The sequence below is a fragment of the Sphingomonas sp. 1F27F7B genome (assembly GCF_005503355.1).
GTDB lineage: Bacteria > Pseudomonadota > Alphaproteobacteria > Sphingomonadales > Sphingomonadaceae > Sphingomonas.
Genome location: NZ_SCMK01000026.1, coordinates 1 through 57,671 on the forward strand (window position 1 = coordinate 1; position 57,671 = coordinate 57,671).

Sequence of the window (57,671 nt, forward strand, 5' to 3'; positions counted from 1 at the left end):
CCCCCACCCCCACTCCAGCGCCCGCTCTGTGGTCCGCTACGTTGACAAGTGGTTTCGACACGCTGTGTGATGATAACAGTTGTCGGGATATTTCCGGATATTTTCCTGCGATAGGCCTTGGCTCCATAAGTAACGCCAGTTTTGGCGGTAATGCCGTTGTTCTGCTGAAAAACGACGCAGGCCTCATCTGGTTTTCTATGGGCGGGGTAACTGCTCCGGGTAATACCGGGTGGGCGTCGATATACGTGCCGGGGGTTGGCCTCTTAACAAGAGCTTCGGCGGATTACTCCGTAAGTGGTAAATATGCGACATGGGTATGGGGCTCTGATAGTCGAATAACGAGCGGAGCCGTGTCGATTTACTAGAGTAGTGATCGACTATATCTCACGCGTTTTTGAGGTTTTGTACCAAAATTATACCTGAAGGGGTGGGCGCCAATGCTAATGATAAATCGAAGCGAGGGCGGAAAAATATACAAATTTACCCTCCTAAAATTCTTTTTATTATTATCAGCGCTATTGTTTTTAGCGCGATCTGCTCATGCCCAGGATTCAATGGCTTTCCCGAGTCCCCAAGAGAACTACAATATAGATCCGAACGGCATAGATGTCATAACCGGATCCCATCTTAATTCTGAGAAGCAGGCTAGTATTGGCTCGTCAGAAGATGGATTCGCTTTCAAGACGGGGGATAGCGGGAATATAGTTCCGCAAATGGGGTTCGATCTTGTTGGCAGTAACTTTGAAGGCTACCAAACCAATCTGAATCTTCCTGCGGTCGGATCCATGAGTTTGTCGGTTGATGGGTACTTGGCCGACCTCCGACCGACCCAGCCTTATACATATCCCAACCCGTTTCCGACGAGCTACTACTCCGCGAGAGGAGATGGTGTATCGGTGCAGGTGGCGAGTCCGTCGAATACCTCGCGGTCGTACACATTTACAATGCGAGACGGCACGACAATTCATGCCACCGCGATCTCCCTTGCCTTTGGGCAAGCGGCTGGGCTGATAAGCGACATCGTCAGGCCGGACGGGTTCACGACTACGTTTCATTATAAGGATTGGGCATTCTGCAATCCATATTACTTTCGCAACGTGAATGGAACCTGGACTTGCGGACAGGTGCAAGGGCACGAATATCCGATTTCGTCGGTAGAAAACTCGGCGGGATATAAAGTATTCTACAAATATCAGGTCGATAGTACCAACGAGCCGGATCCCAATACCTGGTATGAAAATTTGACCCAGGGAGGTGGCCGCCTCGGCAAGGTCATCATGGTCAATTCGGCTGTCGATGCTTGCGTCGATAGCATGACGTGTACGCCAACCGCGGCGAGGCCAACTGTAAACTTCTTTGGCTCTCCGATTGAGACTGCCGATCCGTATGTGGTCGATAATGGCGTCGAGCCCGTGGCCGATGCGGCGGGGCACCTCACACAATATGCAATCCGTAACCCGCGAAACTATTGTCCCGACCTCTATATCGATAACTCAGGCGAGCCGTGGTATAGTGCACTTGTTCATTCGGGGGAAACCGCGCCAGCCGTTGTCATATGTAAGAATGGTGAGAATGTTCAGGATACCGGAAACGCCTTTGACCCGGTGTACAATAAGCCGAAGACTGTGATTATCGGTGCGGCTACGTATCAATATTCATTTGTCGATGCGACCGTAACGGATCAGCAAAATTCCAATAAATTCGATATCGTTCGAACAACGACGGTAACCGGCGCAAACGGATATCATAGGGTCTATGTCAGCAGCTGGGCCCACCGGCATCTATTGTCCATCACGGATGAGAATGGTGCTGTTACGCGGTTTACGTACGACAATTATGGTCGGATGACCTCCAAGCGTAGCCCCGAAGGCGACACGTGGACTTACACGTACGACTCTCGAGGGAATGTCACGGAGGCCCGCCACATCGCGAAGGTGCCTGGGTCACTGGCCGACGTTGTTTATAGTCAAACGTTTCCGGCCACGTGCGTCTATGCGCCAACGTGCAATAAGCCTGTGACGGCGACGGATCCTCGAGGTGCCGTTACAAATTACGAATACGATGACACGACCGGACAGGTAACCAAGGTTCTTTCACCGGCCACGCCTTCGGGGATTCGACCGGAAAGTCGTTTTAGCTACACCCGGGTAAACGGGGTAAGCGTTCTGGCGTCCAAGTCGAGCTGCCAGGCAACTGCCAATTGTTTCGGTACCGCCGACGAGATCAGGATTGAGTATCAGTATGATGCCAACCTGCGCGTGTTGAGCGAGACGACGAAAACGGGTGTGGGTGCGGTGCTTCGGACCGTTGCCAATACGTATGACGCTGTAGGAAACAAGATCTTCGTCGATGGCCCGAATCCAGGCGCCGCAGATACAACCCGCTTTATCTATGATCAAACGAGGAAGCTGGTCGGCGAGATAGGTCCGGCGGCAGCAAATTCGAGCGGAAGCCTTTCGAATGCGGCGCATCGGGTTTCCTATACCGGATTTGGTCAGCCGCAGCTCGAGGAAGAGGGATTTACTAACGGCCAGGATGACACGGCGTGGCAGAGCTTCACGGCGGTGAAATCCGTTCGGACAAGCTACACCAACGAACTCAAGACCTTAGTAATCGGTCAAGACAGCTCGCTCTCGGCGCTGAGCGCCGTGCAATATAGCTACGATGCGAACCGGCGCCTGGCATGCACGGCGGCGCGGATGAACCGGGCGGTATACGGATCGTTACCCGCGGACGCCTGTACGTTGGGAACAACGGGCAGCGACGGCCCTGACCGGATCACGCGGAACGTGTACGATGCCGCGGGGCAGTTGCTTCAGGTGCAAAAGGGCGTGGGCACCTCGCTGCAACAGAATTACGTGACTTATACATATACGCCTAATGGCAGCCAGGCGAGCGTGACCGATGCCAATGGGAACAAGGCGGCGTATACCTATGACGGGCTCGACCGGCTCGTGCAGTGGAACTTTCCCGACAAGGTGACCACAGGGTCGGTGAGCGCTGCCGACTACGAAGCCTATACCTACGATCCCAACGGTAATCGGACGAGTTTGCGCAAGCGCGACGGGCGACTGTTTACCTATACGTATGACGCGCTCAACCGAATGACGGTTAAGACCGTGCCCGGGGCGTGCGTTGCGGGGTATGCATGTACGACACCGCCGTCGAGCGCCGTGCGCAACGTCTATTACGGCTATGATCTCAGGAACCTGCAAACCTATGCCCGGTTCGATTCGGCGAGCGGCGCCGATGCGGTGGACAATGTCTATGACGGGCTCGGTCAGCTCACCGCCCAGACGGTATCGATGGGCGGGGTGAGCCGGACAGTCAGCTATGACTATAGCCCGGACGGAACGCGCAGCAGAATCACATGGCCGGACGGCGCCACGGTCACGCTCGGCCTCGACGGGATCGACCGGATGACGTCGGTGAGCGTGAATGGCATTCAGATTGCAGCGATGGCCTATGATGTGGCTGGGCGCGAGGCGAGCGAGGCGCGTGGTGCCGTAACCACGACCTTTGGGTATGATGGCCTGTCGCGACTGGCGAGCCTCAGTGACGACCTGGCGGGTACGAGCGCGGACCTTACAACTACGTTCGCCTACAACCCGGCGGGCCAGAATACCTTACGCGCGCGGTCGAACGCGGCGTATGCTTGGAACGGCTACTTCAATGTGAGCCGCGACTATACGGTAAATGGACTCAACCAGTACACGACGGTTAGTGGCGCGACGTCCGGCTTCGGCTATGATTCGAACGGCAATCTGGTTTCGGATGGGACAAGCGGGTTTACCTACGATGCGGAGAACCGCTTGGTGGCGAGCGTGGGTGGGGCGGCGCTCACCTACGATCCGCTCGGGCGGCTGTACGCGGTGGCGAATGCGACAACAACCGAGACTTACCTTTATGCCGGCGACCAGCGGATCGCAGACTATAACGGCACCGGTATGACCGCGCGTTACGTGCTGGGTGCAGGCGGGGATAATCCGCTGATCTGGTACGACGGCAGCGCAACCGCCAGTCCGCGCGCGCTCCAAGGCGACGAACACGGCTCCATCGTGTCGATAGCGGATGCGACGGGCGCGCTGATCGCAATCAATTCCTATGACGAGTACGGTATCCCCGCGGCAGGTAATATCGGTCGCTACGGCTATACCGGCCAGCTTTGGGTGCCGCAGCTTGGCCTTTGGTACTACAAAGCGCGGTTCTACTCGCCCACGCTCGGGCGGTTCATGCAGACCGATCCGATCGGATACAAGGATCAGATCAACCTATACGCATATGTCGGGAACGATCCGGTAAATCAGTCTGATGCCACGGGTCTGTGCCCAGAATGTGAGGAGCGCGATCCTAGAGAAGGGCGCGAGGAAGCTGAACGTGAGGCGCAGAGGCTCAATCCTGACCCCTTAACCCGCGCTGGTGTCTGGCGGCCTGCTGAAGGGTCGGCCGGAGCTCGGATCCCGGACACGCGGAATATGAACGACCCCACTTCCACCGGGCGACTGCAAGCAGCGCAAGCGGACGCAAACGGATTTGAATTGCCTCCGGGGCAGCCCGGCTACGGATTCCAGAATAACCCCGCGTCGAGGCTGGACGCAGCGCGCGAGACGCTGACTGGCGAAGTAGATCATGCCATACAGCGTCGTCTTGAGGCGCGCGCCGGCGACACCCATCGCGAGGTGGGAGATCCGAATAGAGTCGTACGTGAAGGGCGTACGTTTATAGACGCTGACACAGGCCATACCGTATATGTGAATGGTGGGCGGGTCGTCATTACGAACGGACAAGGGATCGTAATTACCAGATGGGCGGATCAAACTAGGGCGAATACGCAGGCTCGAATGCAATCTGGAAAGTGGATACCAAAATGATGTACGTTTCTACTATAGTTTATAACGTTAAGAACTGTGGAGAGTTATGGAGATATACTGTTGTACAGCGTTTATCAGAGCCGCTTTTTTACGTTTTACATGCAGACATGCTTAGGGTTGGTGATCAATCGAATGAAGAATTCCTCTCCAACCTCACACTTGAGCGCCTCGTTGAGTTTGACTCCGAGGCTGTGCGCTGGTCACCGAGTTTGAGTGCTGCCATATCTTCACACGACGAGAATTTCGCTGACTGGGCCGTGAACCCATAAAGGCGATCAGATGATGCGAGGCGTCCGTCGTCAGAACATTTGGCACCGATCGTATCACGCGGACGCAATATCGCCGGCGGTTTGCTCCTTGCAACTGCCGATGGAGTGGTTCGACACCACCGCCGGATAGCGCTTTGTCGCATCGAAATCGGGCGGAAAGTGGGGCGACCAAACCGCGGTCGATCAGTTCCACCAGACCGCGAAGCTTCTGGGTATCGACCTTGTCGTCGGCCTGCCTGACCTTCATGCCGGCCGGGGCATTGCCGTTGGCGTGGCGTTCTGGTCGCGCAGCCACATCTATCCGCACCTCGTCGGCAGCGACATTGGTTGTGGAATGGGCCTGTGGCGTACCGGAGCAAGTTCCGCCCGGACGCCGCCGAGCGCAAACTACAAGGGCCGGAAACACCTTGGCCCGACGCAACCGAGCGTCTGGCGCAAGTCGGCCTTCCTTCGTTGGCAAATGCCTGGCGGCGGGACTATAGTGAGAGCCGGCCTCACACGACTCTTGGGTGGCTGACGCCAGCCGAATATGGATACAGGCTGAACTCGCATCACGCCCGGATGAGAAACCGAGGGACCGCCAAGAAGGCAGTGTCAGTTCAGCCTCCACCGAATAGCACTTTCACGCGCGTGCCACGGCCACTGAGCCCATCACCTATTTGAAGATCGGCCATATGCAAACGCGCCACCTCGGCAACAATCGACAATCCGAGACCGCATCCCGACCCTGGCGATCCCGGCATACGATAGAAGCGATTGCAGACATGCGCCCTTTCAGCAACAGGTATGCCGGGCCCATCATCTTCGACCGCGAGGAAAACACCCTCGCCTTGCGCACCGCAGCGAACCGTCACCTGGCCACCTTCTGGGGTGTATCGGAGCGCATTATCGACGAGATTGAGCAACAGCTCGCGGAGCATCCATGGACTGCCTGTCACGCTGATCGGAACAGCATCCAGGCCGAGATCGATGCGGCGTGCCAGCGCATGATCGAACTGATGCTCGACCACATCAGCTGTCAGCGAGAGAAGATCAACCGGCACGAAATCGATAGATGCGCGCGCACTGGGGTCAGCGCGCGCCAGCGCCAGTAACTGATGCGCGGTGTGGCTCAGTCGGTCGATACTGGAAAGCAATACCTCCAGATCGCGATGCTGTGCATCAACCGCTGTCTTGCGATGCATCAACTCCACGCGCGCGCGCAGCCCAGCAAGCGGCGTCCGGATCTGATGCGCGGCATCCGCAAGGAAGCGCTGCTGCGAAAGGGCGCTCTCGCGAACGGTGGCAAAGAGCCGGTTCAGTTCCGCAACGATTGGCTGCACCTCTTCCGGCACGGTCGCGGGATCAAGTGGCTCAAGCGTGCTCGGGGAGCGCTGAGAAATATCTTCGCGCAACCGCGATAACGGGCGAAGTCCCTGCCGAACGCCAAGCCAGACGAACAAGATGGTGGCCCCAAGTTGGAGCACGTCCGTCAGCAACAGGCTCCCCACGATGCGCCAGCTCGCGGCATCATGTTTTTGCGTCGTTTCCGCGACGGTCACAATGACCGGCCCGGCCCCGGTATCGATCCTGCGGCTGGCGATCCGAAGTTTCTGCCCTCGGTAGAACGTATCTGCGAAGCTGACGGGGGCGGTGATCGAAGCTTCGGGAAGGTCCGCCTGTCCGGCCATCTCCCCGTTCGCGACGCTACGGAGCCGATAGTAGCTACGGTAATCCGCCAATCCGACATCGAGGGAGGCCAGTATCCGCCTGGCTCGTGCATCGGCGAGGTCCCCCTTGCCTTCGATCGCAGCGGCAATGTCGTTGGTGGCATTGGCGAGTGTATGGTCATAGGCGCGGCGCAGGGGAGCCATGCCGTTGTGATAATCGAGCGCGACGCCGATCGCGAGCACGATGCAAAGCGGCGGGAGCAGCCAAAGCAGCAAGCGGCGGCGGATCGTATAGGGCGGGCTCGCCTTCGCATTCGGCCCAGGATCGCTATCGTTCATCGTCGAGCCGATATCCAAAACCCCGCAGGGTACTGATGCTGGACTGACCAGCCAATTTTGCCCGCAGGCGCGAGATCAGTGATTCGACATTATTCATCGTCATGTCCCGGTCCCAGGGACTAATGATTGTGAGCAAATGATCCTTAGAGACCACGCGGTGCGCGCGCAGTGCAAGGCATTCCAGAATGGCCCATTCCCGCGGGGTCAATGGCATCGGCGAGCCCCCTAGAGTTGCGGTACGATGCACGAGATCGAGGCTGAGCGCGCCCACGGTCAGTTGCGAACTTGCGGCCGCGCCAAGCCGGCGTACCACCGCCCGGCATCGCGCGGCCAGTTCGAGCAGGGAGAAGGGTTTGACCAGATAATCATCCGCACCGAGGTCCAGCGCATCGATACGGTCGGTAACCGAATCCCGCGCCGTGACGATTACGATGGGCAGCCTGCTGCCGGTCCGCCGGAGTCCGCACACCAGGCTGGTGCCGGATTCGTCAGGCAGGCCGATATCGACGATCGCCGCGTCGAAGGGCTCGACTGCTATCGCATCCCGGGCACATCCCGCGGAATCCACATGAACGATGGTGTGTCCGGACTCGGCCATGGTACGGCATATGCCTTCGGCCATTACGGGATCGTCTTCGACCAGCAGCAAGTGCATCATGCGTTCTCCGATCGCCGGGGCACCCCCTGGCCCCAGCCTGGCGCTGCGTTATCGTTTGACCTTGATCCCAATGACGAAGGCACGAGGCGGAGCTGCGCCGAAAGCACGGGTGACGCCGATCTCGCCACCTGGCAGCTGCGGGAACGGTACGCCGGAGGCGTCGGTCCAGGTCCCGTAAACCGAATAGCGACGATCGAACAGATTATTGACGCTGCCGAACAGTTGAACACCTGAGCCAAGTGCATAGGCGCTGTGAATGCTGGCGACCGCATAGCCTGGTAGGCGCGGCGTCTGGTTGCTTTGATCCTGGAACAGGACCTGGCTGCTGACTGCTTGCACCGATCCGCCGATCGACCATTTGTCGGTCAGCACCCGGTCGACACCCAGCTTGAGCCGGTGCTTCGGCACACCTGGAATGGAGTTGCCGACCTGCACGAAAATCTCGCCGTCTTCATCGGCAAACGGGTTGAACGGACTGTTGAGTGTCAGCGGGCTGCGATAGGTTGCGTCAATCAGGCTGTAGTTGGCGAACAGACGCCATTTCCCGTCCCTGTAGCTTGTGTTGATCTCCACACCTTGTCGGCGCGTGCGCCCTGCGTTCTGGAAATATCCGCGGCCGGGAATGCCGCTGGCGATTTCCAGGATATCGTTGCTGTTCACGGTACGGAAAACGCTGCCGTTCCAGCTGATGCGCCCGTTTCTACCCGTCGAAATCTCGCCACGCAGGCCCCCTTCCCAGGTGCGGGACACGACCTGTTCCAGCGGCGGATCGGACATGAAGAAGCTCGCCATCGTGCAGGGTATCTCGGGATCGGCACATGAGAGTTCGGCCGCCGTCGGCACGCGATTGGTTTCTGCATAGTTGATGTAAGCGGTGGTGCTGTCCAGGAAGCGCCAGGTCGCGCCCACGCCGGGATTGAAGCGCGTGAAACGATGGTCGCCATCGAGCAGGCTGCCGCGCTGATCGCGCAAGCGCAGATCGGCGATGTTGTAGCGTGCGCTGACGGTTAGCGAGAGGCGTTTGGTGATGTCGAACGTATCGCTGATGTAGAAGCCGCCATATTGGTTGCGGGTGCGCAGGAGCACCTGGCGGATCGCGCCTTGCGAATCGACCTCAAGGCCGCTGCCGTGCGTATTGCGGTCGAGATCGAAGCTGCCGATTTCCGCGCCCGCGGCAAATGTCGTGTTGCCGTGATCGAAGCTGCCTCCGATCACGAGATGGTTGCCGTGGCCGAATAGCGGCGCGTTGTTCGTCAGCATCAGCGATCCGCCGCGGCTGTTGGTGCGCGTATTGGCTGAATCGAGTTCGGCCGGAAATTCACCGCCCGCGCTGACAGGGACGCGCCGCCCTCGGGTATCATAAAGGGGAAATTCGGCGTGGTTCGTGCCGCTCGAGCAGAAATAGCCAGGATCATCGGCACAGGGGCTTGCACTGGTCACATTGCCGTTGAGCAATCGCTGGCGGAATGCGCGCGTGTAGAACCGCCCGTCCAATCGCCAGTCACTGCCCAAATCCTGACTGATCTGGCCAGCGATCATGAACAGGCGATTCTTGTTATAGGCAGGATAGTTCAGACCGGGCGCGGTGCGGGGATATAGCGCAAGCAATGCCTCGGGCGTCGGCCCGGTGCCGACGAGATAATTGTCGGCAGCGTTGATCGTCAGGTGCGCGCTGGTCCCACCTGCATCGTAACCGATATCGGAATAGATCTGCACGCCGCGCGAGGGCATGCGCTCGCGCCACCCGCTATCGCCCATGCGGCTGACGGCGGCATAGATGCTCCAGTCATCCCAGCGCTTCCCGATTTCTGCGGAGGCGTTCAGCCGGCCGAACGAGCCGGTCGATGCCTCGGCGGCGGCGCCTTGCCACGTCCGGCCGTTTTTCATTTCCAAAGCCACGGCGCCGCCCAGTGCATTGAAGCCGAAGACGGGGTTGGAACTGGTGAGATTCATCGAATCCATCGCGACCATCGGGATCAGATCCCAATTGACCGTGTCGCCAAAGGCTTCGTTGATCCGTATCCCATTCTGATAGACTGCGAGCCCCTGCGGCAGCCCCTGTAAAGGCGATGCCGTGAAACCACGGAATTGCACGTCGGGCTGGTTCGGATTGCCGATCGTGGCGTTCATGTTGATGCTGCCTGCCCAGCTATCGAGCGTGCCGATCAGGCTCGGCTCCCCGGTACGACTGAGATCCCGCCGGCTGAAGACATAGGCGGCATTGGGCACCTTGTTGGCATCGAGTCCGCTACCGAGAAGAGGTGTGCTTCCGGTGACGACGATCTCCACGGGCGCCCCATTCCACTCTTCTTCAGACGCCTCATTCCGGTCCTTTTCAGGGATCTGCTTCCGGTCAGTTTCTTGTCGCTTATCGTCGCGGGTTTGATCTGCCTGGGCGGGAACAGCAGACAACGAACCGAGCGCAAGCGATAATCCCGAATAGAGAATGGTCTTCATGAATCTGCCCAGCGAGAATGGATACAACGGGCTTCCAGGGGTGGCCCGCATTCGCCGTACACATGCTTGCTGATAAACAGCTGATGGCGGATCGAACCGCGCTCAAGTTGCGAGCCCCGTCGCAACCGCTGCTGTAGAGGCTTCGTTCAGCCTGTCTCTGCGAATAGGCGAGATCATTGGTTTCGGAGTTTTGGCGTGGAAGAGCTGGCGGCATCGGCGACCAGGATCATCACGGAGAATGCCGGCTGGGCGCCGCTGGTCATTGGCCTTCTGTGCTTTGGCGAGTCGCTTGTGCTGGTGGGGCTGTTCATCCCCGCCACCTCGCTGATGATCGCAGCCGGCGGCCTGCTTGCCACCGGTAAGCTCGATCCGGTGTCAATCCTGCTCGCCGCGATCGCCGGCGCGGTGCTTGGCGACTGGGTGTCCTATTACATCGGCGACCGCCTCGGTCCCACGGCCTATCGGCATTGGCCGTTGCGCGAACACCGCACCGCCGTTGCGCAAGCTCGCCTCTTCTTCCGTCGGTTTGGCTTCTTCGCCGTCTTTGCGGGGCGTTTCCTCGGTCCGCTGCGAGCGGTCGTCCCGCTGGTCGCGGGCGTCACGCGGATGCCGGCACGCTCGTTTCAACTCGCCAACGTCTTCTCCGCCACGCTGTGGGTCCCAGCGCTATTTGCCCCCGGCTATCTCTCCGCGAAGCACCTCGTGGCAAAGGGACAGGCCGATGACGGATCGCTGATGCTGCTGGGCCTGGGCATCGGGATCGTCTTTGCGATTGCCAGCTGGTTCTACTCCAAGGCGATCGCCGCGCGACGCCGGGCCCGTAGAGCTCGCGGCCGTACATCGGCCGGCGCGAACGGCCTCAGTTCGTCTAAATAACGACCAGCGGCGGTTCATTCATATCCATCCACACGCTCAAGCGCCGGCCCCCTCTCCGATATCCTCGCACTTCAGCAAGCCGATCGGCGGATCGCGCTTCTCTATAGGCTCGGCGCACCCCTGGAAACTCCACGCGAGCTCGTCCCCGACGTCCGAGATGATCTTCTCAACGGTGCGCGGACTGAACATCTAACAGCCTGAAGTCCCGACAATCCCTTGTCCGCCATCTCCAGCCGCTGGCTATGTCGAAACCGCGCCGTTCGGACGATTGCCATGAGCCCTTGCGAACCACTCTGCTCGCTCGATGGCTTCAGCCATGCGCCAGTCGAATGGGCCCGACCTGCCGGAATTGCCGTCGGCGCTGTCGAAGAAATAACCTTGTTCTATTCCACCACGATCATGATGGACGATTACCTTGATTAACCCGCAAAATCTGGAATCAGAGAAATGCGGGTTAGCTTGGGCGACCGCGATACTCGATCCCCATGGATCGGCGTCGCGACCGAGGCTGAGGAGCGGTACCTCATGGATAACTGGGTACGACACAGCGACTACACCGGCGCGGCGGCCCTCCTCGAGGAAATGCCCAAGGCGCAGTAGCTGCTCGGTGATCGCGGCTACGACGCTGACTGGTTCCGCGACACGCCAAGGGCATCCAACCCTGTATCCCAGGCCGGCGATCGCGCAACGAGCCGGTCAGGTACGACAAGTGGCGCTATCGGCGACGTGGCGGTTCGCTCAGATTTGGCGGCAGGCGCGCCAGTCCTAGTCCTTGGATCTGGGCAGGCGCGTGGCCGCGGCCTCGTCGCTCCATTGCAGTTCCATCACCTCTCCGGTCAGGCGGATATGGAGATGATCGTCATACCCTTCGACGCCGAACAGCCCGTCCTTCGTCAGGGGAATGAGCCGCGCCATTTTCCCATTCTTCCGGGCCAGATGAAGCGCGCCGCCGCTCCAGAGGATGCGTTGGCTGCCATATCGGCCAGCCAGCTGCCGCATCGCAGCCGGTTGGAGCCGGGGCGGGTTCACCCGGGCATCGACTGCGGGACGTGCCCATTCCCATTCCGCCCGGTCACCGGCGTCCGAGCCGCTCCGATCGAGCAAGGCGGCGAGGGCCAGGGACTGTGCGAGATCGAGCGCTCGATCGGGATCCGTCGCGACATCGGGCTTCACGCCAACGCCTTCCCAATTCGTCTTCGACACCGGGTGCACCGGCCGCCCATAGGATAGGCTCAGCATGAAACCCGGCGCGACCGGCGAAAATTCATTGTTGTTCGCCGCCCCTGCGGTGGTTGCGCCAACCAGGGTTCCAAGGCGAAATTGCTGGACGTCGTAAGCGAACGCCTCCGCCGCGGATCCAACCTGGTCGCTGATCAGCACATAGAGCGGCTTCCCCTTCAGGCGACCCGCCGGAAGATAATCCAAGGTGCGCGATTGGACGGGATCCTTGCCAGCCTGGAGGAAGGTGATGTCGAGTTCGTCGGCACCCATGAAATGGCTGAGGAGATAGCGAACGGCCGCGTGCGAGCCGCCGCCATTGCCCCGAAGATCGATGACGATCGCATCGCCGTCGCGCAGGAAACGCATCGCGGCATCATAGGCGACGCCGGTCTGATCCTGGACCCATTCGAAGGCGGTGATACGCAGGTAGCGAATATTGCCAGGGAGGATTCTCGTTTCGCCGAGGCCCTGATTGTCCCGGCGCGCGCGGCGTTCCCAGAATGCTTCGAGGGCGCGGTTGTCGGATTTCCCATCACCTGCCCTGGCCGCAGCGAACTGGCCGGGAGCATAGTTCAGGTAGAGGTGGCGATCGCCGCTTGCCGCGCGAAGATCCTCGGTCACGCGTCCGGCGAATGCCGGGGGGTTCTCGATATCGTATCGTCCGGAAGTCATTCCATCCTTGAGGCGTGCGCGGATGGCAGCGACCCGGTCGGGGAAGACGTAGCGTTCCTCCAGCTTCCTGGTGATCTCGGCAATCGCGGCAGAGCGATCTTCGCCTCTAAGCGGCTGAACGGTCGCCATGGGTCCTTCGGCAACGCTCAATTGTGCCCAGGCAGGGGAACTCACGAGCAGAAGGAACGCCGCAACAGGACGAATCGACATCGAGGTTGGACCTTTCATTGCTTGGATGGTCGGGAGGCGATCGCAGCCCTCAGCCGTTCGTCGAATGGCCTGGATTCGAGCAGTTCGAGCGCTCTGGCGATCAGGGCGGGGAGCGATTGACCCAGTTCCTCATCGAGCGTGCGTGCCGCGGCTTCGGTGGCGACCCAGAGCTGCGTGAGCTCCGGCAGGATGGCTTCCGTATGCGCGGTAAGCGTGACGATGCGTTCTCGTGCATCGGTGCCCGCGGCGAAGGTCACCAATCCCCGGCGCTCCATTTCATTCGCTGTCTGGCCGGTCGCCGAATGTGTCACCCCGATCCTTCGTGATAACGCGCGGATCGTCAGTGGGCCTTCGGCTGTCAGCGCGCGGACGATCGGTGTGAAGCGTGGCCGATAGTCAAGGCCCGCATCCGCATAGGCCCGTTCGACGGCGCCATCGAGCTGATCGATCAGCCTGCGAAGAAGTGTGCCCAAGGTGGCAGGCCTAGTCATGAGCGGAATATACAAGCACTTGTATATCCGACAACCCCGCCGGCTGAACTGAACGACGCGGTCCAGTGGAGCGCGCCTTTGCATTGTAACCCTACCAAATCGCCGCCTAAGCCGCTGGCCCTGGCTTGGCGGCCGCCAAGTTCACGGGAATGATCGCCGATCTCGAAAGCGGCCGCTCGTTACATCGGGAAAAGTCGATGCTTATTGCCATCAGGAGAAGTATCGGGTAATTCCGATGCATGGAGAACGATTCTGCCATTGCGGCTTTGGCGGCGCTTGCACATCCCACGCGGCTTGATGCCTTTCGGCTGCTGATCCGGCACGAGCCCGAAGGTTTGCCGACCGGCGCGTTGGTCGAGGCAAGCGGCTTGGGCCAAAGCACCTTTTCCACCCATCTCGCCGTGATGGCGAGGGTCGGCCTCGTGACTGCCGAAAAGCGCGGGCGCCAACAGATACAGCGCGCCAACGTATCGACGTTGGTCGCGCTGATGACCTTCCTTGCCAAGGACTGTTGCGGCGGTCGCTCCGAACTGTGCGAGCCGCTGCTTGCCGAGCTCACCTGCTGCTGAAGGATCGCCCGTGACCGACATCGTCATCTACCACAATCCCGCCTGTGGCACGTCGCGCAACACGCTCGCCCTCATTCGCAACTCGGGCGTCGAGCCGCACGTCGTCGAGTATCTGAAGACGCCGCCGGTGCGGGCTCTACTGATCGAGATGATCGAGCGCGCGGGCCTGACGCCACGCCAACTGCTTCGCGAGAAGGGCACACCCTTCGCCGATCTCGGGCTGGGCGACGCGCGCCTGAGCGACGAGGCACTGGTTGACGCGATGATGGAGCACCCGATCCTCATCAACCGGCCGCTGGTGGTGACGCCGCTCGGCGTGAAGCTGTGCCGGCCGTCTGAAGCAGTCCTCGACATCCTCCCGGACCCGCAGCAAGGCGCCTTTGCCAAGGAGGACGGCGAGCAGGTCGTCGATGCTGCCAGCAATCGCACGCATCCGGCGTGAACCACCGCGCCGTTCTCGCTGAGGCGCTCGGCAGTCTACTCCTTTTCGCGACCGTCATCGGCTCCGGGATCATGGCGGAGCGTCTGGCCGGCGGGAATGCTGCTGTTGCCCTTCTAGGAAACACGCTGGCAACGGGGGCAATTCTGTTCGTGCTGGTCACGATGCTCGGGCCTGTGTCGGGCGCCCACATGAACCCCGCCGTCACGCTCGTCATGCGCTTGCGTGGACACATCCGCACTGACGCCGCGCTGGCCTATATCATCGCACAGCTTGCGGGCGGCATCATTGGCGTGTGGCTGGCGCATCTGATGTTCGACCTGCCCATCCTGCAATTGTCGACGAAGCTGCACTATGGCTGGGGTCAGTGGGACGGAGAGGCTGTGGCGACCTTTGGGCTGCTCCTGACGATCATCGGGACTATGCGAATGCGCTCCGATTGCATCTCGACCAGCGTCGCGCTCTATATCGTGGCTGCCTACTGGTTCACTTCTTCCACCAGCTTCGCCAACCCCGCCATCACCGTCGCCCGATCGCTGAGCGACAGCTTCGCCGGTATCGCCCCGTCCTGCGTGCCGGCGTTCGTCGCCGCGCAGATCCTCGGCGCGATAGCCGCCCATTTCGCCAGCGGTATCGTCTTCCCGGCGGCACAACAAGAAGAAGTAGCATGAGTCGCGTCCGCACTCTGAACGATCCCGACCATCTACCCGCGCTCGACCGTTCTTTCGTCATCGACCGGCCGGCGTGCGGCCTGGGCGACGACCAGCGGCGTCGACAAGGACGGATCGATCCACTTCGCGCGCGCCAGCCGGACTGCCAGGGCTGCTCCTTCCGGCAGCAATGCACGCCCAACATGCCCGCCCGCAAGGTCACCCGATCGATCCACGAAGGGGCGCGAGACCTCGCCCGCGATATCGCCGCCACCGACGCGTATCTCGTCTCACGCCGCCAGCGAAAGAAGGTCGAGATGCTGTTCGCCCACCTCAAGCGCATCCTGAAGCTGGATCGCTTGCGCCTGCGCGGACCCAATGGCGCAAGAGACGAGTTCCACCTCGCTGCCACCGCCCAGAACCTCCGCAAGCTGGCCAAGATCATCCCGATGTCCGCTCAGCCGCTGCCGGCATGATCCGTCGGAGCTCGCTCTTCAAATCGGCGATACAGTCCGGACGGCCCCTCGCACCGCCTCTTTCAACACAATCGGCCCAATAGCGGACGCCCGGCACATCAGTCTCTAGTGTCAGCAATTGGGGCGTATAGGATGCGCACCCACGCGTCTTGAGCTGGCCTTTGGCAAGGGCTTGCATCGCATTTGCCCCGGAACGGTGTCATCCGTTGCGGGGCTTGTTCATTTCGGTTGCGGACTAAGGGATACGCGTCGATATTCTGGCTGGGAGCGATGTTTCCACCCGGGATCGATGCGCATGCCGGGAGATCGTTTCGAAGGGGGAAGCGATGCGTCAGGTTAGGCATGTCTTGACGATGTCCACGGCGATTCTGCTGGGGCTGGGGGCGCTGGCCGCGACGGCATCGCCGCCACCTCCGGCCAACGAAACGACGAACTACAGCTATGACGCGCTGGGCCGGCTGGTGAAGGTCGAGCAGGCAGGCGGCGTGAACAACGGCGTCGCCAGCAACTACAGCTACGACAAGGCCGGCAACCGGACCAACGTCAACGTCACCGGGGCACCCTGAGGGATCCCGCGCCTGGAGAGGCCGCCCTTCAGCGCGTCACGCCACCGCAGCGACTAAGTTCCACCGATACTGCTGGAGTTGCCAATGAAGTTTCCCATGGGCTTGGCTACGCCGTTGCTCGGCATGGGGTTTGTGGCCGGCATTTGCGGACAGGCCGTTGCTCAGACCGCGACGCCTTCGGTCTTACCTCCCCTTCCTGCAATGCAGCCGACGGTTGACCGCTCGGGCGTCGATCGTAGTTCGGGAACGATTTCGAATCTGTACTATGAGTCGATCGATATCGGGAACCAGTTCAGTGGAATGAAAGCGGGGTATGACTCTGGTGGCGTAATCAATCATGCATCCTACATACAGATCGAGCGCGTCACGATCTATGGCGGCGGTTTCATGGTCATGCGGGTTGCAGCGCGTGGCTCGGTGCACGTGTTCGCGCTGGGAACTATATCGCAGACTTACTATCCGGGATTCCCGCCTATAGGGCATGTCGCCTGGACTTTTTCGCCGTGGGGCACTTCGACCGGTACTTCGAGCTCCGACACGTATTCCGATTACAATGACGACGGCGCTATGCTCGTCTGTTCTGGGCGCGCCTACTCGATGCATTCGGGAGGAACTTGCTCGCTCTATCTGGCGAACGATGGAACCCGCACGGATTTCCGGATGCCGTCCGTGTCATATGATCTCAATCTTCGAAACTGGTACACCAACACGCTTACGGCTGACCACCTGGCATATGCTTGGCCAACGAAGACCGTGATGCCGGACGGAGAAGAAATATCCTACATTTATGCCAACTATGGCGAAGTGAATTACGCCGTGGGAGGAAACCCCGGGCCGACAAAATGGAACGCCATCGATAGCTCTCTAGGATATCGAATCTACTTATCATCCGTCACACCAACCGGTGGAGCGAATCCGGGGGCAATGCTGCCCATAGGCGATTTAGCGGCCGGTGGCGGCACGCTATATGCGGTCAATACCAGCGCTGAATATGCAGATCCCACCACAGCGAGCCGCAGCTTCAGCGCTGCGTCTTTTTCTTCTGTCAGAAACCCTGCAGCCGGGGGAGGGCTGACGCTGGTCAATAACGCTGTACCTATTGCCACGGTGAACACGACCTCGTCGCCGTGGGGGGTGACCGTAACCAAACCAAATGGCGGCGCCGTTCAATATGGAGGGATGACCTTGCCCCCATATAGCTCCTTTCGAGGGGTCAATGGCGGTTTCTCCACGCCACAAGGGGCCTTTCCCTCCTTGTCATTCCAAGTGACAAAGAACACGACCACCTCCTATTCGGTTACTTACGATAACTACAATTACGTGCCGGAGCGATATCAGGGCACGGTATCCAACCCCGACGGGTCGACCGAGAGCTTTGTGGTTCGATTCGGCCTTCTTCAGTCCCAAACGGACGGGCTAGGACGAACGGTGGCTTTCGGATATTCCGGCCAGGAAGGCTATTTTTACGGCATCCCCGGCTATGCGCGACTTTCGCGATTGTCGAATATCACCCGCCCCGACGGGAGCGGGGTCAGCTACAGCTACGCCCATGGAGCGGTGTCGAGTTCCTCCTTGCTTCCGGCTGGTGGAGGTGCCGCGTTGACCACGACGGTCGGCCTGGCAAGCAGTTGCACGGTGCCGACATACCGAGTGTGCAACAAGCCGAACTATATTCGAGACCCCAAAGGCAACCAGACCGATTTCACCTATGATCCTGCTCATGGCGGAATCCTGACCGAGACCCTTCCGGCGGACGATAACGGGGTGCGGCCGCAAAAGCGCTATACCTATGCGCAGCTCTATCCGAAGACACTGAACGCAAGCGGGCAGCTGGTGAACGGGCCGCCCGTCTGGCGGCTCGCTCGCGCTTCCGAGTGCATCAGCGCTTTGCCGTCCAATCCGGCTTCCTGCGTGGGAACCTCCGCCGAACGGGTGACCGAGTTCAGCTACAACAGCAACAATCTCTTCCTGACGTCAAAGACAGATTCGCTGGGCGATGGCAGTCAATCTTATGTGACTTCCTACACCTATGACTATGCGGGGAACGTGACATCCATGAAAGGTCCGCGGACCGACGTGGATGAAACGAGCTACGTGACCTATGACCGGTTACGGCGGAAGGTCTTCGAGATTTCTCCGGATCCGGACGGTGCGGGCCCACTGCCGAGAACGATGGTGCGCCATGTCTATGATGCCGACGGCAATGAGATCAGGACGGAATATGGCTCCGGTCAGAATGTCGATGGTTCGGATTTCACGGTAAATCGCTTCGACCGCGTCACATATGACCCCGTCACCGGCGCTGCCCTGAAGAAGGAAGTCGTCACGCCTTAGTTTTTTTCCGCTCCCTCATGATTTGCGGAACCGGTTCTTAGGGGTTTTGAGATGTCGTTAGGACACAAGCTTCAAACGAACACATGCGCTGGCTTGGCGCTTGCGGCAGCAGGGTGCATTTCGGCTACCGCCGACGCGCAGACAATACACAGCGTGACCCAATATAGTTACGATGCAATGGAGCGTCTCGATTGCACGGCGGTACGGATGAATCCGGCGGTGTTCGGAAGCCTGCCGGCAAGCGCCTGCGCGTTGGGGACGGAAGGGAGCCAGGGCCCGGACCGGATCACGAAGAACGTCTATGACGCGGCGGACCAGTTGCTCCAGGTACGCAAGGCCGTGGGGACGAGCCTCGAGCAGGCCTATACGACGTACAGCTACACACCGAACGGCAAGCAGGAATATGTCGTCGATGCGAACGGCAACAAGGCCCGGCTGGTCTATGACGCATATGATCGCCAGGTGCAGTGGCAATTCCCCTCGACGAGTGCGCCGGGTGGCTACAACCCCTCGACGCCCGCCAATGCGCTGGCGACGGCGGGCGCGGTCAACACCAATGACCGCGAGGAATATGGCTATGACGCGAACGGCAACCGCACCTCGCTGAGGAAGCGTGACGGCCGGGTGTTCGGCTATACCTTCGACGCGCTCAACCGGATGACGGCGAAGATCGTGCCGACGGCGTGCGTGGCGGGCTATGCCTGCACCAGCGTGAACCCCCCGGCGACGCGCAGCGTCTATTACGGCTACGACCTGCGCGGCCTGCAGACGGCGGCCCGGTTCGACAGCGCAAGCGGCGCGGATGCGGTGACGCAGGTCTATGACGGGTTCGGACGGATCACGTCGAGCGCCACGAGCATGGCCGGGGTGAGCCGCAGCCTGAGCTATCAATATGATGCTGACAGCAACCGGACGCGGATCACCCATCCGGACGGCAATGTCTTCACCTATGCCTATGACGGCCTCGACCGGCCGACGGACACCTATGAAAGCGGCCTGTACCAGCGGCTGCATTTCGACTGGGACAGCCAGGGGCGCCGCTGGGGCGAGTGGCGCGGGGCGGTCTTCTCGACCTATGGCTATGACCCGATCTCGCGGCCGGCGAGCATCACCCATGACCTGGCCGGCTCGGCCTATGACGTGACGACGTCTCTCGGCTATAATCCAGCCAATCAGATCGTCGGCAGGACGCGGTCCAACGATGCCTATGCGTTCACGGGCTTCGTGAACGTCAATCGGGGCTATGCGCCGAACGGGCTCAACCAATATGCGAGCGTGGCCGGCACCGGCTTCGGCTATGATGCCAATGGCAACCTGATCTCGGATGGCACCACCAATTACGCCTATGACGCCGAGAACCGGCTGGTGGCGAACTCGGCGGGCGTGAACCTGATCTATGACCCGCTCGGCCGGCTCTACCAGGTCTATCGGGCTGGGGTGAGCGATACGCGCTTCCTCTATGACGGCGACCAGCTCACGGTCGAATATGACGGATCGGGCAATCTGCTGCGGCGCTATGTGCACAGTGTCGGCGAAGACGATCCGATGCTCTGGTATGAGGGGGCATCGCTCGCCGACCTGCGCAGCATGCAGGTCGATCATCAGGGCTCGATCGTGTCGGTCGCCGATGCCGGCGGCAACAAGCTCGCGATCAACAGCTATGACGAATATGGTATCCCGGCGACGGGCAACATGGGTCGGTTCCAATATACCGGCCAGGCCTGGATCCCCGAACTGGGCATGTACCACTACAAGGCCCGCATCTACTCGCCCACCCTCGGGCGGTTCCTGCAGACCGATCCCATCGGATATGAGGACCAGATCAACCTCTATGCGTACGTGGGGAATGATCCAGTCAACGGGCGCGATCCGAGCGGCCAAGACAAGGTAACTTGTGACGTCACCATAGTTGCGAGTGGAAGTAGAGAGGTCACCACTATCAAATGCCACGCATCACCTACTGATGATAAAAATACAAAAATAACATTCACACGAAACGGCAAAAAGGCAGGCTCCGTAACTGTTGATGGTCAGACCACTCGCGATCAGAATGTAGAAAACAATGTGGTTTCAGCCATCAAAAGAACTACAGGAATCGGGGTTCAATTTACTAGAATCAATCCGAGGCAGCCCTATCTTACCGACACTGATGCGTCGAGAGATGCGAGGGCTCGGGGTTGGACTGACACGGGTCAAATATCGAAAGGCGGGGCTAAAATATGGCATGATCCTAAGAGCGGAATGTACTATACGAGAGACAGGCCGGCTCAAGCTACCGGAACGACGCATAACGGAGGGGCTTGGAAAGGCGCCTACACGCCAGACGGCTTAAACTCAAAAGAAACAAGAGCAGGGACTTTTGATAGGTTCCTCGATCCAATAGGGCCTTAATTTTGCGGCTGATAAATATAGCTCCGTCTTGTGAATATTCTGATCTTACGATCGATAGTAATATGGAGCGTAACTACATTCATGCTTTGTCGAAGTTTCTGGAGGCATTTTTAATTGACAATGAGGAAGCGCACGTAGTCATCACAAAATATCAGGTGATAAAGCCGTGTGACCGCTCAGGGCATTTTGGCATCGGTTCGCGAGTGGCGGCAAAGGATATTTTTAGCATTGTTGATATGGCTATAAGAGATAATATATCGGCAATACTTCGAGGTAGTGGATGTAGATTTTTTTCTTTTGGGTATGATTATGATGCATGGTTATGCCACAAACATTCAGACACTATATCTTATGAAAGCTCTTATATTGTGGTGTCGGACATAAGTGATGACCTCATTAGAACCGATTGGTATGATAACTAGGTATTTGACCACACGGTTTGATGGGGCATCAAGTAGCTTTTGAATCAGGTACTTAAGAATCGCGCGCGGGTCAGATTTCTCGTCCGGCGATATGCGGATTATCGAGTGCGGAAAGGATATCGATCCCCTCGCTGTGAGAAGCTATTGCGTCGATCTCCAGTGTCGGAATCGCTATGCGGAGTTTATCGATCGCCAAAATAACGGCAGGAGTTTTCGGGCAGTTCTTAGGTTTGAACGCGGATCGTGCATTATCAACGTCTCGCCGATTGCACAGGATACCTGCGTTGCTCAGAATTTTGGCGAACTGGTCAGCAGTTTCCCCATCGACTTTCTTTGTCAGGCCCGCCTTCGAAGTCTGCCATGCGGCACATAGCGATTGCCGCAGCCGTTTGAGGTTGGGGTCAGTCTTCTTCAGATACTTCGCACCGGCTTTGCCCAGCGCGGACTGCGACAGCACATAGACTGCGAACGCGTGATACTCTGCGGTCGTCTTCAGGCAGAGGGGTCTATCGACCCCGAACGACTCCTAGTAGCGACGCATTTCGATGAGCTGGTCGACCGTCTCCCAAGCTCGCGATCAACAGCTATGACGAATATGGTATCCCCGGGGGCGGGCAACATGGGCCGGTTCCAGTACACCGGCCAGGCCTGGATCCCCGAGCTGCGCATGTACCACTACAAGGCCCGCATCTACTCCCCCACCATCGGACGCTTCCTCCAGACCGATCCCATCGGGTATGAGGATCAGGTCAACCTCTATGCCTATGTCGGCGATGATCCGATGAACAATACCGATCCGACGGGGGAAGATTGCAAGGGTAGAGATAGCTTAGATTGCGAGAAGTCCGATGTCGCTGCTACCGGGCCTCAAGCAACCAACTGAGATGAAAGGGATTCTTGCGCAGTGTATTTCTGAGGCAGCGTTACCCGCGGAATTGCGATTTTGAGGCACTGTTAGACGGGTACGGCGCATAGACGGAAAACTGCCTCTCGCAGTTTTCCGCCATTTTCTTGAGGCGGTCTTATCTGGGTACAACATGACTTTGTCGTACCCAATTAAGACCGCCTCATATCCAAAATAAGGATGCCTCAGAGGGGTCCTTCGGTGACCGCAGACGCTCGTTGGGTGTCGAGTGACCGATACTGGGCCGGTTGCGGACTGGCAGCTTGTAGTCGGTGCAGACCCTCCTTCATCGGCCTCGCAGCATCGCTTCGGCACAATGTCGGCCTCCTCTCGAATTGGCGGCGCTCCCTCGCGGCGCTCGGAAGGCGTTACGGATGACAGTCAGCCGACTCATTTGGCCGTAGACTAAATAGCGCATGCCGATATGGTACCGGGGCAGTGGTTCGCCGGCATTTGGATATGCATGTCGGGGAGTTGGTTTCGGCGGGAGAAGTGATGCGTAACGGCAGGCATGTTTTGACAATGTCCGCAGCAATTCTGCTGGGGCTGGTAGCGCTGGCTGCCACGGCCGCACCGCCCTCCCCGGCGAACGAAACAACGAACTACACCTATGACGCCCTTGGTCGGCTGGTGAAGGTCGAGCAGGAGGGCGGCGTGAACAACGGCGTCGCCAGCAACTACAGCTACGACAAGGCTGGCAACCGGACGAATGTGAACGTCACCGGGGCACCCTGATACTGCTCACGTACCGAGCGCCCTCCCCGCGTTTAAGTCGGCGGCGAGCACGAAATCCGTATGCTCAAATTTTCCATTCCTGAAAGCGATGCGACGCATTTGCGAAACGGGAACCTCATTTCATCGCTATCACGGGTGGAATCATGATGATGCGTAGGGTCATTTACTTACAATCTTTCGTAGCTGCATTTGCGTTGATGCCACAATCAGCGTTCGCGCAGATGCAAAGCGATGGCACGCCGCCGCGCATAGACACGCGATCGGAGGCAGGGGTTAGCTTCTCTACTGGCGCATATTCATATGAAGAGAAGGATCTTTCTATCGGGAGCGGGCCGTTCCCAGCCTCTCTCGATGTTTCCCGGCAGTACACAAGCAGTATTGGCGGCAACACCTCTCCCGAACTTGGTTCGCAAGGGTGGACGCTCACATTGGACGCGGCCATCAACAACAGAAAGATAGATAATTACATCACGCAGGGGTTCACGTATCCGAATGGCAAGCAGCCATATGTATACAACATAGTATATGGCGCTAAATCGCTTGCGTTTCTTGGAGGCACCTCGAGCCCGACAGGTGGGTTCATAGGCACCTATCGGCCCGCCTATTGGGGCGGGGCCACCCTGGAGTTTTCGGGCACCGAGCAGGATGGGCATCACACACTTAGGGATTCCGATGGCTCGCGCCTGTATTTTGGCTCGCGCACGCAGGGCTTGCGGGTTCAAACTTGGACTGCCGCCGATGGCACCATAGCCACCTACACATATGATGCCAGCAATCGGCCCCAGATTATCACAAATAACCGTGGGTATGCGGTGCTTTTCAATTACAATTTGAATGGCACCAATTCGTTGAGAATTTGCGTTGTGAATCTGGCATCGGATTATGTGAACGCCTCATCGACATGTCCGCAAAATTCCCGTCAGGTGACGTATAATTACGGAGCTGCGGCGGGCGCTCAGGTTCTGACGAGTGTCAACAAGCCGGACGGAAATACCACATATTATGAATATGATACGCGCTCTCATCTCGCGTGCATAAGAAAATCTGCCGCGGGGCCGTGCGTAATCAACAATACTTATAATATCTGCCGGCGGGACCCGTCCAAGCCAACCGATCCTCCCGGGATGCGATGGATGGACCAGGTGATACGGCAGGAAACCGCCACCGGTGAGGTATACACATATTCATTCGAGGCGAATCCGATTTGCCCGGATCCGATGGGGTATCGGACGACGACGTCGACTACGGGGCCCAAAGGCACGAAGACTGTTCAACTGAACGATTCCGGATCCGCGCTTTCCATCACGGACGAACTATCGGCAGTCCAGGCGGCCACCTATACCGGAGGCGCTAGCCTTCTGGGCGAGCCGGCCCTTGTCGCCTCGACAACTGTTCCGGAGGGAAATGGCGGCACCTACAGCTACGATACCCGTGGAAATCTCGTAACGAAGAAAATCCGCGCCAAGCCGGGATCCGGCCTTGCGGATATCGCATCGTCAGCAAGTTTCCCGGCAACTTGCGCAAACCCCGTTTCGTGCAACAAGCCTGACTATGTCATCGATGCCAATGGCAAGCGCACGGACTACACCTATGACGGCGCACATGGCGGCGTGCTGACCGAAACTGGGCCGGCGGATGCAAACGGAATCCAGGCAGTCAAGCGCTATGCCTATGCGCAGCGCTACGCGTGGATCAAGAACGCTGGCGGCAGCTTCGTCCAGGCCGCGACTGCGGTTTGGGTGCTGACTGAGGAGCGCAGCTGCCGCGCGACGGCGACAACGGGCAACGCATGCGCCGGCGGCGCGGCGGACGAAATAATCGTCAGTTACGACTATGGACCCAGCACGGGTTCGACCGGCAACAATCTCCTGCTTCGGGGCAAGACGGTCACTGCGCAGGATTCTGACGGCGTCATTCGCAGCCTGCGCACCTGTTACGGCTATGACCGTGACGGCAGCAAGATCTGGGAAACGAGCCCGCGCGCCGGGTTGGCAGCCTGTTACTAAAGGGGGATAGTATGAGCCGTTTGCTGCTGGGGCTGCTGGCCTCCTCGACCCTTGTGCCAGCTGCGGCGTTCGCGCAGGCCGCCCCTTCCGATTTCACCAGTGCCACGCGCTATGATGGCGCGCAGCGCATTACCGGCACGATTGCGCCCGATCCGGACGGCGCCGGGCCGCTGCACCACCTTGCCGTGCGCAACAGCTATGATGTCGCTGGCAGGCTTATACGGGTCGAGAAAGGCGAACTCACCGCGTGGATGTCCGAGGACATCAAGCCGGCCGATTGGAGTTTGTACACGACGTTCACGATCGCGCAGCAGACCGATACGGCATACGACGCGATGGATCGCAAGATCCGCGAGGATGTTTCATCGGGCGGCGTCACCTATCAGGTCACGCAGTACAGCTATGACACAGCGGGCAGGCTGGAATGCGCGGCGGTGCGGATGAACCCTGCAGCCTTCGGGAGCCTGCCGGCAAGCGCCTGCACGCTGGGGGCGCAGGGCAGCCAGGGCCCGGACCGGATCACGAAGAATGTCTATGACGCGACCGGCCAGCTACTGCAGGTACGCAAGGCGGTAGGAACGAGCATCGAGCAGGCCTATACGACGTACAGCTACACGGCGAACGGCAAGCAGGAATATGTCGTAGACGCCAATGGCAACAAGGCGCGGCTGGTCTACGATGCCTATGATAGGCAAGTTCAATGGCAATTCCCCTCGACGGGCGTGCCGGGCGGCTATGACGGCTCCACGCCCGCCAGTGCGCTGGCAACGTCGGGCGCGGTCAACACCAATGACCGCGAGGAATATGGCTATGACCTCAACGGCAATCGCACCTCCTTAAGGAAGCGTGACGGGCGAGTGTTCGGCTATACCTTCGACGCGCTCAACCGGATGACGGCGAAGACTGTGCCGACGGCATGTGTCGCGGGCTACGCCTGCACCAATGTGCCCGCGACGATGGCGCGCAGCGTCTATTACAGCTACGATCTGCGCGGCCTGCAGACGGCGGCGCGGTTCGACAGCGCGAGCGGCGCGGATGCGGTGACCAACGGCTATGACGGGTTCGGGCGGATCACGTCGAGCACCACCAGCATGGGCGGCGTGAGCCGGACGCTGGGCTATCTATACGACGCCGATGGCAACCGGACACGAGTGACATTCCCGGACGGCAACTATGCCGGCTATCATTATGACGGGCTGAACCGGCTGGATACGGCCGGAGTGAATGCGGCCACCAACCTGTTGACGCGCATCTACGATACGGCCGGCAGGCTCAATATGAACGGATCCGGCAGCTGGACCTATTATGCCTATGACGGCATCGACCGGCTGACAGGGCAGAACGAGGTGCTGACCGGTAGCGGGGCGGGCAGCGTTAACACGGTGCTGGGCTATAATCCGGCCAGCCAGATCACGAGCCGCTCACGCAACAACGACGCCTATGGCTTCACCGGCTATGCGAACGCCAACCGCGCTTATACGGTCAACGGGCTCAACCAATATGGCTCTGCCGGGGGCACGAGCTTCGGCTATGATTCGAACGGCAACCTGACGGCGAGCGGGAGCACGGCCTATACCTATGACGCCGAGAACCGGCTGGTGGTGGCCTCAAGCGGCGTGCAGCTGACCTGGGACCCGCTGGGCCGTCTCTACGAGACCTACAGCCCCACTACCGGCACCACCCGCTTCCTCTATTCGGGCGACGAGCTGGTGGCGGAATATGATGGCGCGGGCGACATGCTGCGGCGCTACATCCATGGGCCGGGCGAGGACGACCCGCTGGCCTGGTTCGAAGGCGCGGGGCTGGGCGGAAGCTGGCCGAACGTGCGGCTGCCCAAATCGGACCATCAGGGCTCGATCACAGCCTGGACCGATGTGAACGGCGCACTCAGCCAGATCAACAGCTATGACGAATACGGTATCCCAGGGGCGGGCAATATCGGGCGCTTCCAGTATACTGGCCAGGCTTGGATCCCCGAGCTGGGCATGTACCACTACAAGGCCCGCATCTACTCACCCACCCTCGGGCGCTTTCTCCAGACTGATCCGGTCGGGTATGACGATCAGGTCAACCTCTACGCCTATGTTGGAAATGATCCGATCAATAAGACTGATCCGAGTGGATTGGGAGAATGCCCACCCAATTGCAGCACGCTCCAACGAGCCGGACAGGTCCTTTTTGGGGCCGCAGAAGTCGTAGCTGGCGCCTTGGGAATCGTTGCCGGAGCTGCCGGAGATGGAGCAAGCGGCGCCGCTACCGTTGCCACGGCCGGGGCCGCCACTCCAATCACGGTCCCAGCCGCCGTGGCATCGACTGCAGCGATCGCTGGCGGCGTTGTCTTGGCGACGGATGGCGCGAAAAGAATATCGGGAGCTCTATTTAGCACCAACCCCAACGAAACCGGTCCATCTCAGTCCGGCGGAGGGCGAAATGCGCAGAAATCCAACCCAGATCGCGTCGCAGCAGCACAGCAGCGTATAGAAAAAGCGCGCACGGAGTTGCAGGCTCTTAGATCTAAGCCGAACAAAACCCCACAAGACAAGGTTGACATAGAAAAATTGCAAAAGGGAATAAAAAGAGACCAGCTCAAAACGCTTCGCTCCGAGAATCATTCCGTTAAGGAGAAGAGATGAAACACGATTTGTACACATTTGTGTTGGACGTAGACGGAGGAAGTTATATTTCTCAAATACTTGATCATGACTTACATGAAGCAATATTGTCGTGGTCGGATATAATGGATGGAGATATATTGAAGGCGTTCAACGTAAGTGAATACACCTTTATAAAAGAATCTGTGGAAGCGGCCCTAAGAGACCCCGACCAAGGTCCAGTCGCTCTCGCGAATCTTAAGAATATCTGGTTTATGTATTTTTCCGTCAACGATATTACAGGATACTTGAATATAATTAAGACAGATAATAAATAAAATGAGCGTATCATTCTAGGGTCAGGACCCATTGATGTGAGAGGTGCGATCTGATTCAGGCTCCGCAAGGAGACTGACTGTGAGCAACCTGTACTGGCTGACGGACGAGCAAATGGCGCGGCTTGAGCCGTATTTTCCAAAGAGCCATGGCAGGCCGAGGGTTGACGATCGGTGCGTGCTGAGCGGGATCATCTTCGTCAATCGTAACGGGCAGCGCTGGCGGGATGCGCCGAAGGATTACGGCCCGCACAAGACGCTCTACAATCGTTGGAAGCGCTGGGGTCAGATGGGCGTCTTCACGCGCATGATGGAGGGGCTCTCGACCGGTGCTGAGCGCAAGACGGTGATGATCGACGCGACCTATTTGAAGGCGCACCGCACGGCATCGAGCCTGGCGGTAAAAAGGGGGATCTCGGCCACCTGATCGGCTGCACCAAAGGCGGCATGAACACCAAGCTCCACGCCGTCACCGACGCCAACGGCCGCCCTTTGAGCTTCTTCATGACCGCCGGCCAGGTCAGCGACTATATCGGTGCAGCAGCCCTGCTGGACGAATTGCCGAAGGCTCAATGGCTGCTCGGCGACCGGGGCTATGATGCTGACTGGTTCAGGGATGCGCTGCAGGAGAAGGGCATAAAGCCCTGCATCCCGGGCCGGAAATCGCGCAACGAGCCCATCAAATACGACAAACGCCGCTACAGACGCCGCAATCGCATCGAGATCATGTTCGGCCGTCTCAAGGACTGGCGCCGCGTCGCTACCCGTTACGACCGCTGCCCCACCACCTTCTTCTCCGCCATCGCGCTCGCCGCCACCATCATCTTCTGGCTATGACCAATGAGTCCTGACCCTAGTCGCGCGGAGGTAGCGCGACGGCACGGGCGGCCTGATCGAGATCGATGACGGCGTCGGCGGCATCGAGCACGGTCCGAATATCGTGATAAAGTTTGCTCAGGGCATCGCGGTTCGCGGCCGGCTCCCGGTAGCTCGGCGGCTCAAACAGCCTTCCCGCGCCGGCCCTCGGCAGCGCAATCAATAGCCGGTTGTCCTGCGCCAGCGCCAGCGGCCTGCCGAAGCCCAAAAGCGAGTTCAGGGCGAGGAAACGCTCCATGAACGCCGGGGTGAGCAGCGCGCGCGACGCGATCTGATCCGTCCCATAGACTTCATAGACCTGCTCGAAGCGAGGGTCTTCGATACGGACACGCTCACGTCCATGCGCGCCCATCCGCGCACGGAAATTGCCGAGCCAGCCGTCGTCCGCGACCACCGCCGTCGTTCCCTTCAGGGGGCGAGGAAGATCGATCCGGGTCAACAACCCGTCGAAAATGGTCTGTCGGCTCTCGCCGGCTTCCTTCGTCAGCCGCAGGTCCACGATGCTGAGCGAAAGACCTCGATAGGTGCCGAACAACTCGTCCTCGGCGACCACACGATCATAATCGCGGAAGATATATTGCTCTTGCAGCACCCCCATGTCGGGCATGACCGCTGGTCGATAGGACAGAGCGCCGAACTGGGCGGCAAGCTGCGGCAACACCCGCTCTTTATAGAGACGCCGATAGCGTTCGCCGAGCTTGTACGACGCCCAGATATGGCCGCCGAACCCGCCCGCGCCCACGAAAAGAAAAAGATCGAAGATACCGCTCGGATCCTTGCCGAACTGGGTGAAGATCCAGAACAACAACCCTGCCCCTGCACCGAGCGGAATACGCGATACTTCTCGCGCCTTGATCTGGCGCACCATGTCGACGCGCGTCGCTTCCAGCGCGGCCAGGACAGGCGCGAGGGAGCCCTCGATCTGCGCCATATTGGCGGGCTCGGCAGGCGGCGCGGCCTTGGGCGTGACGATCGCCATGGCCATCCACGCCCCGACGCCGGCGACGAGCAGCGCGGCGAACAGGCCCAGGAAAACGCCGCTCAACAGCCCGCTCAATCCCGGCGCGCGGCGCAGGCTGGCAACGAGAACGAGGAGGAACGTCGCAACCGCGGCGACCCCGAAACCCGCCAGCAGCAGTGCTGCCTTGCTCCGTCGGCCATCCGCAGCGGACGTCTCGCTCATGGCGTGGTCAGGTACGTGGCGGCATCGACCGGCGCGCGCGCCGCTTCGGGCGCTTCGAAGAACGGCGGCGGGGAGGAGGCGCCTGCCAGCGCCGCCAGTAGCGGGCCGGGAAATATCTGTATCGCGTTTTTCAGGTCGCCCACCGCCGAATTGTAGAAACGCCGCGCCGCCGCGATATTGGTCTCGACTTCCTGATAGCCGCGCTGCGCCTCGATCATCGGGCCATCTGATTTCAACGCCGGGTAATTTTCAGCGACCGCGAACAGCCGGCCGAGGCCCGCCTCCAGCTGGCCTTCCGCAGCGAACTTGCCGGCGATCCCAGCCGGGTCCTGCCCGCCCGGCAGAGCGGCGGCCTTGGCGCGCAACGCCGTAACATCGTCGAGCAGGTCGCGTTCATGCTCCATGAAGCGGCGCGCTATCGTCAGCAGATTGGGGATCAGATCGTGCCGCTGATTAAGCTGCACATCGATGCCCGCCAGCGCTTCCGCAACGCGGTTGCGACGCGTGACGATCATCGCATACCAGAAATAGAGGCCGGCCAGAACAACCGCGAGCACTATCCAGCCTATGGTGTTCATTCTACCTGCCCCCCTGCGCCATCTTCCAGCCTGAGCCGCCATCGGCAATGGATCAATGGATGTTATAATAACGGGGCCCTTCGCCAAATCCTTTTCGTGTGATCGCGCCCAGTCCGTTATAGATCGCCTGAGCGCCCGGCCCATCGCCGTGTTACCCGCTGCTCCTGACGCAGGATCATCATGGAGGCCGGATGCTAGATCGAACCCGAGTGCGAAACGAGGATCGGGATTGGCAGCGCGTGCAGTCGCGATATCTCATGGCTATCCTGGCAGACTGCCTGACCGAGCGAAGGGGCGAGCATGGCGAAAGGGCGCAATAAGGCGATGCTGACTGTGATGCTGCTATCATTGGCGGGATTGACCACCGGGGCTGCGTTTTTTTGGGGATGGCAGGTCATCGCGATGCCGGCTTGTACGGCGTATGCGCAAACCCAAGGCCTGACGCCGATCGGCTATCGCCCCGTCAACCGCTTTGGAAGTCAGCCCCGCAGCAGAATCCATGACATAAATGGCAGTTGCCTGTTGATCGATCGAAATGGCCACCAGCAGGGTCACGACCTGACACCCGAGCTTCATGGTTGGAAACGATACGGGGCCGCCAGCCTGCGTTATGACCTGATCTTCTTCGTGGCGTTGGTCGGTTGGGGGCTGCTCATTGCGATGTGGCCCGGTGACAAATCCAAGCAAGAGCCGGCTGGGGACCGTGGATAGACAGGGCGCCTGGGTGTCGACAGCCGCTGAGCGGAACGTCCGGGAAGCATTGCGATATGCAAGAGGCTATCTTATCAGATTGCCAGATCTCATCGTATCCGTATCAGCAGTAAGTCGCCGCATATGGGAATGATAGTCAATCGAAGAGTATCTGAGGATATACTGATCTCAGATATATATGATTCCGCCCTGAATCCCGAATCATGGCAACGAGCGCTACGGATCTTGGGAGAAGCTACGGATTCCGTTTCGGCGGGGCTGGCCTTAAATCGACGTGGGTACGTTCAGGTCGAGGCTTCCTATAACGTAGATCCACATTACAACGATCTTTATCGCGACCATTATTCGGGAATTTGTCCGCTTACGCCTTTGGCGTTCCAGCAGGCGCCTGGCTTGCGCCGCGGCTGGAGCGTTACGCAGTCTGCCGATTACAAAGCGTCCGAATATTTCAACGATTGGGCACGTCCGCAGGGCTGGATGGAAATCGTTGGCGTCGATCTTGTACGAAACGCGACCAATGTGGGCGGCCTTGCTCTGTGGCGTTCGGCCGGTGCGCTCGAGCTAAGTCCGGAAGCGATGGATCTCCTGCGTCGCGTTACCCCGCATCTTCGTCGCGCCTTCTCTATTCGCACGGCGCTGGACCAGGCCGCGTGTGCCGAAGAGACCATGAAGCGCGCCGTGCAGGCAGCGGGCTTCGCGCTTGTTCTATTGGCCGCGGATGGCAAGGTCGCGTTCGCCAACGAACGAGCCGAGACGCTGCTGCGGCGGCAATCTGGACTGTACGGCGCCCATGGGAGAATAGACCTTTCTGGCGTTTCGCCTGCGGCATTGGCCGGAGGAGCTACTTTCAACATTTCGCGCGGCGCCGGCGAATCCCCGCTGGCGGTTCACATCCTCCCCTTGCGGAAAGGACAGGCTGATCGGATCGGTGTGGGCTCGCCAATCGCCGCAATGTTCATCCTCGACCCGTCCGCCGATTTCGAGGCCCGCGCGGCGGAATTTGGCCGACGCTTCAATCTGACGACGGCCGAGACTCGGCTGCTGGCCAGAGTTGCCCGCGGCGAAGGTTTGCTCGCGACCGCCCGAGGCCTCGGCGTTACCGAGCACACCGCGCGAACCCATCTCAACCGCATTTTCTCCAAAACCGATACGACCCGGCAAGCCGACCTTGTGCGGCAATTCCTGCAGACGACACTGCCAATCTGAAACGCATGGCGGAATGCCGGCGTCATTGGTTCCTTTGACGCGGATAGCCGAAAGGCCCGCTAGCGCTGGCTCCTTTCCAAGCAGGAGAGGAAAGATGATCGGCACGAAAATCTGGTCTCGGTGCGAGCTGCGCTGCCGGTATTCGCTTCTGGCGGCAGCGTCGTTGTTCTGGGGCATGTTGCCGACCACGGCCTACGCCCAGACAACGTGCGGATCGGGGACGGCGACGGGAACCGGGTCACTCGCCTGCGCGCCGGGGTCGGTCGCCAGCGGAGATTTCAGCACCAGCGCTGGCGAGGACAGCACGGCGAGCGGCTACATCAGTACCGCGATTGGAAACAATAGCGCTGCAACCGGGTCGCAAAGTGTCGCGACGGGTGGATTGAGCACGGCGAGCGGTGATTACAGCACCGCGACGGGAACCGCGAGCACGGCAAGCGGCTATGCCTCTACAGCGACGGGAAATCATAGCTCCGCAACCGGATCGCAAAGCGTCGCGACCGGCGCATTGAGCACGGCAAGCGGCGACCTTAGCACCGCAACGGGAGGCGCCAGCACGGCAAGCGGATACGCAGCTACGACGTCGGGAAACCATAGCGCCGCAACCGGGTCGTATAGTGTCGCGACGGGCGCATCTAGTGCGGCAAGCGGTGACTTCAGCATCGCCACGGGAACCTTGAGCACGGCAAGCGGCTACGGCGCCACCGCGACAGGAACGCAAAGCATCGCGGCCGGGTCGCTGAGCGTCGCGACTGGTGCCGCCAGCAACGCAAACGCCGACTACAGCACGGCCATCGGCGGATCGAGCAGTGCAACCGGAGTTTATGGCACCGCCAATGGTTTCCAGAGCAACGCGAACGGATATGCCGCAACCGCCAATGGTGCCGCGAGTAATGCCGCCGGTGACAGGAGCGTCGCGATCGGTGGTGCGAGCCAGGCCGTCGGCGCGGGTGGAACCAGCATAGGCTATGGTTCATATGCCGCGGGTCCGAATGATACGGCCATCGGCTATTCCTCGCTGGTGAACGCCGACGGATCGACCGCGCTCGGCGCCAACAGTCTTATCGGAGGGAACGCGGCGAATAGCGTCGTGGTCGGTGAATCCGCTCAGGCGGGCGCGGCGCGCACGACGGCGCTGGGCCAGAATGCCCAGGCGGTTGCGGATGGCAGCGTGGCCCTGGGGCAAGGTTCGGTGGCGAACCAGGTCAATACCGTCTCGGTTGGCGTCGCGGGCGGCGAGCGCCGCATCGTCAATGTCGGGGCGGGCACGGTTTCGGCGTCGTCCACCGACGCGGTGAACGGATCACAACTATATGCCGTCGGTCAGAATGCCGCGACGGCGCAGGCGACGGCGAATACCGCGCTCGTGCACGGCAATGCTCAGGGGCAGAGCGTTGCGTCCGCACTTGGCGGCGGCGCTTCATATAACAGCGCAACGGGCGTTATGTCGGCCCCGACCTATACGGTCGGCAATCAGAGCTATCATGATGTCGGATCAGCGATTGGTGCGATCAATGGTCAGTTCGACACCCTGAACAATCGCGTCAACGCCCTTGAGACAGCAACGGCTCATGGGTTCAGGCGCGCGGATGGCGGGGTCGCGGCGGCCATGGCGTTGAGCGGCACGATGATCGTGCCAGACAGCACCGTTTCTGTTTCATTCAACCTCGCCACCTATCGCGGGGAGCAAGGCTTCTCTGGCGCAGTCGCCATCCGCGCGGCTCCGAGAGTCTACCTTTCCGGTGCGGTCGCCGGTTCCACCGTCAAGGGCTCGACTGGAGGCAGGGTCGGCATGGCGTTCGGCTTTTAGGCGCGCAATCGAGCAGCTGCCCGATCCGAGGCGGGTCAAGGCGGCATATTTCAGAGGATGGAGGATTCGCGATGATCGTAAACGCCTCAGTGCTTGGCGGTGTCAGCACCTTGTTGTTGGCGGCCAGTCCGGCTCACGCATTGAATGTTTGCGGCTTGGCCAGCAACGCTGAGGCCGCCGCAGCCTTGGGTCAGCCAGTGGTTTCGTCGCGCGCCACGGGTCCCGAGCGTGACGACGATACGGGCGGACAGCTCAGCTATTGCACGTATCGCGCCTCCAAGGCCGGTCTTGTCCTGACGGTTGTCGAATTCGCATCCCCGGCGGCGGCGCGCAAAGTCGCGACCGCCGAGTTTGCCAAAAGCACCTCCGACAATGCCCAGATCACCATCGAAAGCGGCATTGGCGAGCGCACCTTCTGGGTGCAGTCCGCTCGCGGTGGCGGCTACATGTTTCTCAAGGGCTCGCGGGTGGTCCAGGTCAGCGCCGGTGGCGCCGGCCAAGCTCCCCAACGCAAGGCCGCCATGCGTGCGTTGGCAAGCGCAGTGGCCAGAAAACTCTGAGGTCTCCGCGCGGTCATCGAACGGTCCGGATCATTCCGCGCAGCGTACGATACCACGCTCACGGTGCAATCACTGGTTTCGGTGTGGAAGTGCACGTCAGTCCATCATCGTGATTGGGGCGGATGCGGTCGATCGCAGAAGAAGCTGTTCGGCTGCTTTCGTCCCATTTGACGCCGTTCAACGCCGATTGGACGCCCCTGAAAGCCGTCGTTTTGTGTTTGTAATCACCGAAGCACGCAGTAGGTTTCGGGCAGGTTCTGGTCCACGCGATGGAAAGTGGAGAAGGGCGCCATGATGACAAAGTCACACTTTTTCATTCCGTCCGTAATTTTTCTGTTCGCCGGCACTCCACTTTGTGCCGCGCAAACAATCGCCGAAGAGTGTCACGGGACAGAAACTGTGAAAATTGGAAGCGCCGAACCAAGGTCCGTTCCCTACAGCCTCAATTTCAAGGCCGATCTCGTAGCGAACACATACTGCTACGGCTCCTGCACCAAGGAGCAAACTTATTCGATCGCCGACGCAAAATCTTCTCCGATGAAGCTGGCTGATTTGGAACGAGGTGGGCAAAAGCGGCATCTGATCTTCGATCGCGTCTCCGGCAAGCTCACCGATTACCAAGTCTTCGACGCGGGACTGGGCACTGTAACGCGAAGCGCAACCGCGGTTTGCAAGCCCTCGAGGCTATAGCCACCATGGGCAGCTTCCTTGGGTCGCTGCCCCGGAAGCTGTCTCTCGCCTTCCCACCCGATCTCCGCCGCTTCGGCTGAATTTTCGGCTCTGAAAGCCGCCTGGCGGCTTCGTGCCCCAATTTCAGTCGTTCAGATCCTGCGCGACCGATCCCGAAACCTGCCGTTCGTTCATCCACCGATGCCCGCATTGCGAACGGCCGATCTTGGAGATTTTTCTGCCAGCCGGCCTTTCGAACGGTTGGGGTGAAGACGGTCGTCCTAGGCGTGCTTCAAGCCGTGCGCACTCGGTTCATGGTGCCACCGGTGCATCCAGCGGCAGACCTGCATGCTCGTAGCCGCGACGGAAATCGGCCATGTGGCGTTCCATCCATAGCCGTGCGGTGGCGAGGTCGCGCACCTTGAGTGCAGCGACGATCGCGCGGTGTGCCTCGAGGATGCGCCAGGGCGATCGCTCGCCCGTCTTCGGGTGGGTGAACAGCCGGTCGAGCGAGGGATAGAAGAGCAACGAGACCGGCTCACGCGACATCAGTAGCACGCGGTTGCCCGTCGCCTGGGCGATCAGTGCGTGGAACTCGACGTCGAGGGCCGAGATCGATTCGCCGCGTTCCAGCGCTTCGGTCATGGCCGCGGCGTTCGCCTCCAGTGCCTCGACCAGCGTATCGTCGATCCGCCCGTCGAGCAGATCCATCGCCAACAGCTCGAGCTGCATCGCCACTTCCCAGATCTCGCGGAACGAGACCTGTTGCATCACCAGCGCGCGCGAGCTTTGCGAAGCGAGCGCGTCATGCTTGGGCCGGGTGACGTGCAGCCGCCGCCCGGCATCGCGCTTGACCAGACCGCTTTGCTCGAGCGCGCGCATGCCCTCGCGCACCGTGTGGCGCGTCACTCCGAATTTCTCCGCCAGCTCGGTCTCGGTCGGCAGCGGCTGCCCGGGCGCCAGCTCGCCGCTGAGGATCGCTTCCTCCAGCGCCTGCTGCACTGCCTGATAGGCGCGCGCGATCGTGAGCTTGCCAAGTGCCATCAGAATCCCTTTGTCCAACAATCCAACATTTGATAACCGACAGCTCAACGCTGCCAATGGGAGGGGTGCTTTGCAAGTCGAGGTCGAACGGCGGGACAAGGTTGCGCTGCTGCGTTTCTCCAATCCGCCGGTGAATACCCAGTCGGTCGCGGGCGTTGGCGTGATCGCCGACGCATTCGCCGCGCTGGTCGCCGATCCAGCGGTGGCCGCGATCGTGGTGAGTGGCGGGCCGAGGATCTTCAGTGCCGGCGCGCAGATCACCGAGTTCGACGGCGACCCTTCGAAGATCGACGCCAATCGCGCGATGATCGAGGCGTTCGAGGCTTCGGCCAAGCCGGTGGTCGCGGCGATCAACGGCGTGTGCATGGGTGGTGGGCTCGAGCTGGCGCTCGCCTGCCATTACCGCGTCGCCGCGGAGACCGCGCGGATCGGGCTGACGGAAGTGACGCTCGGCGTACTGCCCGGGGGCGGGGGCACCCAGCGGCTGCCGCGGCTGATCGGTGCGAAGGCGGGACTCGAGTTGATGCTCGGAGGGCGCGTGCTGAACGGCATCCAGGCTCGGGCGGCGGGCGTGGTCGACGACGTGGTGGCGGGCAATGCCGAGGCGGCGGCGCTGGCACTGGCCGAGCTGGTGCCGACGGTGCGGCGGACGGGCGAGATGCCGGTGCCGGCCGATCTGGACGAAGCGCTCGCTGTTGCGAAACCCCGCGGGTTGGCACAGCGGCGGATCGTCGGGTGCGTCGCGGCGATCGCGACCCATGACTTCGCGCGCGGTCTCCGGGTCGAGGCCGACCTGTTCAGTGAACTGCTCGGCTCGGAGGAGTCGCGCGGGCTGCGCCATGCGTTCTTCGGGCGCCGCATCGCCGCGCGCGTGCCGGGCCTGGAGGGCGTGAAGCCCGCGAAGATCGGGCATGTCGCGGTGATCGGCGGCGGCCTGATGGGCACGGGCATAGCGCTGGCGCTGCTCAATTCAGGACTGGAAGTGACGCTGGTCGAGCCGCGCGCCGAGGCGCTCGACAAGGCGCGGGCGACGATCACCGGAACGATCCTGCGCGATGTCGAGAAGGGCCGGATCGAGGCCGACGTCGCGGATGCGCGTGTCGCCGCGCTGACCGGAGCCCGGGAGATCGTGGCTGCGGCGGAGGCAGACCTGCTGATCGAGGCGGTGTTCGAGGACATGGAGGTCAAGCGCCAGGTGTTCGAAGCGATGGAGCGGGTGGCGCGGCCGCATGCGATACTGGCGAGCAACACCTCGACACTCGATCTCGATGCGATCGCCGGCTTCACCGCTTCGCCCGAACGGGTAGTGGGGCTGCACTTCTTCTCGCCCGCCAATGTGATGAAGCTGCTCGAAGTGGTGCGCGGGGCCAGGACGGCTCCCGAGACGCTGGCCACGGCGATGGCGTTCGGCAGGGCGATCGGCAAGAGCCCGGTCGCGGTTGGCGTATGCGATGGCTTCGTCGGCAACCGGATGTTCGAAGAATATCTCCGCCAAGCGTGGTTCCTGCTGGAGGAGGGCGCCCTGCCGGCGCAACTGGATGGCGCGCTCAAGCGCTGGGGCATGGCGATGGGGCCGGTCGCGGTGATGGACCTGGCCGGACAGGATATCGGCTGGAGCATCCGCAAGCGGCGTGCGGCGGAGCAGCCGGATCGGCCTTATTCGCGCATTCCCGACCTTGTTTGCGAACTCGGGCGGTTCGGGCAGAAGACCGGGGCGGGTTTCTATCGCTATCCCGACGGACGCACCGCTGAGCCCGATCCCGAGATCGATGCGCTGATCCTCGCCGAGTCCGCGCGGCTAGGCATCGAGCGGCGGGAGATTTCCGACGCGGAGATCGTCGAGCGCTGCATCTATGCCTTGATCAACGAAGGCGCGAAGATCCTCGGCGAAGGCATTGCCCATCGCGCGGTGGACACCGATGTCGTCTATCTCGACGGCTACGGCTTCCCGGGCGAACGGGGCGGGCCGATGTACTTCGCCGACCGCGTCGGCCTCCCCAGCGTGCTGGAGCGTATCGAGCAATTCGCCGCCGGCCTGCAGGGCTGGGCCTGGAAGCCCGCGCCGCTGCTCGTCGAGCTGGCGCGCTCGGGCCGCAATTTCGCGTCGCTCGACGCGGCAAATCACGGAAAGGAATGAGGGTGGGAATCGATCTCTCGACTCGCGTAGCGATCGTCACGGGCGCCGGCGGCGGGCTGGGCGCGGCGCATGCGATCGCGCTGGCGAAGCGCGGCGCCAAGCTGGTGGTGGCCGACATGAACGGCGAGGCGGCGGCTTCGGTCGCGGCGCAGATCGAGGCTGCAGGCGGCGAGGCGATGCCGGCTGCCGTGAGCGTTACCGATTTCGCGGCGGTGCAGGCGATGGGCGAGGCCGCGCTCGCTCGCTGGGGCCGGATCGACATCCTGGTCAACAATGCCGGCATCCTGCGCGACAAGAGCTTCGCGAAGATGGACCTTGAGGATTTCCGGCTGGTGCTCGACGTTCACCTGATGGGATCGGTCAATTGCACCAAGGCGGTGTGGGACATGATGCGTGCGCAGAATTACGGGCGGATCGTCTTCACCACCTCGTCCTCGGGCCTCTACGGCAATTTCGGCCAGGCGAATTACGGTGCCGCCAAGATGGCGCTGGTTGGGCTGATGCAGACGCTGGCAATCGAAGGCGAGCGTTACGGCATCCGCGTCAACTGCCTCGCCCCGAGCGCGGCGACGGCGATGACCAACAATCTCTATTCGGAGGACATGCTCGCCGGGCTCGGCGCGTCGCTGGTGAGCCCCGCGGTGGTGGCGTTGGCTGCCGAGGACGCACCGAGCCGTGCGATCCTGCTGGCCGGTGCCGGGAGCTTCGAACAGGCGCATGTCACGATGACGCGCGGGCTGTTCCTGGGCGATGGCGAGACCGTCGCCGACACGCTGCTCGATCGCCTGGCCGAAATCGGCGGCCGCGACCAGGATACGGTTCCCGCCCGCGGCGAAGCGCAATATCAGTATGAAATGGCCGCTCGCGCCGAGAAAGTGAACGCATGACCGCAACTGCCTACATCGTCGCCGCCCGCCGTACCGCGATCGGCACCTTTGGTGGCGCGCTCAAGGACGAGACGCCCGCCAGCCTCGCCGCCCTCGTCACGCGCGCCGCGCTCGACGCGGCCGGAGTCGCGCCCGAGGCCGTCGGCCATGTCGTGTTCGGCCAGGTGATCCCCACCGCGCCGCGCGACGCCTATCTCGCGCGCGTGGCCGGGATCGAGGCGGGCATTCCCAGGGAAGTGCCGGCGCTCACCGTCAACCGGCTATGCGGCTCGGGCGTGCAGGCGATCGTCTCGGCTGCGCAGATGCTGATGCTCGGCGACGCCGAGATCGTGGTTGCCGGCGGCAGCGAAGTGATGAGCCGCGCGCCTTACTACGCGCCCGCCACGCGCTGGGGCCAGAAGATGGGGGACGCGACGGTGGTCGACGGATTGAACGGCGCGCTGACCGATCCGTTCGGTGGCGGGCTGATGGGCGTGACCGCCGAGAATGTCGCGGAGCGCCACGGCATCGATCGCGCCCGGCAGGACGAATATGCCGCCGAGAGCCACGCGCGCGCCGCCCGCGCGATCGCCGAAGACCGCTTCGCCGGTCAGATCGTGCCGGTCGAGGTCAAGGCCGGCCGCGCGACCAAGGTCTTCGACACCGACGAACATGTCCGCGCCGATGCCAATGCCGCCGATCTTGCGAAGCTGCGCACGATCTTCAAGCCCGAGGGCACGGTGACCGCCGGCAATGCCTCGGGCATCAACGACGGCGCCGCGGCTCTGGTGCTCGCCAGCGAGGAGGCCGTCGCCGAGCACGACCTCAAGCCGATCGCGCGGATCGTCGCGTATGGTCATGCCGGCGTCGATCCCAACTTCATGGGCATGGGCCCTGTGCCCGCGACCCGGGCCGCGCTCGTCAGGGCCGGGCTGTCGGTCGCCGACATGGACGTGATCGAATCGAACGAAGCCTTTGCCGCCCAGGCTTGCGCCGTGTCCGATGCGCTCGGCTTCGATCCCGCGAAGGTGAACCCCAATGGCAGCGGCATCTCGCTTGGCCATCCCGTGGGCGCCACGGGCGCGATCATCGTCACCAAGCTGGTCCACGAGCTGGCGCGGGTTGGCGGGCGCTACGGCCTCGCGACGATGTGCATCGGCGGCGGCCAGGGGATTGCGCTGGTGGTGGAGCGGGTCTGAGGCGCTAGCCGGTATCCGGCGAAGGCCGGGATGCCGTTCAATTGCCACTATACGCAGTCCTCAACTGCAGCTTGTCGATCTTCCCCGTCGATCCGCGCGGCATCGCATCCACCCGCACCACCGCATCCGGGATCCACCACGACGCAACCTGCCCGCGCAGCGATGCCAGCAGTTCGGCGTCCGATATCTCCTGATCCTCGCGCAGTTCGACCAGCAGCAGCGGGCGCTCGCCCCACTTCACGTCGCTGCGCCCGATCACCGCGGCGAGCGAAACCTGCGGCAGTGCGCCGACCAATGCCTCGATCTCGGCCGGGTTGATCCATTCGCCGCCCGACTTGATCAGGTCCTTGGCGCGCCCGGTGATCATCAGATTGCCCTGGCGGTCGATTCTCGCGAGATCGCCGGTGTCGAACCAGCCATCCTCGGTGGTCGCGCTGCGTTCCTGCCCGAAATAGCGGTCGATCACCGCCGCGCCGCGCACGTGCAGCCGCCCCTCGACGTCGCGCTGCTCGGGCAGCGGATCGCCCCGTTCGTCCATCAACAGCAGGTCCATGCCGAGTGCCGGCCGGCCCGAGATCGCCGCGTCGCGCTCCGGATTGCTCAGCACCCCGAAGGTGCCGACCGGCGACAGCTCGGTCATGCCCCAGCTCGTCTGCACCGGGATGCCGAGCTGCTTCTCGATCCGCTCCATCAGCGCCGGCGGCATCGACGCACCGCCGACCAGGATGCGCTTGAGCGACGGCAGATGGGTTCCGGTCGCGTCGAGATGGTCGCACAGTCCCAGCCACACCGTCGGCACGCCGACCGCGATCGTCACGCCCTCGGCACCGATCAGCCGCGCGAGGCTGGCGCCGTCGAGATGCCGCCCGGGCAGCACCAGCTTGGCGCCCGCCGCCGGCACCGCGAAGGGCAGCCCCCAGGCATTGGCGTGGAACATCGGCACCACCGGCATCACCACATCGGCGCTGGTGATCCCCGAGACATCGGCCTGGAGCAGCCGCAGCGTGTGCAGGAAGCTCGAGCGGTGGGTGTAGCTCACGCCCTTGGGCGCCCCGGTCGAGCCCGAGGTGAAGCACAGCCCGCTCGGTGCGGTCTCCTCGAATGCCCCCCAGGCGAAATCGTCATTACCCTGCGCGACCAGCGGCTCGAGCGCTGCGATCTGCGCGCTTCCAAAGTCCGGCGAGGCAACCTCGCCGTCGATCACGAACACCCGTGCCACCCCCGGCGCATCGTCGAGCACCTTGAGCGCCAGCGGCATCAGATCGGCGCTGACGATCAGGATCCGTGCACCCGACTGCGCCAGCATCCAGGCGAGCTGGGGCGGCGTCAGCCGCGGATTGAGCGTGTGGCACACCGCGCCCATGCCCATGATCGCGTACCAGCTCTCGACATGCGCCTGGCTGTTCCAGGCCAAGGTCGCGACGCGCTCGCCGGTCTGCACGCCGAGTCCGGCAAGCAGGTGCGAGATCCGGCGCGCGCGGCTGTGCAACCCGGCATAGTCGACCCGGCCGATCGCGCCGCCCTCGCCCGCCGTCGCCACCTCGACATCGCCATGCCATTTGGCGGCGTGATCGAGGATCCGGTCGAGCGTCAGCGGAAAATGCTGCATGGAGCCGTCGATCACTTGCAGCCCTCCGCAGCGGCGGGCAGCGGCGGCGCGATCACCCCGACGTTCCAGTTCCAGGGCAGGTTGCCCGCGGCGCGGCGGCGGCAGAAGACCTGGTCGTGCAGCGCATATTCGGCGGGCTTGAGATTGGCCTCGACCCGCGGCTTGTCGGTGAAGTGCATATAGGCGGCTCGTTCGTTGTGGGAGGGCCAGGCAGGCTGACCGAAGGCGCGGGGCGTGCCGGTGCGGGCGAAGCTCGCCCAGTAATCGACCATCGCATCGGAGAGCGCGCGCTCGGCGGGCGTGTCGGGAATGGCGGGCCAAAGCGGCGTCACCCGGCCGATCGTGCCGAACATGTAAGGCACTTCGGAAGCGTGAAAGGCATGGATGCCGGCCGCGTCCGATGCCGGGGTGGCGTGATCGAAATAGTAGAGAAATGCCGGCTGGCCGGCGCGGGCCTGCTCGCGCACCAGCTTCTGCGAATTCCACGCGAAGAAGCCGTCGCGTGCCGCGGCAAGCATCATCTTGCCGATGTCGCCGGCCGGATAGAGGTGCAGGAACGCGTCCGCCAGTGGGCCGTAGCTGGCGCGAATCTTCGCCTCGTAGCTTGCCGCGGTGAAGCTCGACGGATCGGGCAGGCCGGGCAGGATCGACTTCATCGTGCCGATCTCGCCGGCGGTGAAACCGGTCATCAGCGGCACCTTGGCCTGCTCGCCGCGCTCGAACGTCTCGACCAGTTGGCGCGGGATCAGCTTGCCGTCGACGATCGCGGTGGAAGCGAAGCCCGCCTTGACCGCACGGGCGACCAGATCGGGGCCGGAAATGGCGCGCAGCCCGGCGAGCGACGTCGCTCCGATCGCGCCGGCATAATGCGTGCCCAGCGTTTCGGCCGAGGGCACGCCGTGCCGCATCGCCTTCAGCTCTGGCAGGTTCATCAGCGATGCGCTCTGCACGATCGCCTTGCTGAACAGCCCGCGTGCCTGGGGAGCGACCAGCAGGTGCAGGATCGCGAGCCCACCGGCGGACTCGCCCGCGATCGTCACGTTGCCGGCATTGCCGCCGAACGCGCCGATATTGGCCTTCACCCAGCGGAGCGCGGCGATCTGGTCCATCACGCCGTAATTGCCCGAGATTCCGTCGGGCGATTCCGCGCTCAGCTCGGGATGCGCGAAATAGCCGAAGATGCCGAGCCGGTAGTTGATCGACACGACCAGCATGCCGCGCCTGGCCAGCGCCGCCCCGTCGAACATCGCCTGCTGCGACGATCCGCGCACCAGGTTGCCGCCATGGATCCAGACGAACACCGGCGCCTTCCGGGCGTTCTTGGGCGCCCAGATGTTGAGCGACAGGCAGTCCTCGCTCATCGCCGGATAGGTCTCGGCATAGATGCTGCTCGGCGGCGCCGGCGGCTGCTGGCATGCCGGCCCGAACGTGCTGGCGTCGCGCACCCCCGCCCAGGCGGGCAGCGCCACCGGCGGCTTCCAGCGTCGTTCGCCAACCGGCGCCTCGGCATAGGGAATGCCGCGGAACACGCGCTGGCCTTCGGCTTCGACGCCGCGAACGGTGCCGGCCGGTGCCTTGACGATCGGCTGGGCCCCGGCCTGCGTAGCGCCGACGAGCGCCAGCCCCAGCCCCAGCGCCGCGAAGCGGTGCGCTATCCCCATCTAATCCTCCTGATGTGCTGGTGTTCGGGCCGGCGCTCAGCCGATCACCTTGTTCAGCCGCAGCCAGAGCTGCTGGTCGAATTCCTTGTCGCCTGCGCTGGCGCCGGTGCGCACTACGATCAGCTTCCTGCTCGGCACCACGAACAGCCGGCGGTTGAACGCGCCCAGTGCCGCGATCGTGTCGGCCGGCGCGGCGGCGATCAGCGGCCCGTCCTTGCGGTTGCCGAGCGCGCCGACCATGTAGTCGCCGCCGTTCAGCCACCACAGCCGGCCATAGGCCGGGTTGGCCGGCGACCGTTCGAACATCGCGGCGAGACTGGCTTGGGAAACGACGCGCGTGCCGGTGTTCGACACACCCTTGTTGAGGATCATCAGCCCGAACAGCGCGGTATCGCGCGGAGTAGTGACCAGCCCGGTATCGTTGCCAACGCTGGCAAGCGCGGTCGGACGCTTGCGCCAGCCGGTGTTGGTCATGCCGGCGGGGCCGGTCAGCCAGTCGCGGGTGATCGTCTCGAGCGGCTGCTTCGCCGCGGCGGCGACGATGCGCTTCGAGATCGCGTAGACGGGCGTGTTGTAGAAGAATTTGGTGCCGGCGGGCGCCTCATAGCCGAATTTCTCGTCCAGTCCCGAGGCCATGTGCAGCACATCGATCACCCGGATCTTCGCTTCCTGCTCGGGCGTCGCCTTGGACCAGCCGGCGCCGATATAGTCGGAGACCGGCTTCGTCACGTCGATCAGCCCCTTGTCGATCGCGATCGCGATCAGCACCGAGACGAAGCTCTTCTGCTGGGAGGCGACATCCTCGAGCAGCGCGCCGTCGTTCGACTTGCCATAGACGAAGAGCGGGAACTGCTTGTCACTCTCGGGCGCCGGGAAATTCTTCTCGATCAGGATCCTGCCGTCCTGGATCACTAGGAAGCCGGTGGTGTTCTGGTTGCGCAGATAGTCGAGCAACGCAGCCATCGCTGCGTCGCCGGCAACAACGACGGCGGGGGAAGCGGCATTGCCCGAACGGGCGGGAGCGGAGGGCGCGATCGACACGGCCGCCAGTGCGGCGCCGAGCAACAATGCCTTGATGTGCGATCGAGCCTTCATCCTCATCTCCTGTTTACGGCGCGTTTCTTTGTCGGGGCGGCAACGGTGGGCAGCGGCGTGTCCTCGCGGACCCGGGGGCCGCGCGCGAGCATGATCCGCGCAACTTCGCCCTGCATGAAATAGAGAATATCGCGCGCGGCCTGGCTGGCCTTGTCGGCATCGCGGGCGACCAGCCCGGCGCGGACCTGGCGCCAATATTCATAGGGGCCGGGGCCGTTGGCGTTGATAGCGAGCGCGACGTACGAGAAGTGGAAGCGCGTCTTGCGGCGCACGCCTTCGATCATCTTCTGCGCATCGAGGCTGGCCGATTCGGCCATCTCGCTGAAGATCGCTTCGGACACCTCGATGATCTGCTCGCCGGGCACGCCCGCCGCCGCATCGCTCAGCAGCCTGTCGATATTGACCAGCATCCGGCGGATCGCGGCATCGGAGGCGCGCTGGCATGCGAAGCGCGCGGCAAGGCCATAGAGCGCGGCGCGCACCTCATAGAGGTCGAACACTTCCTCGACGGTGGTGGCGGAGACGCGGGCACCGCGATTCTCCTCCAGCTCGATCAGCCCGTCATCGGCGAGCGTGCGCAACGCGCGACGGACGATCGAGCGACCGACGCCGAACTCGCTGCACAGCCGCGCCTCGCGTAACCATTCGCCGGGAGCAAGCTCGCTGCGCTGGATCTGGAGCCGCAGCGCATGCGCCAGATCGTCGGCCGTCGCGGACGAGCGCGCTTCCGCCGTATCGGCCGACTCTAGGTCCGCTGCTGATTTCTGCTGATCGCTCAACTACTTGCCCTCTCACGGAATGGGTGCCCCTTGCCGGCGCTTCGCCATCCTGCACGACGATTTCTATTGCGGCAACGCGAGGGGGGCAAGAGTTTTGTCAAACCATTACACAAAGATTGTCGTACAATATGATTGACTCGGTCGAGCAATGGATCGATGAAAAGGGGCAGGCGCAGCAAAAATGCGCGCCATGGGAGGATGCATGCGAGATTTCCTTGCCACCACGGCAACCCTTGCGCTCGTCGTCGCGACGCCGGCCTTTGCGCAGACCACAACCGGCCCAGACAGTGCCGAGACCGCTGCCGCACCGCAGGACGCGCCCGAGGCCGAGACCAGGCGCCAGGACGACATCATCGTCACCGCGCGCCGCCGCGAGGAGAGCATCCGCGACGTGCCGGGCACGATCAACGCGGTGACCGGCGACCAGCTCGACGCCAAGGGCCCGATCGTGGGCAGCGGCGATCTGCTCAGCACCACGCCCGGTGTCCGCTTCAACGACGTGGCAAGCGAGAACCTTGCCGAAGTCTCGATCCGCGGATCGGGTACGGCACGCGCCACGGGCGCTGATTCGGGCGTCGGCCTGTTCGTCAACGGTGCCTATGTCGGCAGCTCGACGCTGGGCGGCCGCAACTTCAAGACGCTCGACTATTTCGACATCGAGCGCGTCGAGGCGCTGCAGGGCCCGCAGGGTGCGCTCTATGGCCGCAACTCCGAGTTCGGCGTGGTCAACATCGTCCTGGCCAAGCCCAAGTTCGAAAGCTCGGGCTGGGCGCGCGGGATGTACACCTTCGGGCTCGACCAGAAGCGCGTTGCCGCGGTGATGAACGAAGCGCTGAGCGACACGGTCGCGGTTCGCGTCGGCGGCGAGATCTACGGCCAGACCGGCGGCTTCTACTACGACCCCAATCACAAGAAATATTATGACAGCACCCGCGGCTGGAATGGCCGTGCCCAGCTGCGCTACCGCTCGGGTGACCTCGACGTGAACCTGATGGTCGACGGGCAGGACCTGAAGCTGCCGAGCTTCGTCAACAGTCTGGTGATCGCACCCGGCACCAACAGCGCAGTGCCGCTCGGCTATTATCAGTCGCGCTTCACCTTGCCGCACGACGGCAAGGACGGACTGATGCAGAAGGTCGGCCGCGTGATGCTGAGCGCCAGCTACGACTTCGGCTGGGCCAAGCTCGAATCGACGACGATGGCGACGCGCTGGCGCTCGAGCCAGTTCTACGGCGCGGCGATCGACTTCGCGACGCTCCAGTCGATGCGCCAGCAGGGCCAGCTCGGCATCTATCCCTTCACCCAGGTCCACACCAATGTCGTCGATCGCACGCTCTATCAGGACCTCCACCTGACCGGGAAGACCGGCAACCTGACCTGGATCGTCGGCGGCGAAGGCCTCTATCAGAACGACGACTACCGGCTGGCGATCAACAGCTCGCCCTGCGCCTTCAATGCGATCAACCAGAGCATCTGCGGCGGTATGCCGACCGAGAAGGTCTGCCTCAAGCCGCTGCCGACCTCGGCGAATTGCCCGGCCAATTACCCGCTGGTGTTCGGCACCGACAGCAATACCAAGCAGCGCATCTATTCCTTCGCGGCCTATGCCTCGCTGCAATATCAGCTCGGCAATTTCTCGCTGGCCGGCGAGGCGCGCATCTCGCACGACTACAAGACGGCGACGCAATATATCTACGCGCTCTACACCACCAACTACACCCGTCTGCCGACCACCTATGTCTACAAGGCCGAGCAGCCGGTGTTCACCGCGACCGCCAGCTACAAGATCCCGGGCGCGACCGGCACGCTCCTGTATGCCAAGGTCGGCAGCGGCTACCGCGCGGGCGGTGTCAACAACGGCACCTACAATGCCAGCGCGCCCAATCCCTTCCTCTACACCTACGACAACGAGACTACGATCGGCTATGAGGCCGGCGTGAAGTCGACGATCGCGCGCGGCACCTTCGTCCGCCTCGCCGCCTATCTCCAGCGCACCAGGGACGCGATCACCAGCATCAACGATGGCTGCACGCTCACCAATGCCTGCCTGCAGGGCGGGCAGCAGTTCAACGTCAATGGCGGAACGATCGAGGCCAAGGGCCTGGAGGCGGCGCTCGACGGGCGCTGGCGCGTGGCCGGTGGCATGTTCTCGCTCGGCCTCAATGCCGCCACCCAGCGCGCCCATTTCGTCAAGGTGCCCGCCGGCGTCTCCGGCCTGCCGGTGCCGGACAGCTCGGTGGCGCAGATCCCCGACTGGACGATGTCGGCCACCGTCGACTACCGCCATCCGATCGGCGACAAGTCGAACGCCTTCGTCAACTTCAACTATCAGGGCCAGCGCGGCGGCATCCAGGATACGGTGACCGCTTCCACCCCCGCCATCGCCATGACCGATTTCGACATCTTCGGCGCGCGGGCAGGGCTCAACCTCGACAAGATCCAGATCGCGATGTTCGTGCGCAACATCACTGATCGCCAGATCCAGGTACTAAAGTTCATGCAGGCGGGCTTCCCGCTCTCGGTGCGCTACAACAAGCCGCGCACCATCGGCGTGAGCATGTCCACCCGCTGGTAAATCCGGGGCGGGTCCATCTCCGCTCACACCTTCCTGCCGGCTTCGCTTCCTCTTTCGCGAAGCCGGCAGCCTTATCCGCAAGCGTGCCGGGAGAGCCGATTTGGCAACATCACCAGAACCCCAGGCCAAGCCGAGCCTGCGCATCGCCGCCATGGCATCCGCCGGCGCCGCGATCGAATGGTACGACTTCTTCATCTACGGCACTGCCGCGGCACTGGTCTTCCCCAAGCTGTTCTTCCCGGCGGACCTGCCGCCCTTCGTCGCCCAGATCGCGGCCTTCTCCACCTTCGCGGTCGGGTTCGTCGCTCGCCCGATCGGCGGGATGGTCTTCGGACATTTCGGTGATCTCTACGGCCGCAAGCGCGCGCTTGTCGCCGCGATGTTCATCATGGGACTGGCGACCACGCTGATCGGCCTGCTTCCCGGCTACGCGACCTGGGGCGTGGCTGCACCGCTGCTGCTGGTGGTGCTGCGCTTCGTTCAGGGGCTTGCGGTGGGCGGCCAATGGGGAGGCGCGGCGCTGATGGCGATCGAGAATGCGCCGGCGCATCGCCACGGCTTCTACAGCAGCTTCGTCCAGGTCGGTGTGCCGCTGGGGGTGGTGCTCGCCAACACGGTGTTCCTGATCGCCAGCACGCTGATCGAACCCGCCAGCTTCGCCGCCTGGGGCTGGCGGATCGGCTTCCTGCTCAGCGTGTCGCTGATCTTCGTCGGAATCGCCATGCACCACATGGTTACCGAGCCCGAAGCGGTCGCGCAGCAGCAAGAGACGCCTGTTTCGCCGCTCTGGACGGTGCTGCGTGAGCACGGCCTCACCGTGCTGATCGCTGGCGGCGCCTTCATCGCCAACAATGTCTGCTTCTACATCGCGATCACCTATGCGGTGGCCTATGGCACCGCCACGATCGGCATCCCGCGCGAGACGATGCTGCTCGCGGTGATGGTCGGCAGCCTGGTGATGATCCCTGCCCTTATCGTCTGCGGTGCGCTTTCCGATCGTTTCGGGCGCAAGGGTATCTTCGTGCTGGGCGCCTTGCTCTCGGGCATCTGGGCCTTTGCCGTCTTCCCGCTGATCGAGAGCGGCTCGCCGCTGGCGATCGTGCTCGGAATCACCATTGCACTGGCCTTCGTCAGCATGATGTACGGTCCCCAGGCCGCGCTGTTCGCCGAGCTTTTCCCTAGGGAAGTGCGCTATTCGGGCGCCTCGCTCGGCTATCAGATCGGCACGGTGGCGGGTGGCGGCTTCGCGCCGATCATCGCCACGGCATTACTCGCGCGCTACGGGACGAGCATGCCGATATCGATCTATCTGGCCGCGACTTGCGCGATCTCGCTGGTCTGCGTGCTGTTGCTGGGAAGGAAGCGGAATGCTCGGATCTAGCCGACGGGGGTTCCTTGCCGGGAGCGCGGCGTTGCCGGCGACCACGGCGCTGGCCAGGGTGCCGGAGGATCTTGCCGCGCGGGTCGCCGGCGATCTCGATCGCTATATCGGCTTCGGCAGCAAACAGGCCGGTGGGGTGGGGGACCGGGCGTGCGGCGCATGGCTGACCGGTGAGCTGGAGGGGCTGGGCTTCAAGGTGGAGCAGCAACCGGTCTCGGTGCCCTATTTCGTGCCGGAGCGCTGCGAATTGTCATGCGGCACGACCAGGGCCAATGTCTGGCCGCAGCCGATCGTGGTGCCGACCGGATCACAGGGCGCCAGCGGACCGCTGGTGCGGATCGACGGGACGGGGCGCCCCGCCGGATCGCTCGCGGGTGCGGTGGCGCTGCTCGACCTGCCCTTTGCCCGCTATTCCACCGCCATCGCCAAGCCGGTGCGCGTGCCGATCGAGGCAGCATTCGCGGCTGGCGCGGTAGCGGTGGTGGTGATCACCAACGGCCCGACCGGCAAGGTGATCGCGCTCAACGCCGATGGTCGCAAGCCGATGTTCGCCGGGCCGGTCGCGCTGCTCGCGCCGTCCGATGCCGGGCCGTTCCTGGCCGCGGCGATCCGCGGGGACAAGGCGACTCTGGTTCTCACCGGCGAGGGCGGCCGCCGTCCCGCCGACAACTTCATCGGCAGGCTTGATCGGGGCCGGAAGAGCTGGGTCGCCGTCTCCACGCCGCGATCCGGCTGGTATGGCTGTGCCGGCGAGCGGGGTGGGGGCGTGGCCGCCTGGCTCTGGCTGGCGCGCTGGGCGAGCAAGGCGGTGACCGGCCACAACCTCGCCTTCATCTGCAACAGCGGGCACGAATATGAGAATCTCGGCGCGGCCGAAGCACTGAAGGCGACCGCGCCAAGGCCCGAGGACACGCATTTTTGGCTGCATCTCGGGGCCAATGTCGCCGCGCAGGACTGGCACGACCTCACTGGCCAGGTGCTGCCGGGCATCGACACCCAGCGCTATCTCTCGGTCACCCCGGGGCTGCTGCCGCTCGCGCGCGCGATCTTTGCTGGCCATGTCGGGCTGGAGGCACCCTATTCCAGCGAGACGATCTCGGCCGGCGAGCAGATCGAGATCCTGGCTGCGGGCTATCGCAACGTTGCGGCGGTATTCGGCATCCATCGCCATCACCACGTCGTCGATGATGACCGGCGTTGTGTGTCGGCTGCGAATGTTGCCAAGACCGCGCATGGATTTCAGCGCCTTCTGGAACGCGCTGCAGCGCTCGATCCTCGCTAGGCGTCGTGGACAAAGGTTGATGGCCTGACTCAACCTTGATTCTAGGCTGGCCCTTGGAGGCCAGCTTGGGCGAGCGGATCGAGTTGTCGGATGATGCGCGGGCGCTGATCGAGCCGCTGTCGCCGTCCGAGCGTAGGCATGGTTGCCGACCCGCACGTGACAATCGCCAATTCAACAAGATTATCGACAGAAGGCCGGGCATGCCCACCCAGTGCAGGCACCCTCTTCCATTTTCGAGCGATGCTTTCGGAATACTCGGTCTGCGTATCCCGCGAACCTGGTCGACAGTAGAAGGGGAAATCGGAATGCACGTCAGCAAGGTGACAGCATCTCGAACGCTACGCCATTGCTGCTTATCCTCGGCAGGCCGCGTTGGCTGGAATGCGCCCTAGCCTCGGACATTCAGGCAACCCGCAGATTATCCCGAAAGCCGCCATCTGTTCGGGCTGCCGGTGAGCAGTGAACGGCCGATATCGCTGAGACGCTGTCGTAAGGATTTTGGCCAGCAAGCAGATTCGCGCGGTTTTGATACGCTACGACAACGTCGTGCCTCAGCCCGCCATTCGGTGTTGTGAACTGTTGTCAAAAAGTGGCCATTCACGTCGCGATGCAACTAGTGCTAAGCACCCGTTGCTCGGCTTAGCCGAGCGATTACACTGTGCCGGTTCCTCGCGAGGGGATTAAAATGGGAACGTGGTAAGGGGTCTCCCCAAGTCCACGGCTGTCCCTGCAACTGTAGGCGGCGAGCGAGGGTGCTGGGCGGACGTCATGCGATCCGCCAGCCACTGGGCGATAAGCCTGGGAAGGTGCGCCCGAAGCGATGACCCGTGAGCCAGGAGACCTGCCGGCGCGGGTCGCTGTTGCCAGGTCCAGGGGATGGCCGAGGCGCGGACTCTGTCCGAACGGCGAATGGGCGTGGGCGATGCTCGCTGCCTTGCGTCGTGCCTTCGTGCATGGCGCGATGCCGCTTGCCGTCAAGGGACAGGGATGACGATGTGACGTTCATGATAGAGTGGCCTGAGCGCGGCGATCCGCGCTCGGTTGCGATGGCAAGAGAGATCGCGCAGATGGTGCGCGTCGAGGCGCCAGCACCGGAGCGGCTACGGCTCGACTTCGGGCCGCCTCTCGGCCATTATCTGGGCCTATCGCTTCGGCGGGAGGAAGCGCGCAAGCGCGTATTCACAGCGCTTTGGGGTCTGTTTCGGCGCGAGTGGGCGAAGGCGGGCGACGTTCTTGAGATCGATACGGGCGGCCGTTTCGTCGAAGATCTGGTCGACCGCTGTGCGTTCGCGCTGCTTGAGCCTGCCACCAGACCCTTGACGCCCCGGCTCGTCTTGGCAGCGCTGCCAATCACCAAGCAAGAGCGAGTGCGCTGGACGAAGGACGGGCGCCTGGCGCAGTCCGGTGCGGTGACGATGAAGCGTGCGCAGCTGATTTCAGTGCCGACCTATGCGATCGACACCATCGCCGCGCTGGTCGCATCACCCGAGATCTTGTCGCGCTGGCGCGCGGAGGATGCTGCGAAACGGCTCAGTGCAGAGGCTGGTCACGCGACAGGATAGGGCACCGGCGCGGCGACATTTTCATCGATCGTCACCATGCGGCCGATTGGCGGGAATGCTCGTTGCGGGCAGGCCGGGCGCTCGCAGACCTTGCAGCCGGCGCCGATCGGCGTGGCGACGGTCGGATCGGTGATGTCGAGGCCGCGGGCATAGACCAGCTTGCCAGCATGGCGGATGTCGCAGCCCAAGCCGATTGCAAAGGTCTTGCCCGGGTCTCCAAACCGGTCGCCACTGCTTGTTACCGCCTTGGCAATCCAGAGATAGGTACGACCGTCCGGCATCTGGGCAATTTGACGCAGCACGCGATTGGGCTGGGCGAACGCTTCATAGACCTTCCAAAGGGGACAGCTGCCGCCAACTCGCGAGAAATGGAAGTCTGTGGCGGACTGGCGCTTGGAGATGTTGCCGGCGCGGTCGACGCGCACGAAGAAGAAGGGGACGCCACGGGCGCCGGGGCGCTGCAAGGTCGACAGGCGATGGCAGATCGTCTCGAAACCTACCCCGTAGCGTTGGCCGAGTCGCTCGATGTCGTAGTGCTCGGCCTCCGCATTGGCGAGGAATTCGCCATAGGGAAGGATCAGCGCGCCGGCGAAATAGTTGGCCAGGCCGATCCGGGCCAGGCGGCGGGCCTCCGCGTCCGCGAGGATCGCATTGTCGGTCAACCTGCCGATCGCTTCGTCCAAGTGGATGAAGGCGAGTTGAGTCGCCATCTGGAACGCCTGCTGGCCCGGCGTGAGCGATCCTGACAGGTGGAGTATCCTCGAGCTGCGGTCGAAGCGACGCTGCACCGAGGTTGCTTCGTCCAGCGCGATCTCGACGCCGTGCTTATGCTTGAGCCAGGCCGCGATGCCGGCGTGGATGGTGCGCGGTGTAAGCTGGGCGTCGCGGTAGATGCGCTCGGCTGCCTCGTCGAGTAACTCGACATGGTTGTGCCGCGCATAGAAGAAGTCGCGCACCTGCTCGAAAGGCGGTCGCGCCTTGCCACCGGTGATCCAGCTGTCGCCGAGCTCGGCCGCCATTGCGTCGCCGCGCTCCAGAGCGTCGCGATAGCGGCGGTGCAGTGCCACCAGCGTACGCCCGACGGCCGGCATGTTCGCGGCCAGCTCCCGCAATTCGGCTACGGATATGCTTTCGCCGCCATCGGCGATCGCGTCGCGCATGTCGGTGATCAGTCGAGCCTCTTCATCCTCCGAGAAAAGCTGGACGTCGATCCCGAACACCGCGTTGAGCTTGAGCAGGATCGCCACCGTGAGTGGTCGCTGGTTCTGTTCGAGCTGATTTAGGTAGCTGGGCGAGATGCCGAGAGCCTGGGCGAGTTCGACCTGCTTTAGGCCACGCTCCTCGCGCAACCGCCGAAGCCGCACACCCATATAAGCCTTGCGCATATCCGTCTCGTCTTCGCAAAATTCGCTAATTTGCAGAATCGCCTTCGCAGACCTTCACGCTTTCAGCCCTTCCAGCGGTGCATGGTTTGCGGATTATGCGAATATGCTCGCAAGCGCTCCTCCGCAAGGTGCAGACCTGCTTAGCCGCCTTCTGGACGCGGCGTCGGTGCATGCGCGCGCCGGGCTCGGCGTACCGGTGGTGCTGCTCCGATGCAGCGACATCGAGATTCGTGAGGAGATCGAAGGCCTTCGCTTCGAGACCTGGTGCGTGCGCAAGGACGAGGAAGGCCTCGCGATCGCGGTGACCGCCACGGCGCAGGACGAGGGCGGGCGCGAGTGCATGGTCGCCTCCGGCCGGTTCATCTTTTCAACATTTGCGGCTCCGAGCGCGTCGATCCTGACGCGGCTTGCTCGCCTGGATTCTTTGACGAAATGAATAGCGCATTCCGAACGCCGCTCGCAGGCGCCGACCTCGACTATTTCGATACCCGCGCTGCGATCGAGGCGCTCCGCCCGGGCGCCTATGACACGCTGCCCTATGTGTCGCGGGTGCTCGCCGAGCAGCTGGTGCGCCGCTGCGATCCCGCGATGCTCGACGATGCGCTGATCCAGATCGCCGACCGCAAGCGCGACATGGACTTCCCCTGGTATCCCGCCCGCGTCGTCTGCCACGACATTCTCGGCCAGACCGCGCTCATCGATCTCGCCGGCCTGCGCGACGCGATTGCCGATCAGGGCGGCGATCCCGCCAAGGTCAATCCGGTGGTGCCGACCCAGCTGATCGTCGATCACAGCCTGGCGGTGGAGCATGGCGGCTACGATCCGGCCGCATTCGAGAAGAACCGCGCGATCGAGGACCGGCGCAACGAAGACCGGTTCCACTTCATCGAATGGACCAAGAAGGCGTTCGACAATGTCGACGTGATCCCGGCGGGCAACGGCATCATGCACCAGATCAACCTGGAGAAGATGTCGCCGGTGATCCAGGTGCGGGGCGGCGTCGCCTTCCCGGACACCTGCGTCGGCACGGACAGCCACACGCCGCATGTCGATGCGCTCGGCGTGATCGCGGTCGGCGTCGGCGGGCTCGAGGCCGAGACAGTGATGCTCGGCCGCGCCTCGATGATGCGGCTGCCCGACATCGTCGGCGTCAGGCTCACCGGCCGCCGCCAGGAGGGGATCACCGCCACCGATATCGTGCTGGCACTGACCGAATTCCTGCGCACCGAGCGCGTGGTGGGCGCATGGCTGGAGTTCTTCGGCGAAGGTGCGGACAGCCTGACGATCGGCGACCGCGCGACCATCTCGAACATGTGCCCGGAGTACGGCGCCACCGCGGCGATGTTCTACATCGACCAGCAGACGATTGACTATCTGCTGCTCACCGGGCGCGAGGCCGATCAGGTCAAGCTGGTCGAGAACTATGCCAGGACCACAGGCCTATGGGCCGACGCACTCAAGACCGCGGAGTATGAGCGGGTGCTGGAGTTCGATCTGGGCACCGTGGTGCGCAACCTGGCCGGCCCGTCCAACCCGCATCGCCGCCTGCCGACCAGCGCTCTCAACGAACGCGGCGTCGCAGTCGACCTCGAAGGCGCGCTGGCCAAGGAGCGCGAGGGACTGATGCCCGACGGCGCGGTGATCATCGCGGCGATCACCAGCTGCACCAACACCTCGAACCCGCGCAATGTCGTCGCCGCCGGCCTGGTCGCGCGTAACGCCAACCGGCTCGGGTTGCTCCGCAAACCCTGGGTGAAGAGCTCGTTCGCGCCCGGCTCCAAGGTCGCGCGGCTCTATCTGGAGGAAGCGGGGCTCCTCGGCGAGCTGGAGCAATTGGGCTTTGGCATCGTCGCCTTCGCCTGCACCACTTGCAACGGCATGTCGGGCGCGCTCGATCCGGTGATCCAGCAGGAGATCGTGGATCGCGATCTCTACACCACCGCCGTGCTCTCGGGTAACCGCAACTTCGACGGGCGCATCCACCCGTACGCCAAGCAGGCCTTCCTCGCCTCGCCGCCGCTGGTCGTTGCCTATGCGATCGCGGGCACGATCCGCTTCGACATCGAGCGGGACGTGCTGGGCATCGCCCCCGACGGCAGCGAAGTGCGGCTGAAGGACCTGTGGCCGAGCGACGCGGAGATCGACGCGATCGTCGCCGCGCACGTGAAGCCCGAGCAGTTCCGCAACGTCTATGAGCCAATGTTCGGCCAGCGGCTGCACGGCGGCGAGAAGGTGAGCCCGCTCTACGACTGGCGGCCGATGTCGACCTATATCCGCCGTCCGCCCTATTGGGATAGGGAAGGGCTGGGCGCGCTCGCCGCAAGTCCGCGCACGCTCACCGGCATGCGACCGCTGGCAATCCTGCCGGATAACATCACGACCGATCATCTCTCGCCATCCAACGCCATCCTGCCGACTTCGGCGGCGGGCGAATATCTGACGAAGATGGGCGTGCCGGAGGAGGATTATAACAGCTACGCCACGCATCGCGGCGATCACCTGACCGCGATGCGCGCCACCTTCGCCAATCCGACGCTGATGAACGAGATGGCGGTTATCGACGGCGCGGTGCAGAAGGGCTCGCTTACCCGGCTGGAGCCGGACGGCCAGGTCGTGCGGATGTGGGAAGCGATCGAGACCTATCTCGGCCGCCGCCAGCCGCTGATCATCATCGCCGGCGCCGATTACGGCCAGGGCTCGTCGCGCGACTGGGCGGCCAAGGGCGTGCGCCTTGCCGGCGTCGAGGCGATCGTCGCCGAAGGCTTCGAGCGCATCCACCGCACCAACCTGATCGGCATGGGCGTGCTGCCGCTGGAGTTCCAGCATGGTGCGACGCGTCTCGGCCTCAAGCTCGACGGCACCGAGACCTATGACGTGGTCGGCCGGCGCCGCCCAGGCGCGACCTTGATGCTCCTCGTCCACCGCAAGGACGGCAGTACCGAGGAAGTGCCGGTCACCTGCCGCCTCGACACCGCCGAGGAAGTCTCGATCTACGAGGCGGGCGGCGTGCTCCAGCGCTTTGCCCAGGATTTCCTCGCCGGTCAGGCGGAGGCGGTGGCATGACCGGCCAGGTCCGCATCCCCGCCACCTATATGCGTGGCGGCACCAGCAAGGGCGTGTTCTTCAAGGCGGAGGACCTGCCCGAGGCCGCCCGCACGCCCGGCCGCGCGCGCGACCGGCTGTTCCAGCGCGTGATCGGCAGCCCCGATCCCTATGCCGCGCATATCGACGGCATGGGCGGGGCGACCTCCAGCACCAGCAAGTGTGTGATCATTGGCCCGGCGAGCGTGCCCGATCACGATGTCGACTATCTCTACGGCCAGGTCGCGATCGGCGAGAACCTGGTCGACTGGTCGAGCAATTGCGGCAACC

General features: G+C 62.4%; 44 protein-coding genes, 2 pseudogenes and 1 riboswitch (1 of these 47 running past the window's edge). Of the genes and pseudogenes, 32 read left to right on the plus strand and 14 right to left on the minus strand.

Annotated features, from left to right (window positions below; translation table 11 throughout):
* Nucleotides 1–554 precede the first annotated feature (554 nt).
* Both FFS08_RS19470 and FFS08_RS24355 read left to right on the plus strand, forming a co-directional pair.
* Nucleotides 555–4,871, plus strand: coding sequence for an RHS repeat domain-containing protein (locus tag FFS08_RS19470; RefSeq protein ID WP_171012725.1), 4,317 nt, complete (start codon nt 555–557; stop codon nt 4,869–4,871).
* Nucleotides 4,872–5,372: 501 nt separating this feature from the next.
* Nucleotides 5,373–5,657, plus strand: a complete 285-nt coding sequence (locus FFS08_RS24355; protein WP_366017765.1) for an RtcB family protein — start codon at nt 5,373–5,375, stop codon at nt 5,655–5,657.
* A gap of 82 nt (nt 5,658–5,739) precedes the next feature.
* Here FFS08_RS24355 and FFS08_RS19490 read toward each other — a convergent pair whose 3' ends face one another.
* The 3 genes from FFS08_RS19490 to FFS08_RS19500 are packed head-to-tail and all read right to left on the minus strand — an operon-like array spanning nt 5,740 to nt 10,243.
* Nucleotides 5,740–7,128: a sensor histidine kinase gene (locus FFS08_RS19490; RefSeq protein ID WP_137864222.1), complete on the minus strand. Its 1,389-nt coding sequence runs from the start codon at nt 7,126–7,128 to the stop codon at nt 5,740–5,742.
* The gene (locus tag FFS08_RS19495; protein ID WP_212742045.1) at nt 7,118–7,786 is read right to left on the minus strand and encodes a response regulator; all 669 of its coding nucleotides are present in this window, start codon (nt 7,784–7,786) and stop codon (nt 7,118–7,120) included. The genes FFS08_RS19490 and FFS08_RS19495 overlap by 11 nt, the downstream gene beginning before the upstream one ends.
* 48 nt (nt 7,787–7,834) lie before the next feature.
* On the minus strand, nt 7,835–10,243 hold the full coding sequence (locus FFS08_RS19500; RefSeq protein ID WP_171012726.1) for a TonB-dependent receptor: 2,409 nt from the start codon (nt 10,241–10,243) through the stop codon (nt 7,835–7,837).
* A gap of 195 nt (nt 10,244–10,438) precedes the next feature.
* Between FFS08_RS19500 and FFS08_RS19505 the strand changes: the two genes are divergently transcribed.
* Together FFS08_RS19505 and FFS08_RS19510 are read left to right on the plus strand one after the other, a co-directional pair.
* Nucleotides 10,439–11,119 (plus strand): DedA family protein, encoded by a 681-nt coding sequence (locus tag FFS08_RS19505; RefSeq protein WP_137864224.1) that lies wholly within the window; start codon nt 10,439–10,441, stop codon nt 11,117–11,119.
* A gap of 546 nt (nt 11,120–11,665) precedes the next feature.
* Nucleotides 11,666–11,847: pseudogene (locus FFS08_RS19510) on the plus strand (IS5 family transposase); the annotation flags it as partial.
* A gap of 37 nt (nt 11,848–11,884) precedes the next feature.
* On the opposite strand, the gene FFS08_RS19515 reads toward FFS08_RS19510, so the two are convergent.
* Together FFS08_RS19515 and FFS08_RS19520 are read right to left on the minus strand one after the other, a co-directional pair.
* Nucleotides 11,885–13,141, minus strand: a complete 1,257-nt coding sequence (locus FFS08_RS19515) for a S41 family peptidase (RefSeq protein WP_171012727.1) — start codon at nt 13,139–13,141, stop codon at nt 11,885–11,887.
* Between the two features lie 95 nt (nt 13,142–13,236).
* The gene (locus FFS08_RS19520; RefSeq protein ID WP_212742046.1) at nt 13,237–13,695 is read right to left on the minus strand and encodes a MarR family winged helix-turn-helix transcriptional regulator; all 459 of its coding nucleotides are present in this window, start codon (nt 13,693–13,695) and stop codon (nt 13,237–13,239) included.
* Nucleotides 13,696–13,952: 257 nt separating this feature from the next.
* On the opposite strand from FFS08_RS19520, the gene FFS08_RS19525 reads away from it, so the two are divergent.
* The 8 genes and pseudogenes from FFS08_RS19525 (at nt 13,953) to FFS08_RS19560 (ending at nt 21,560) form a co-directional block, all read left to right on the plus strand.
* A complete protein-coding gene (locus FFS08_RS19525; RefSeq protein ID WP_137864226.1) occupies nt 13,953–14,282 on the plus strand; it encodes an ArsR/SmtB family transcription factor in 330 nt (109 codons plus the stop codon).
* 10 nt (nt 14,283–14,292) lie between these two features.
* Nucleotides 14,293–14,724 (plus strand): arsenate reductase (glutaredoxin), encoded by a 432-nt coding sequence (gene arsC / locus FFS08_RS19530; protein ID WP_137864227.1) that lies wholly within the window; start codon nt 14,293–14,295, stop codon nt 14,722–14,724.
* Nucleotides 14,721–15,392 (plus strand): aquaporin, encoded by a 672-nt coding sequence (locus FFS08_RS19535; RefSeq protein WP_137864228.1) that lies wholly within the window; start codon nt 14,721–14,723, stop codon nt 15,390–15,392. Before arsC ends, FFS08_RS19535 begins: the two co-directional genes overlap by 4 nt.
* A 125-nt stretch (nt 15,393–15,517) precedes the next feature.
* Nucleotides 15,518–15,847, plus strand: a pseudogene (locus FFS08_RS19540) (transposase); the annotation flags it as partial.
* A 353-nt stretch (nt 15,848–16,200) separates the two neighbouring features.
* The gene (locus tag FFS08_RS19545; RefSeq protein WP_249341236.1) at nt 16,201–16,413 is read left to right on the plus strand and encodes an RHS repeat protein; all 213 of its coding nucleotides are present in this window, start codon (nt 16,201–16,203) and stop codon (nt 16,411–16,413) included.
* 84 nt (nt 16,414–16,497) lie between these two features.
* The gene (locus FFS08_RS19550; RefSeq protein ID WP_137864229.1) at nt 16,498–18,747 is read left to right on the plus strand and encodes an RHS repeat domain-containing protein; all 2,250 of its coding nucleotides are present in this window, start codon (nt 16,498–16,500) and stop codon (nt 18,745–18,747) included.
* A 177-nt stretch (nt 18,748–18,924) separates the two neighbouring features.
* Nucleotides 18,925–21,138 carry an RHS repeat-associated core domain-containing protein gene (locus FFS08_RS19555; RefSeq protein WP_171012728.1) on the plus strand — a complete coding sequence of 738 codons (2,214 nt, stop codon included), beginning with the start codon at nt 18,925–18,927 and terminating at the stop codon, nt 21,136–21,138.
* A 62-nt stretch (nt 21,139–21,200) separates the two neighbouring features.
* Entirely contained in the window at nt 21,201–21,560 is a 360-nt protein-coding gene (locus FFS08_RS19560) for a hypothetical protein (protein WP_137864231.1), read from the plus strand.
* A 70-nt stretch (nt 21,561–21,630) separates the two neighbouring features.
* On the opposite strand, the gene FFS08_RS19565 is transcribed toward FFS08_RS19560, so the two are convergent.
* Nucleotides 21,631–22,017, minus strand: a complete 387-nt coding sequence (locus FFS08_RS19565) for a hypothetical protein (protein WP_137864232.1) — start codon at nt 22,015–22,017, stop codon at nt 21,631–21,633.
* Between the two features lie 129 nt (nt 22,018–22,146).
* On the opposite strand from FFS08_RS19565, the gene FFS08_RS19570 reads away from it, so the two are divergent.
* From FFS08_RS19570 to FFS08_RS19590, 5 genes are all read left to right on the plus strand, one after another.
* Nucleotides 22,147–22,443: an RHS repeat-associated core domain-containing protein gene (locus tag FFS08_RS19570; protein ID WP_212742047.1), complete on the plus strand. Its 297-nt coding sequence runs from the start codon at nt 22,147–22,149 to the stop codon at nt 22,441–22,443.
* Between the two features lie 543 nt (nt 22,444–22,986).
* Nucleotides 22,987–23,199, plus strand: a complete 213-nt coding sequence (locus FFS08_RS19575) for a hypothetical protein (RefSeq protein WP_249341237.1) — start codon at nt 22,987–22,989, stop codon at nt 23,197–23,199.
* 146 nt (nt 23,200–23,345) lie between these two features.
* Nucleotides 23,346–25,205: a hypothetical protein gene (locus FFS08_RS19580; protein WP_137864233.1), complete on the plus strand. Its 1,860-nt coding sequence runs from the start codon at nt 23,346–23,348 to the stop codon at nt 25,203–25,205.
* Nucleotides 25,206–25,216: 11 nt separating this feature from the next.
* A complete protein-coding gene (locus FFS08_RS19585) occupies nt 25,217–27,838 on the plus strand; it encodes an RHS repeat-associated core domain-containing protein (RefSeq protein WP_137864234.1) in 2,622 nt (873 codons plus the stop codon).
* 375 nt (nt 27,839–28,213) lie between these two features.
* Nucleotides 28,214–28,968, plus strand: a protein-coding gene (locus tag FFS08_RS19590; protein WP_137871850.1) for an IS5 family transposase whose coding sequence is annotated in 2 segments (ribosomal slippage) — nt 28,214–28,544 and nt 28,544–28,968 — 756 coding nt in all. Because the reading frame shifts where the segments join, the coding sequence is not laid out codon by codon here.
* A 16-nt stretch (nt 28,969–28,984) separates the two neighbouring features.
* Here the strand turns inward: FFS08_RS19590 and FFS08_RS19595 are convergent.
* Nucleotides 28,985–30,190 (minus strand): DUF3137 domain-containing protein, encoded by a 1,206-nt coding sequence (locus FFS08_RS19595; RefSeq protein WP_137864236.1) that lies wholly within the window; start codon nt 30,188–30,190, stop codon nt 28,985–28,987.
* Nucleotides 30,187–30,768, minus strand: coding sequence for a LemA family protein (locus FFS08_RS19600; protein ID WP_137864237.1), 582 nt, complete (start codon nt 30,766–30,768; stop codon nt 30,187–30,189). Before FFS08_RS19600 ends, FFS08_RS19595 begins: the two co-directional genes overlap by 4 nt.
* A gap of 300 nt (nt 30,769–31,068) precedes the next feature.
* Here FFS08_RS19600 and FFS08_RS19605 point away from each other — a divergent pair, with 300 nt between their 5' ends.
* The 5 genes from FFS08_RS19605 (at nt 31,069) to FFS08_RS19625 (ending at nt 35,745) form a co-directional block, all read left to right on the plus strand.
* Entirely contained in the window at nt 31,069–31,479 is a 411-nt protein-coding gene (locus tag FFS08_RS19605) for a hypothetical protein (protein WP_137864238.1), read from the plus strand.
* 225 nt (nt 31,480–31,704) lie between these two features.
* Nucleotides 31,705–32,685, plus strand: a complete 981-nt coding sequence (locus FFS08_RS19610) for a helix-turn-helix transcriptional regulator (RefSeq protein WP_137864239.1) — start codon at nt 31,705–31,707, stop codon at nt 32,683–32,685.
* Nucleotides 32,686–32,779: 94 nt separating this feature from the next.
* Nucleotides 32,780–34,495 carry a YadA family autotransporter adhesin gene (locus tag FFS08_RS19615; RefSeq protein ID WP_137864240.1) on the plus strand — a complete coding sequence of 572 codons (1,716 nt, stop codon included), beginning with the start codon at nt 32,780–32,782 and terminating at the stop codon, nt 34,493–34,495.
* A gap of 71 nt (nt 34,496–34,566) precedes the next feature.
* Nucleotides 34,567–35,055, plus strand: a complete 489-nt coding sequence (locus FFS08_RS19620; RefSeq protein WP_137864241.1) for a hypothetical protein — start codon at nt 34,567–34,569, stop codon at nt 35,053–35,055.
* Nucleotides 35,056–35,331: 276 nt separating this feature from the next.
* Nucleotides 35,332–35,745 carry a hypothetical protein gene (locus FFS08_RS19625; RefSeq protein ID WP_137864242.1) on the plus strand — a complete coding sequence of 138 codons (414 nt, stop codon included), beginning with the start codon at nt 35,332–35,334 and terminating at the stop codon, nt 35,743–35,745.
* Nucleotides 35,746–36,036: 291 nt separating this feature from the next.
* On the opposite strand, the gene FFS08_RS19630 is transcribed toward FFS08_RS19625, so the two are convergent.
* Entirely contained in the window at nt 36,037–36,768 is a 732-nt protein-coding gene (locus FFS08_RS19630) for a FadR/GntR family transcriptional regulator (RefSeq protein WP_137864243.1), read from the minus strand.
* A gap of 70 nt (nt 36,769–36,838) precedes the next feature.
* Between FFS08_RS19630 and FFS08_RS19635 the strand changes: the two genes are divergently transcribed.
* The 3 genes from FFS08_RS19635 to bktB are packed head-to-tail and all read left to right on the plus strand — an operon-like array spanning nt 36,839 to nt 40,970.
* On the plus strand, nt 36,839–38,905 hold the full coding sequence (locus FFS08_RS19635; RefSeq protein WP_137864244.1) for a 3-hydroxyacyl-CoA dehydrogenase NAD-binding domain-containing protein: 2,067 nt from the start codon (nt 36,839–36,841) through the stop codon (nt 38,903–38,905).
* Between the two features lie 2 nt (nt 38,906–38,907).
* Entirely contained in the window at nt 38,908–39,792 is an 885-nt protein-coding gene (locus tag FFS08_RS19640; RefSeq protein WP_137864245.1) for an SDR family NAD(P)-dependent oxidoreductase, read from the plus strand.
* A complete protein-coding gene (gene bktB / locus FFS08_RS19645) occupies nt 39,789–40,970 on the plus strand; it encodes a beta-ketothiolase BktB (protein WP_137864246.1) in 1,182 nt (393 codons plus the stop codon). The genes FFS08_RS19640 and bktB overlap by 4 nt, the downstream gene beginning before the upstream one ends.
* Before the next feature lie 37 nt (nt 40,971–41,007).
* Here the strand turns inward: bktB and FFS08_RS19650 are convergent, their stop codons facing one another.
* The 4 genes from FFS08_RS19650 to FFS08_RS19665 are packed head-to-tail and all read right to left on the minus strand — an operon-like array spanning nt 41,008 to nt 46,114.
* Nucleotides 41,008–42,594, minus strand: coding sequence for a long-chain-fatty-acid--CoA ligase (locus tag FFS08_RS19650; RefSeq protein ID WP_331483267.1), 1,587 nt, complete (start codon nt 42,592–42,594; stop codon nt 41,008–41,010).
* Nucleotides 42,591–44,240: a carboxylesterase/lipase family protein gene (locus FFS08_RS19655; RefSeq protein ID WP_137864247.1), complete on the minus strand. Its 1,650-nt coding sequence runs from the start codon at nt 44,238–44,240 to the stop codon at nt 42,591–42,593. Before FFS08_RS19655 ends, FFS08_RS19650 begins: the two co-directional genes overlap by 4 nt.
* Before the next feature lie 36 nt (nt 44,241–44,276).
* Nucleotides 44,277–45,335 (minus strand): serine hydrolase domain-containing protein, encoded by a 1,059-nt coding sequence (locus tag FFS08_RS19660; RefSeq protein ID WP_137864248.1) that lies wholly within the window; start codon nt 45,333–45,335, stop codon nt 44,277–44,279.
* 2 nt (nt 45,336–45,337) lie between these two features.
* Nucleotides 45,338–46,114, minus strand: a complete 777-nt coding sequence (locus tag FFS08_RS19665; protein WP_137864249.1) for a GntR family transcriptional regulator — start codon at nt 46,112–46,114, stop codon at nt 45,338–45,340.
* 202 nt (nt 46,115–46,316) lie between these two features.
* On the opposite strand from FFS08_RS19665, the gene FFS08_RS19670 reads away from it, so the two are divergent.
* From FFS08_RS19670 to FFS08_RS19685, 4 genes are all read left to right on the plus strand, one after another.
* Complete coding sequence (locus FFS08_RS19670; protein WP_171012729.1) at nt 46,317–48,689, plus strand: TonB-dependent receptor; 2,373 nt, start codon at nt 46,317–46,319, stop codon at nt 48,687–48,689.
* A 100-nt stretch (nt 48,690–48,789) separates the two neighbouring features.
* Entirely contained in the window at nt 48,790–50,070 is a 1,281-nt protein-coding gene (locus FFS08_RS19675) for an MFS transporter (protein ID WP_212742049.1), read from the plus strand.
* Nucleotides 50,071–50,101: 31 nt separating this feature from the next.
* Nucleotides 50,102–51,352: a hypothetical protein gene (locus FFS08_RS19680; RefSeq protein ID WP_249341238.1), complete on the plus strand. Its 1,251-nt coding sequence runs from the start codon at nt 50,102–50,104 to the stop codon at nt 51,350–51,352.
* Nucleotides 51,353–51,997: 645 nt separating this feature from the next.
* Nucleotides 51,998–52,215, plus strand: a riboswitch (cobalamin riboswitch).
* A 132-nt stretch (nt 52,216–52,347) separates the two neighbouring features.
* Nucleotides 52,348–52,914: a hypothetical protein gene (locus FFS08_RS19685; protein ID WP_137864252.1), complete on the plus strand. Its 567-nt coding sequence runs from the start codon at nt 52,348–52,350 to the stop codon at nt 52,912–52,914.
* Here the strand turns inward: FFS08_RS19685 and FFS08_RS19690 are convergent.
* Nucleotides 52,899–54,299, minus strand: a complete 1,401-nt coding sequence (locus FFS08_RS19690; RefSeq protein WP_137864253.1) for a short-chain fatty acyl-CoA regulator family protein — start codon at nt 54,297–54,299, stop codon at nt 52,899–52,901. The genes FFS08_RS19685 and FFS08_RS19690 overlap by 16 nt on opposite strands.
* 103 nt (nt 54,300–54,402) lie before the next feature.
* Here FFS08_RS19690 and FFS08_RS19695 point away from each other — a divergent pair, with 103 nt between their 5' ends.
* The 3 genes in view from FFS08_RS19695 to prpF are tightly spaced (each overlapping or abutting the next) and all read left to right on the plus strand, a layout consistent with a single transcriptional unit that may run on beyond the window.
* Nucleotides 54,403–54,735 (plus strand): hypothetical protein, encoded by a 333-nt coding sequence (locus FFS08_RS19695; RefSeq protein ID WP_137864254.1) that lies wholly within the window; start codon nt 54,403–54,405, stop codon nt 54,733–54,735.
* Nucleotides 54,732–57,362 (plus strand): Fe/S-dependent 2-methylisocitrate dehydratase AcnD, encoded by a 2,631-nt coding sequence (gene acnD / locus FFS08_RS19700; RefSeq protein WP_137864255.1) that lies wholly within the window; start codon nt 54,732–54,734, stop codon nt 57,360–57,362. Before FFS08_RS19695 ends, acnD begins: the two co-directional genes overlap by 4 nt.
* A protein-coding gene (gene prpF, locus FFS08_RS19705) for a 2-methylaconitate cis-trans isomerase PrpF (RefSeq protein ID WP_137864256.1) crosses the window boundary here: on the plus strand, nt 57,359–57,671 show its beginning. The gene runs 842 nt beyond the window's last position; only the first 313 of its 1,155 coding nucleotides appear in the window; its start codon is at nt 57,359–57,361; its stop codon lies off the right edge, out of view. The genes acnD and prpF overlap by 4 nt, the downstream gene beginning before the upstream one ends.

Coding starts and splice junctions, on each gene's coding strand:
- FFS08_RS19570 (WP_212742047.1), top strand. CDS start 22,147: ATGACGAATATGGTATCCCCGGGGGCGGGCAACATGGGCCGGTTCCAG.
- FFS08_RS19575 (WP_249341237.1), top strand. CDS start 22,987: ATGTCCGCAGCAATTCTGCTGGGGCTGGTAGCGCTGGCTGCCACGGCC.
- FFS08_RS19660 (WP_137864248.1), bottom strand. CDS start 45,335: ATGAAGGCTCGATCGCACATCAAGGCATTGTTGCTCGGCGCCGCACTG.
- FFS08_RS19560 (WP_137864231.1), top strand. CDS start 21,201: ATGGAGCGTAACTACATTCATGCTTTGTCGAAGTTTCTGGAGGCATTT.
- FFS08_RS19630 (WP_137864243.1), bottom strand. CDS start 36,768: ATGGCACTTGGCAAGCTCACGATCGCGCGCGCCTATCAGGCAGTGCAG.
- FFS08_RS19655 (WP_137864247.1), bottom strand. CDS start 44,240: ATGGGGATAGCGCACCGCTTCGCGGCGCTGGGGCTGGGGCTGGCGCTC.
- FFS08_RS19525 (WP_137864226.1), top strand. CDS start 13,953: ATGGAGAACGATTCTGCCATTGCGGCTTTGGCGGCGCTTGCACATCCC.
- FFS08_RS19470 (WP_171012725.1), top strand. CDS start 555: ATGGCTTTCCCGAGTCCCCAAGAGAACTACAATATAGATCCGAACGGC.
- FFS08_RS19620 (WP_137864241.1), top strand. CDS start 34,567: ATGATCGTAAACGCCTCAGTGCTTGGCGGTGTCAGCACCTTGTTGTTG.
- FFS08_RS19545 (WP_249341236.1), top strand. CDS start 16,201: ATGTCCACGGCGATTCTGCTGGGGCTGGGGGCGCTGGCCGCGACGGCA.
- FFS08_RS19550 (WP_137864229.1), top strand. CDS start 16,498: ATGAAGTTTCCCATGGGCTTGGCTACGCCGTTGCTCGGCATGGGGTTT.
- FFS08_RS19605 (WP_137864238.1), top strand. CDS start 31,069: ATGGCGAAAGGGCGCAATAAGGCGATGCTGACTGTGATGCTGCTATCA.
- FFS08_RS19600 (WP_137864237.1), bottom strand. CDS start 30,768: ATGAACACCATAGGCTGGATAGTGCTCGCGGTTGTTCTGGCCGGCCTC.
- FFS08_RS19695 (WP_137864254.1), top strand. CDS start 54,403: ATGCTCGCAAGCGCTCCTCCGCAAGGTGCAGACCTGCTTAGCCGCCTT.
- bktB (WP_137864246.1), top strand. CDS start 39,789: ATGACCGCAACTGCCTACATCGTCGCCGCCCGCCGTACCGCGATCGGC.
- acnD (WP_137864255.1), top strand. CDS start 54,732: ATGAATAGCGCATTCCGAACGCCGCTCGCAGGCGCCGACCTCGACTAT.
- FFS08_RS19595 (WP_137864236.1), bottom strand. CDS start 30,190: ATGAGCGAGACGTCCGCTGCGGATGGCCGACGGAGCAAGGCAGCACTG.
- FFS08_RS19500 (WP_171012726.1), bottom strand. CDS start 10,243: ATGAAGACCATTCTCTATTCGGGATTATCGCTTGCGCTCGGTTCGTTG.
- FFS08_RS19585 (WP_137864234.1), top strand. CDS start 25,217: ATGAGCCGTTTGCTGCTGGGGCTGCTGGCCTCCTCGACCCTTGTGCCA.
- FFS08_RS19670 (WP_171012729.1), top strand. CDS start 46,317: ATGCGAGATTTCCTTGCCACCACGGCAACCCTTGCGCTCGTCGTCGCG.
- FFS08_RS19490 (WP_137864222.1), bottom strand. CDS start 7,128: ATGAACGATAGCGATCCTGGGCCGAATGCGAAGGCGAGCCCGCCCTAT.
- FFS08_RS19515 (WP_171012727.1), bottom strand. CDS start 13,141: ATGGCGACCGTTCAGCCGCTTAGAGGCGAAGATCGCTCTGCCGCGATT.
- FFS08_RS19555 (WP_171012728.1), top strand. CDS start 18,925: ATGGAGCGTCTCGATTGCACGGCGGTACGGATGAATCCGGCGGTGTTC.
- FFS08_RS19495 (WP_212742045.1), bottom strand. CDS start 7,786: ATGATGCACTTGCTGCTGGTCGAAGACGATCCCGTAATGGCCGAAGGC.
- FFS08_RS19690 (WP_137864253.1), bottom strand. CDS start 54,299: ATGCGCAAGGCTTATATGGGTGTGCGGCTTCGGCGGTTGCGCGAGGAG.
- FFS08_RS19580 (WP_137864233.1), top strand. CDS start 23,346: ATGATGCGTAGGGTCATTTACTTACAATCTTTCGTAGCTGCATTTGCG.
- FFS08_RS19615 (WP_137864240.1), top strand. CDS start 32,780: ATGATCGGCACGAAAATCTGGTCTCGGTGCGAGCTGCGCTGCCGGTAT.